Origin of the sequence: Olsenella sp. kh2p3 (assembly GCA_900119625.1) — a bacterium.
GTDB lineage: Bacteria > Actinomycetota > Coriobacteriia > Coriobacteriales > Atopobiaceae > Tractidigestivibacter.
In genome coordinates, this window is the sequence record FPKD01000007.1 from 57672 (window position 1) to 114964 (window position 57293).

A 57293-nucleotide genomic window follows, 5' to 3' on the forward strand; every position below is an offset into this window, starting at 1 on the left:
TGACGCCACGCTTCATGACGATGATCCTGTCGGCGATTGCCATGGCCTCGGACTGGTCGTGCGTCACGTAGACTGCGGTGATGCCCGCCTCCTGCTGGATGCGACGCACCTCGGTGCGCATCTCCACGCGCAGCTTGGCGTCCAGGTTGGAGAGAGGCTCGTCGAAGAGCAGGACCGAGGGCTCGATGACCAGGGCACGCGCCAGGGCAACGCGCTGCTGCTGGCCACCCGAGAGCTGGTTGGTCATGCGATCCTCCATGCCCTCCAAGCCAACCATGCCCAGGATTCGCGTGACCTTGTCGCGAATCTCGTCGGCGGGGAGCTTGCGGATCTTGAGGCCGTACGCCACGTTATCAAAGATGTTGTAGTGCGGGAGCAGAGCGTAGCTCTGGAAGACCATGGCCGTGTCGCGCTTGTTGGGGGTAAGGTCGTTGATGGGCTCGCCGCCCAGGTAGATCTGTCCCTCGTCCGGGCTTTCGAAGCCGGCGATCATGCGCAGGATGGTGGTCTTTCCGCAGCCAGAGGGGCCAAGCAGCGTCACGAACTCACCGGGCGCTATCTCCAGGTTGGCATCGTGGACGGCGTAGAAGTCCTTCTTGGTCTTGGGATCCTGGTAGATCTTGGAGATGTGCTCAAGACGCACACCCTTCTTCTCCTTGGCCATGGGTTACTCCTCCTCGCTCTTGGCGTTGATCTTTGCGCTGGTGCCGAAGTGCTTGATGAAGAGGTTCATAAGCAGAACGGCCGCGTAGGTGATGATGATGAGGATCGTGGCAAAGGCGCAGGCAATGCCATAGGCGCCCTTCTCGGCGTACTCGTTGATCTGGACGGTGATCATGAGGGTCTGCGGTGTGACCAGCAGGATGACGGCCGAGATTGCCGTGATGGAGCGCACGAACGCGGTGACAAGGCCCGAGAGGAACGAGTCCTTGATGAGCGGCAGCGTGACGGTCATGAAGACCTGGAAGCTGTTGGCACCCATGTCGTAGGCAGACTCCTCGATGGACTTGTCGATCTGGCGCAGCGCCGAGATGCCGGAGCGGGTACCGGTGGGAAGCGACCTCACGATGAACACGATGACGAGAATGGCGGCAGTGCCGTAGAGACCCTGCATGAAGCCCGTGTGGAAGACGCCGCTGGAGAAGCCGCGGATGAAGCCGACGCCGAGGACGGTGCCGGGGACTGCCATGGCGAGCATGGAGACGAACTCGATGAAGCCGCGTCCGGCGAAGCGCCTCTTGACGACAAGGTACGCGATGACCATAGAGAGGAGGGCCGTAAGCGGTGCCGCAATGAGCGACAGGCCAAACGAGTCGGCAAAGGCCTCGAAGCCGTGGTGGAGGGTAAAGACCTGGATGAACCACTTGGGCGTGAGCGAGTAGTCATAGCCCCACGTCTTGAACAGGGCGCCGAACGGGACGCAGATGTAAAGCGCCACGACGAAGATGGCGACGGCACCGCAGAGGACGGAGAGCGGAATGCGCACGGAGTTGTCGGTGATGAGCATGCGGCCGCGCGCGGCCTTGCCCGTGAGTGTTGCCGTGCTCTTGCGCTCGAGCACGTACTTCTGGACGATGAACATGATGAGCGTGATGCCGAGAAGCACGCACGACATGGCAGATGCGCCCTGCTTGTCGTAGGCGCCGGTGATCTGCAGGTAGATGGACGTGGCAAGCGTGTCGTAGGAGCCACCGATGATCATGGGGTTCGCAAAATCGGCGATGGACTCCATGAAGGAGACGAGAAACGCGTTGCCCATGCCCGGCAGGATGAGCGGCAGTGTGACGCTGGTGAAGACCTTCCAGCGAGAGGCGCCCATGTCGCGCGCAGCCTCCTCAAGGGAAGGGTCGATGTTTCTCAGCAGTCCCCTGAACATCATGTAGCACACGGGGAAGAACGTGAGCGTCTGCACGAGGGCAATGCCCCAGAAGCCGTAGACGTTGTTGTCATAGATTCCCAGAAGCGTGCGGGTGATGAGGCCCGCCTTGCCAAAAAGCAGGATTACCGAAAGCGACAGCACAAACGGCGGAGAGACCACGGGGAGCATGGAGACGAGCTTGAAGAGCCCGCTCATGAAGCGCGACTTGAGGTTGACGTAAACCTCGACGTAGGCAAAGAGCAGGCCGATGAGCGTGGCCACTATGCCTACGAAGAGCCCCAGGACCAGCGTGTTACTGATGGCCGTCTCGAAGGACGGCATCGCCAGCACGCGCTGTAACACGGAAAGCGTGGGGCCGCTCTCCCCTACCACGGCATCGACGAGCAGGATTGCCAGCGGATATAGGATGAATAGGGTCAAGAACACGATCAGGACGATGATCGTGGTGACCAGTATTGGATCTGCCAGCAACTTCTTCTGGTCCAGCCGAGCACTCTGACCTCGTGCCATGGCATCTCTCCTCTCGCTTGACGCACTCCGCCCCGAGGCATGCGACGCCCCGGGGCGGAAGGCAGGGTGCTACTCGGTCTGGAAGCGGTCGTCGCCGCCACCGAGGGCGTTCATGATGTCAGAGACGTACTGCTCGGTGTTCTCCTTGGCGTCCTCGAAGTCGTAGTCCATGACGTTGTTGGGATCGAGGCCGTACTCCTCGACAACCGCCGGCTGCTTTGCGTCATCGATGACCAGGAACTGGTAGGCGCCAACCTCCTGGGCACGCTCGACGCACTGCGGCGAGAGAGCGTACTCGATCCAGAGCTTGGCGGCGTTCTCGTGCTTGCAGCCCTTGAAGATGGCCGTGGCGCCAACCTCGTAGGAGGCACCGGAGGACGGGATCACAAGGCCGATGTTCTGGTAGCCGTTGTCGACGATCTGGTAGATGGCGTCGTGCAGGAAGCCAATGCCGATGGTGCACTCGCCGGTGCCCACGTTCTTGGACGGGCCAGAGCCACTCTTGGTGTAGACCTGCACGTTCTTGTCCAGGTCTACCAGGTACTTGATGCCGTCGTCGTGGCCGTACTTCTGGATGACGGTGTTGAGGATGAGCTTAGCCGTGCCGGCCGTGTTGTAGTTGGACATCCAGATGAGGTCCTTGTACTTCTCGTCGAGAAGATCGGGCCAGTCCTGCGGGGCGTCGAGGCCCTTGCGCTCAAGCTCGTCTTTGTTGTAGAAGAAGCCAAGGATGCCCTTGTAGATGCCGTACCAGTTTCCGTCGGCGTCACGGAACTTGTCGGAGATGAGATGCGAGGCGTTCTTTGCCTCGTAGGGCTCGAGGATGCCCTTGGTCACGGCCACGTTATAAGGATCGGTGGTGCCGCCAAACCAGACGTCGGCGGAGGGGTTGCCGTTCTCCTCTTCCACCTTTGACTCGACCTCGCCCGTGGAAAGACGCTGATAGGAGGTCTCGATGCCAAAGAGCTCCTGGAAGTGCTGGGCGCAGGCGGCCACGTGCTGCTCCTCGCAGGAGCCGTAGACCACAAGCTCGCCGTCCTTCTTGGCGGCCTCGATCACGTCGTCGCTCGCGATGCGGGACAGGTCGTCCGAGCCGGAGCTCGAGCTGGTGTCGGTGCCGCTGGAGCTGGAACCCGACGTGTCTGATCCACCGCACGCGGCAAGGCCAAGGCCTGCTGCTGCGACAGCAGTCGTGCCGAGAAACTCCCTACGAGATACGTTCTTCATGAGACACCCCAATCTAACGGGCCTTCCTGAGGCCCGCTACGTTGCGCCGTGGCATGCCGCGGCTCTCCCTATGCCCCCAAGGCCACGTAGCCTTGGTTCTTTTATCAAGCTTTACACTTCTCGTTTATTTTTCTTACAGAATTCGATTACCGAGGGAGAGAGTCCCCCTAAGCGGCATACCGAGGCCGTGAGCGGGGCTTGGTTGTTCTCGCATGGGGAGACGGCGCCGGGCTTATGCCAGCAGCGCCTTGATGCCAATGCCGATAAGCACGCAGCCGCCAAGGATCTCGGCGCGGTCGCCGAGGATCGTGCCCAGCTTGCGCCCAAGCGCCAGCGCGATGACGCAGCAGATGGCAGTGGTAAGGCCGATGGTGCACACCGAGAAGACCAGGTCAACGGCCTGCGCACGCAGCGAAACGCCAACCGCAAAGGCGTCGATGGCGGTGGCGATAGCCTGGACGAAGAGGGTCCAGAGGGTAAGCCTCCCCTTCGTGGGCGCGGGCTCGCAGTTACGGCACGCGCGAATGGACGAGACGCCCTCGCGCACCATGTTGCCGCCGATGATGCCCAGAATGACCAGGGTTACGATGCCCGCATAGCTCTCGATGAAGTCCGCCGCGACACCGCCCAGATAGTAGCCAGCAACGGGCATGAGTGCCTGGAAGACACCAAAGAAGACCGGCATGAGCGCGAGCCTGGAGATGCGCTCGTTCCTGTAGGCAAAGGTGTTCGAGATAGTGACCGATAATGCGTCCGCTGAGAGGGCGAGGCCGAGTACGACAATCTCCAGCAGGCTCAATCTGACTCCCTGAAGGCAGACGACAATCAAGCTCTTAATGTTACCCAAGCAATCGCAACGTAAGGTAATGGCTGTGCCGCTCCCCAAAACGCACAAGTTAGATTATCCTAAAGGCTTGATTTGCATCCGTTGCTGGCCGTGGGCGCGGCCTGCATGGCGTACCCAAGGAGCGCGAGCATGCCCTCTCTGATAACGCATCACATCTTTGGTGAGGACGCGGCACAGTGTCTTCCCGAGGGCCTTGTCGACGGCGAGGAGGAACTTCTCGCCTTCCTTCTGGGCAACGAGGGCCCGGATCCCTTCTTCGTGCGCTTCCGTACCATCCCGGCACGCGTTGCCGCATGCCGTCACCTCGCGCACGACATGCACGCCAGTCACGTCACCGATGCGTTTGGCGACATTCGCTCCTCGGTGGGACACCTGCCCCTCGAGGACGAGCGGATTGGCAGGGCGTTTGCGCTGGGGCTTCTCGGCCATTACGTGCTGGACCGCACAGCACACCCCATGATCTACGCGCAGCAGTACGCGCTGCTGGAGCAGCCCGGCCTCTCCGACGCCTCGCACGAGATTCACGCAATCATCGAGAGCGACATAGACTCCTGGATTCTCTGGGAGAAGCGCCACGTGACGGTGCTCGAGCACCACCCAGCCTCTGATCTCATGCGCACGGGGCGCATCGACCGCGTTGGCGGGACGATCTTCTCGCAGGTGGCGCTTGCCGTCTTTGGCCTCAACGTTGGACCCGAGGAGTACGGTGCAGCAGTGAGCGACTACCAGTGGGTGTACCGCCGGATCGAGCCGGCGGACTCGCCAAAGACGCGCCTCATTGGGGCGGTTGAGCGCCTGGCGCGGCCGCACTCCATGGCGGAGGCGTTTGCCCACCACGTAACCGAGTTGGACGAGTGTGCATCGGCGAACCTCGAGCGCCGCGAGTGGGCCAACCCCTTTACGGGCGAGAAGCGCCACGCGAGCTTTGCCGATCTGTTCGAGGAGGCTCTTGTGACGTACCCGCAGCTGGCCGAGGCGTTCGTGCGCGGGGACAAGCAGCGCTTCGACGCGATTGTGGGCGGCCTCAACTACGACGGTCGCCCGGCGTAGGGACGGCCACGTCCACGTGAGACCATCCCCCTCCTCCTCCGCCTCCCCCTCCTCCGTTCTTTATCGGTTTCTGAGAATCTTCTCGACGTTTCCGCAGGTAGATTTTGGCGAGATTCTCAGATACCGATAAAGAACGGGAGGGGGAGACGGAGGCGGGACTACAGACTCGCTCGGAAGATCTGCGCAACCTCGCCGGTCGTGAGCTTGTGGTAGCCGCCATCCAGGATGATGGTTGCCTTCACGGCAGCGGGGATGAGTTCCTCGGTGAGGCCCAGCTCGCTCGCGTGGCGCACCACGCCAATCTCGTCCATCCAGGCACTCAGAGCCTCAAGGCCAGCCTCGGCAAGCTGCTGGGTTGTGCGGCCCTCGGCGGGCACGTCAAATACGCTGGTAGCAAAGCGCGCGAACTTCTCGACGCCATAAGGCATGACAAGGCGATAGTAGGGCAGCGCCACGGCGGAGAGGGTCATACCGTGCGTGGCGTCAGTCACCGCACCGATGGCCTGGCCCAGCATGTGAACCTCCCAGTCGGTTGACTTGCCACAGGCGATGAGCGTGTTGAGCGCCCACGTACACACCCAGCTGATGTTGGAGCGCGCCTCGTAGTTGGTGGGGTCCTTCACCGCGATGCGGCTGGCGTGCACGAGGCTTCTCATGAGACCCTCGGCAATATAGTCGCTGGTGTTGTCGTCGGTACCCGAGAAGTACTGCTCCTGGATGTGGTTGAAGGCATCGAAGATGCCGGCCTTCATCTGGTAGCCGGGCACGGTGAAGGTGAGTTCGGGATTCACGATGGCAAACTTGGGCATCACGTTGGGACCAAACACATGGCCGATTTTGAGACCTTCCTCGTGATTGGTAATCACTGAGCCAGCGTTCATCTCGGAGCCGGTGCCGCTCATGGTGAGCACATCGCCCACGGGGATAATCTTGCCAGTAGGCTGCTCCATGTGCAGATAGAGGTGCTCCCAGGGGTCGCCCTCGGTCCAGGCGGAGACCGAGACGCCCTTGGCGTAGTCGATGGTGGAGCCGCCGCCCACGGCCAGGATTAAGTCGACATCGTTCTCGCGAGCGACCTTGGCGCCCTCGCGAAGCTTGTCGGCGGTGGGGTTAGACATGACGCCGGGCACCTCGACCACGTTCTTGCCGGCATCGTGAAGCGCTGCAATTACCTTGTCGTACAACCCGCCGCGCTTGATGGAGCCACCACCGTAGGTGAGCAACACCTTGGGGCCAAACTTAGCCAGCTCGCCGGGCAGGTCGTCCAGGGCGTTGGGACCAAAGTGCACGCGACAGGGGTTCTCGTACGTAAAGTTTCCGAGCATGATAGTTCCTCTCGTCTGTTTTGATCTGCCAGGTAGCGTTTGTGGCGTGTGACCCTTAGAGTCCAAGGCCCCGGATCCAGGCCTCGAGCTCGCTGGCAGAGGGCCTGTCGTTCATCATGCGACCATCGAGTACGCGCGCCTGGGGGACAAGGCCGCGCATCCTGCTTGCCGCACGAGAGATGCCGCTGCTTCCGCTTGTCGCAAAGGGAACCACGGTCTTCCCTCCAAGGTCACAGGCCTCCAGAAACGTGTCGACAATGCGGGGCTCCATATACCACCAGATGGGGAAGCCCACAAAGACTGCGTCGTACGAGGAGAGATCCGGTACGGCCTGGGCAAGGGCGGGACGCGAGGAATCATCGCCCATCTCGACAGACGACCTGCTCGAGGAGTTGTTCCAGTTGAGGTCCCGGCTGGAATAGGGCACCGCAGGCGTAATGCGGTAAAGGTCTGCACCAGCGGCCTTGGCGAGGGACTTTGCCGCCCTCTCCGTTGTGCCAGTGGCACTGAAGTACGCAACTAATGACTTGTTCATCGGGCATATCCTTTCTTGTGAACAAGGGGCTCATGGGGCGGAAGCGCCCTTGCGTGCTATTCTGTGACCTGAAGTTAGGTTTAGGTCAAGCGGCATGTCGGTCCATCTTGGAAATTGTCAGCCGCTGAAAGGCAGCCCCGACGCCAAAACGACGCCGGGGCATGGGTTTAGAACGTACTTGCTGCGGCAACACGCCCCCGGCTCACAACGACGCCCGAGCGAGTCTTTCCGACGCGATTCCGTACGAGACGAGCCCTCCGGCGTCGTTTTGACGCCGGAGGGCTCAAGTTAAACGCGATAAGTTGCCAACATGAGACAAAGGGAAACTCCCTTTGTCTCATAGCCACACGAGGGTGTTGGGGGGTGTGGGATCCTCTCCCCCGTCGTCGGCGTTGCCTGCGGAGCCGCCTGCGCCCGAGGGCCCGGTCCACTCGGACGACTCCTCGAGCCACGTCCTCGTGGGCTCGTCGAGTTCTGGCGCGTCCTTCTCGACACCGTCCTCCATCCAAAGGAGCTTGTCGGCATCCCTGTGCGCATCCTGCGAGGACCAGATCAGGCCATCTGTCCCAATGGCATCTGCGCGCCGTGCCCCTCCCCTTTTGAGCGAGAGGTGTCTCTCGCGCATCTCGGTCATCCTGAGCGGTGCGGACGAGGCGTGTGACATGGCCTTTCCTCCAATCGGGAACGAGAGGTGACAAGGACGAACGGCGAGAGCAGCGCGGGCGACGAATCCAAAAGCACTCGGCCGGCCCCCAGGGGGACCGGCCGAATAGCGCGCTTAGAGTCCAAGTGCGCTGGCAACCTCACCAGCGCAGGCAAGACCGTCGGAAATGGCAGCAACGACGAGAGACGAGCCGGAGCGTGCATCGCCGGCAGCGAAGATCGGCGTCTCGCCCTTGCTCACGGTGCGGTGGGAGCCCGCTGCGGCGAGTTTGGGCCTCACGCCGCCACGTAGCTCCTCGGTGGTGACGCCAAGTGCCTCGTAAATCGAGGCCTCGGGACCGGTGAAGCCCATGGCGAGAAGAACCAGCTGCGCCGGAATCTCGCGCTCGGAGCCCTCGATGGGCTCGGGCTTGCCGTGCGACCAGTCGAGCGAAACTACGCGAAGGCCGCGAACTCCGCCGTTCTCGTCCGCGAGCACCTCAAGGGTGTTCGTTGCCCAGCTGCGCGGGTCGGCGCCCTGCACGAGCTCGGCCTCGACCTGACCGTAGTCGGTTTTCTTGGTGTTGGGCCACTCGGGCCACTGGTTGGAGGCAGCGCGCACCTCGGGAGGCGCGGGCAGGAACTCCAGCTGGTGGACGCTCTTGGCGTGCTGGCGAAGCGCCGTTGCAACGCAGTCGGTGCCGGTGTCGCCACCACCGATGACAACCACGTCCTTGCCCTCGGCGCTTACCGCGGGAGCCTCAGGATGACCGTCGAGCAGGGCCTTGGTCTGCGCCGTAAGGTAGTCCACGGCAAAGACCACGTTGGGGTTGTCCGCACCGGGGACGCGCAGGCCGCGCGCCTGGGCTGCGCCCGCAGCCACAACCACGGCGTCGAAGCCGGCAAGCTCGTCTGCAACCTCGGGCGAGGTGGCGTCGGCGCCGCAGCGGATCTCGATGCCGCTCTTCTCCATGAGGTCGAGCCTGCGCTCGACGACCTCCTTGGGGAGCTTCATGTTGGGAATGCCGTACATGAGCAGGCCACCCGCGCGGTCGTGGCGCTCGAAGAGCGTCACGCGCGCGCCGCGGCGTGCGAGCTCCCACGACGTGGCCAGGCCGGCAGGGCCGGACCCAACCACGGCGACGCGAGGCGCGTCCTCGGCGGCAGGTGCAAGTGGCGCGGGGCCGCCCGCTGCCCACTCGTGGTCGGAAATGGCGCGCTCGTCGTCCTTGATGGTGGTGGGCTCGTCCTCAAGGCCCAGGTTGCACGCGGCCTCGCAGGGAGCGGGGCACACACGGCTCGTGAACTCGGGCAGCGGGTTGGTGAGCGCCAGGCGCTCCGCAGCGTCGGTCCACATGCCGCGCCACATGAGGTCGTTCCACTCGGGAATCAGGTTGTGCAGCGGGCAGCCCGAGCTGCGCGCCTTGCCAAACGAGAAGCCCGTCTGGCAGAACGCCACGCCACAGTACATGCAGCGACTGGCCTGCGAGCGCTGGTCCTTCTCGTCCAGCGGCACGGCAAACTCGCCAAAGTCCTTGAGCGTCTCGGCTGCGGGCCTCTCGCCGTGGGCGACCCTTCCGAGGTCGATGTAAGCTCCGACCTTGCCCATGGCCTACCTCCCGTTCCTCATGGTCTCGAAGGCGATCTCGATCGCCTCGTCGTGGGTCTTGCCCGCGGCCTCGGCGGCCTCGGTGAGCTCGAGGGCAACCTCGTACTCGTGCGGGATGACCTTCACGAACTTGTCCTTGATGTCGTCGAACATGTAGAGCATCTTGATGCCGCGCGGGCTCTTGGTCCTTCTCGCGTGCTCCTCGATGAGGGCGCGGATGGTCTGGAAGTCGCGCTCGGTGGGGCGCTTGAGCTCGACCATGTCGGTGTTGCAGCGGCTGGGCAGCGTGCCGTACTCGTCGTAGACGAAGGCCACGCCGCCGCTCATGCCCGCGGCAAAGTTGATGCCAACCTCGCCCAAGATGAGCGCCATGCCGCCCGTCATGTACTCGCAGCCGTGGTTGCCTACGCCCTCGCACACGATGGTGGCGCCGGAGTTGCGCACGCCAAAGCGCTGGCCGGCCAAGCCGTTGATGAAGCCCTTGCCGCCCGTGGCGCCGTAGAAGGCCACGTTGCCAATGGAGACGTTCTCGTCGAACTTGTACGTGGCGCTAGGTGCGGGGGCAACTGTGAGGATGCCGCCCGAGAGGCCCTTGCCAAAGTAGTCGTTGGCGTCACCAATCACGTTGATGGTGATGCCGGCCGGAAGGAAGGCGCCGAAGCTCTGGCCGCCGGAGCCAACGCAGTCGATGGTGATGGAGCCCTCGGGGAGGCCCTCCGGGTGCGTGCGGGTGACCTCGGAGCCGAGCATGGTGCCCACGCAGCGGTTCACGTTGGCAATGTCAGCGTGAAAGTGCACTGGCGTGAGCGTGCGGCGCGCGGTCTCGGTGTAGGGCACGAAGAGCGTCGCGTCCAGCGTGCTCGAGAGCTCGTCGGCAGGCCCCATCTCGGGCAGGAAGTGACGGGCAGCGGCGCCGGGGACGCTCTTGCCAAACTCGTTGGTGACGCTTGCGAGAACAGGCGAGAGGTCGATGGTGTTGGCCTTCCAGTTGCCCGGAACCTCGACCTGGCGAAGGCACTCGGGGTGTCCAACCATGTCCTGGACCGTGCGGAAGCCCAGCTCAGCCATGATGTGGCGCAGCTCATCGGCCACAAGGTACATGAAGTTGACCACGTGCTCGGGCTTGCCGCGGAAGCGCTTGCGGAGCTCGCAGTTCTGCGTGGCGATGCCCATGGGGCAGGTGTCCGTCTGGCAGTCGCGCTGCATGAGGCAGCCAAGCGAGAGCAGCGCGGCCGTGCCAAAGTCAAAGACCTCGGCGCCGAGAAGCGCAGCCACTGCCACGTCGCGACCGTCCATGAGCTTGCCGTCGGCCTCGAGCTCAACGCGCGAGCGCAGGCCGTTCCTGAGCAGCGTCTGCTGCGTCTCGGCAAGGCCAAGCTCGAGCGGCAGGCCTGTGTGATAGATGGAGTCACGCGGCGCGGCGCCGGTGCCGCCATTGGCACTGGAGATCAAGATCTTGTTGGCTCCGCCCTTGGCAACGCCGGTGGCAATGGTGCCCACGCCCGCCTCGGAGACGAGCTTGACCGAGACCGTTGCCCTGGGGTTGGCATTCTTGAGGTCGAAGATGAGCTCGGCCAGGTCCTCGATGGAGTAGATGTCGTGGTGCGGCGGGGGCGAGACAAGGCCCACACCAGGCGTGGAGTTGCGGACCTTGGCGATCCACGGCCAGACCTTGGTGCCGGGCAGGTGACCGCCCTCGCCGGGCTTGGCGCCCTGGGCCATCTTGATCTGGATCTCCTCGCCGGAGACCAAATAGCGGCTCGTCACGCCAAAGCGCGCGGAGGCGACCTGCTTGACCTTGGAGTTTGCGGAGTCACCGTTGGCGAGCGTGGTCTCGCGGTCGGGGTTCTCGCCACCCTCGCCCGTGTTGGACTTGGCGCCAATGCGGTTCATCGCGATGGCGAGGGCGCGGTGCGCCTCGTCGGAGATGGCGCCAAAGCTCATGGCGCTGGTCTCGAAGTGCTTCACGATGGAGTCGGCGCTCTCCACCTCGTCAAGCGGCACGGGGCCGGACGCCAGTGGCACAAACTCGAGGAGGTCGCGCAGCATGATGGCGCGTCCCTTGGGGTGGAGCGCCTTGGAGTACTCCGAGAAGAGCTCGGGGCTGTTCTCGCGCACGGCACGATGCAGCAGATAGATGACCTGCGGGGTGATGATGTGCTCCTCGCCACCGAGCGGGCGCCACTTGGTGATGCCGGAGCTTGCCAGCTGCGTAGGCGCGGGGGTCTTGAGCAGGGCCAGCGCCTCGTCATAGCGCTCGTTGCACTCGCGCTCTACGCCGTCCTCGTCGAGGCCGCCCACGCGCGAGACGGTGCCCGTGAAGCAACGGTCAACAAATCCCTGGTCAAAGCCAACAATCTCGAAGATCTGCGCGGAGTGATAGCCCTGCATCGTGGAGATGCCCATCTTGGACATGATCGAGGTGATGCCGGCGTTGACCGCGCGGTCGTAGTTGGCGATGCCCTCCTCGGCGCTCACGCCCAGAGAGCCGCGCTCAGCAAGGGCAGTGATGCACGCATGCGCCATGTAGGGGTAGATGCCCGAGGCGGAGTACCCCACGAGCGTCGCGTAGTCATGCGGGGTGATAGCGTCGCCGCACTCCACCACGATGTCGGCCTTCATGCGGATGCCCGTGCGAATCATGTGATTGTGGACGGCCGAGACCGAGAGCAGCGATGGGATGGGCACCTGGCCGTCGCCGGCGCGGTCGGAGATGACCACCACGTTGGCACCGGCGCGCACGGCCTTCTCGACGCCCTTGCAAAGCGACTCGAGCGCCTTCCGAAGCGCGCCCTCCCCCGCCTCGCGGGGATACGTCGCCGAGAAGCACGCGGCATGGAAGCCCTGGCGATCGAGCGTCGCGATGCGCTCGAACTCGTCCTTGGTGAGGATGGGATCATCCAAGCGGAGGAGCTGGCAGTTCTTGCGGGAGTCCTCGAGCATGTTGCCGTGGTTGCCCAGGTAGAGCACAGAAGACGTCACGAAGCTCTCGCGCAGCGCATCAATAGGCGGGTTGGTGACCTGCGCAAAGAGCTGGTTGAAGTAGTCGAAGAACGAGCGCGGGTGGCCGGAGAGCACGGCGAGAGGAACGTCGGAGCCCATGGAGGCCAGGGGCGGCTTGCCCGTGTTTGCCATGGGGCGCACGGCCTCCTCGACGTCGTCGAAGTGGTAGCCGTGACGGGCCAGGCGCTGGGTGAGAGACACGTCGGCGTCAATGGCCTCGAAGGGGTCCTTCTCGCCCTTGGCAAGGTCGCTCACCGAGAGGGTCTCCTCGTCGATCCAGTCACGGAAGGGCTTCTGCGCCGCAAAGTGTGCCTTGACCTCGTCGTCCCAGATGATGCGTCCCTGGGAGGGGTCGACAACGAACATCTGGCCGGGGCCGAGCGAGCCCGTCTGCAGGATCTCGTCGGGCTCGACGGTCAGGGCGCCTGCCTCGGAGGCAAGGATCATGCGGTCGTCGTGGGTGACGTAGTAGCGGGCGGGACGCAGGCCGTTCCTGTCGAGGGCGGCGCCGGTGATGCGGCCGTCCGAGAATGCGATGGCGGCAGGGCCGTCCCAGCTCTCGGTGAGCATGGACTGATAGCAGTCGTAGGCGCGACGCGCGTCGGAGAGCTGCTTGTTCTTGTCCCACGGCTCGGGGAGAAGCATGGTGACGGCGCGCGAGAGGGGCCTGCCGTTCATAGTGAGGAACTCGAGCACGTTGTCGAGGATGGCGGAGTCCGAGCCCTCGCGGTTGATGACGGGCATCACGTGGCCGAGGTCCGCGCCCAGCACGGGCGAGTAGAACTCGGACTCGCGGGCGCGAATCCAGTTGACGTTGCCGCGAAGGGTGTTTATCTCGCCGTTGTGAACGATGTAGCGGTTGGGGTGGGCGCGCTCCCAGCTGGGCGTGGTGTTGGTGGAGTAGCGCGAGTGCACGAGGGCGAGCGCCGACTCTGCAGCAGCGTCGTTCAGGTCCAGGTAGAAGTTGCGCATCTGAGTGGCAACGAGCATGCCCTTGTACACGATGGTGCGTGCGCTCATGGAGCACACGTAGAAGATCTTGCCCTCGAGCCCGTGGTGCGCGGCCGCGGACTTCTCGATAGTACGACGGCATACGTAGAGCTTGCGCTCGAACTCGTCGCCCGCGGACACGTCTGCCGGACGCCCAAGGAACGCCTGGTAGATGGTAGGCATGCAGGCTAGTGCCGTCTCGCCCAGGTCATGCGGGTCGATGGGCACCTCTCGCCAGAAGAGCAGGGGGATGCCCTGCTCGGCGCAGCCCTCCTCGAAGACGCGGCGCGCCACCTGCGCACCCTCCGCGTCCTGCGGGAAGAAGACCATGGCCACGCCGTACTCGCCCTCGTCGGGGAGCAGGTGGCCATACTTCTGGGCCTCCTTGCGGAAGAAGCGGTGCGGGATCTGGAACAGGATGCCGGCACCATCGCCGGTGTTTCTCTCCAGGCCCTTGCCGCCGCGGTGCTCGAGGTTCACAAGGAGCGTGAGTGCGTCATCGAGCAGCTGGTGTGACTTCTGGCCCTTGAGGTGAGCGATCGCGCCGATGCCGCAGGCGTCGTGCTCGAACTCCTCCCGGTACAGGCCCTGACCGGTGCTGGTGTCCTTGGCCACCTGGTTGGATGCCATGTATTCCCCTCTCCAAGCGCCCGCGCGGGCGGGCGTGCCATGCGGGTTCCTGCCGCGTTGCCGCCGCGAGAGCCCCTTCGTACCGTTGGAAGTCTATGCTGGGTGTGTTTCGTCAAGAAAAACGGGGACAGCTTGCTTCCCAACATACACACGCCTGAAACGCGCTCGAAAAAAGAACGGGCGAGAGTTGAGGAGCATACCCTGCGGGATTGATTTACCGGGCAACGGGATTCCGTTACCGGGCAACGGGATTGATTTGCCGGGCAAACCAATCCCGCTTTACTCAATCCCGTCTGCCGAAGTGGCGACGTCAACCTCCATCGGACGGTGGATGCTGAATCCACGGAGAGGTCTCGTGGAGAGGGGTTGCCATGTCCGAGCATCGCATCACCGGAACCGGCAGGCTTCTTGACGAGGAGGGCCGTCTTCGCGAGCCCGGCTGGGCAACGCGCCCGCCCTTCGCCTACAACCACGCGGACATCCAGGCGCCCCCGTGGCGCATCAAGGATTGGGACTACTACCTCATAAACGACGAGCGCTATGCCGTGGCACTAACCTTTAGCGACCTCGGGTACCTTGGACTTGTCTCGGCGTCTGTCCTGGACTTCTCGGCGCGCTCCTTCAAGACCACGTCCGAGACGGTCGCCCTGCCTCTGGGCTCAATGGGGCTGCCGGCAAGCTCGGACATGGGCGACATCTGCTGGGAGAACGCGCGCTGCCACGTGGAGTGGCGTCACGTGGGAGGCGCACGGCGCCTCTCGTTTGCCATGCACGACTTCGATGATGGCGAGGACCTTGAGGTGGAGGCCCTTCTCGACCAGCAGCCTCGCGACTCTATGGTCATCTGCACTCCGTGGGACGAGGACCCTCACGCGTTCTACTACAACCGCAAGATCGTGGGCATGCGTGCGTGGGGCGGCTTTAGGCGGGGCGCGCTCTTCCACGAGTTCTCGCGGGACGATTCGTTTGGGCTTCTCGACTGGGGACGCGGCGTGTGGACGTACGAGAACACCTGGTACTGGGCTGCCGCGCAGGGGCGCCAAGGCGGGCGCGTGGTGGGCCTCAACCTTGGCTACGGGTTTGGCAACACGCGCGCGGCCAGCGAGAACATGGTCTTCGTGGACGGCGTGGCCCATAAGCTGGGACGCGTTGACTTTGGCATCCCCGTTGGCGAGAACGGCTACGCGTACCTCTCGCCCTGGCATATGACCGACGACGAGGGACGGCTCAGTCTGGCCTTCGAGCCGCAGATTGACCGCACCGACAACATCGACCTTGCGGGCGTAATCGTGAGCCGGCAGCACCAGGTGTTTGGGACGTTCAGCGGGACGGTAGTGCTCGACGATGGTAGCGCGCTCTGCGTTGACGGGCTGCGCGGCTCGGCGGAGCACATCTACAACAAGTACTAGCGGCGGGGTGTGGTGGCGGCCGCGGCGGGGCGCGGTGGCAGGCTCTGTTTGACAGCACCCCCGGCGTCGCCGGAGCAGGCGTTTTGGCGACAAGTGCGTACAAAAGGGGCCTTCCGGCGACATTTCTCCGGTTCCGGCGGCACGGCATCTCACTCGGGCGTCGGCACCAAAAAACCTGCGGCTTAATAGCAGTTCGAAAAGAGCTCTGCCGAGCAAAACCGCAGGTAGACGCGCTGCAGCCATTTTCCGAAGTGCTATTAAGCCGCAGGTTTTGGACAGGCTCTTTGGCGCGCCCTCTGGTAAGCCCGGAGACGACGGCCACCAGCAGCCGCTACCCCTAGAGAGACGTCGCTGCGGCTAGGTACACCGTGCGGAAGTCAGCCCCAGCAGTGCGTGCCACCGCGCGCACCGACTCGTACTCCGGGTAGGCACGGAGAAGCCCGTCTCGCTCGCAGACCTTCACGCGCACAGTGCCGTAGCTCGTCTCGGCGTCGCGCCACGAGACCTCCATCACGCTGCGTTCCATGCGCTGCCGCCGGATGCCGATGGTCGTGGTCTCGGCGAACACGATGCGCTCGAGCGCCTCGCGGTGGGCGTCGTCGCAGATGATAGCCAGCTCGTAGGCCGGCCGGTTCTTCTTCATGAAGACGGGCAGGAAGTGGGCGTCACGGGCGCCCGCCGCCATGAGGTCCTCGAGAACGGCGCCAAGCATCTCGCCTGTGCTGTCGTCGATGTTGCACTCGAGCTTCCAGATCCAGTCGCCGGGGGCAGGGGCGCCGCCGTGGGCGGGGGCGTCGTCGGAACTCGGGGCGGCGCTGTGGGTAGGGCCGGCGCCGGAAGCCATGTCGTCGCCGGAGTCCATCTCCTCGATGAGCAGCGCGCGCAGAATGCTGGGCGGATCGTAGTCGCGCTTGCCCGCGCCCATGCCACACGCCTTCACCGAGAAGCGCTCCGGCAACGAAGTCGAGGTCATGGCCGCAGCAGCAAGGGCCGCGCCCGTAGGCGTGACCAGCTCGCCCTGGCGCGAGCCCACGCTCAGCGGCAGCCCCGTGTCAGCAGCGATGTTTACCACGGCAGGTACCGGCACGGGAATCACCCCATGCTGGCAGCGCACCATGCCCGTGCCGTCGACCACGCGCGGCACGATGACCTTCTCGACCCCCAAGCTGTCCAGGCAGACGGCCGCCGCCACAACGTCCACGATGGCGTCGATCGCCCCCACTTCGTGGAAGTGCACCTCGTCCACAGGCACGCCGTGCGCCTTGGACTCTGCCTGGGCCAGCAGGAGGAAAGCCTTCTCGGCAAGAGACCGCGCGCGGGGCGCAAGGTCGAGCGACGCGAGCACCTCTCGCACCTGCGCGTAGCTGCGATGATGGTGCTCGTGCGCGTGCGGGTGCCCGTCGCCGTGCGCGTGCGCGCCGTCACTCCCCTCTCCCGGCGTCCACTCGGGGTCGTACAGGTACGTCATGTCATGGTCGTGGCCGTCGTGCTCCTCGTCCAGCACCACATCAAAGTCGCAGCAGTCGAGGCCGGCCTTCTCCACGCGACCAATGCGCAACTCAAAGCCCTCGCCCGCAAGCGGAGCCAGCGCAGCTCGCACGGCCTCCTCGCTGGCACCAAGGTCCAGCAGAGACGCCACGGCCATGTCGCCGCTGATACCGGTCTGGCAGTCCCAGAAAAGCGTGCTCACGAGGCGCTCCCTCCCACCGCAAGGCGGTTGATCTGCGTGGCCAGGTACGCCGCGCCAAACCCGTTGTCGATGTTGACCGTGGCCACGCCGTTTGCACAGGAGTTGAGCATGCTGAGAAGCGCCGCCATGCCGTTGAACGACGCCCCGTACCCAACCGAGGTGGGCACCGCAACCACAGGCACCGAGACAAGCCCGCCTACCACGCTCGCAAGCGCGCCTTCCATACCGGCGACTGCCACCACGCAGTTGGCCGCACGGATACCGTCCTCGCGTTCCATCTGGTCGAGCAGCCTGTGGAGGCCGGCCACGCCCACGTCGTAGTGACGCGTCACGCGGGAGCCAAAGAACTCCGCCACGCGCGCGGCCTCCTCGGCCACCGGCGTGTCCGCCGTGCCGGCGCACACTACGGCGACGTGCCCCACCTGCGGCACCGGCACCTCCGGCGCAACGCTCAAGATGCGCGAGACCGGGTCGTAGCTCGCCTGGGGCAGCACTTCTCGCACAAGGCCAGCCTGGTGCTCGCTCGCGCGCGTGCCCAGGGCCCGGCCGTCCGCGACAACAAGGTGCTGGAAGATTTTGGGCAGAAATGCGTCGGGCTTGCCCTCGCAGAACACCACCTCGGGAAAGCCGGTGCGCTTCTCGCGGTTGGTGTCCAGCTTGGCAAAGCCCAGGTCATCATAGCCGGCGCCGTTCTCGCTCATGCGCGCGCCTCCCCCAGCGACTGGTTCATGGAGCCCGTGTGGTAGCCCGCCAGGTCCATGGTCACGTACGAGAAGCCCAGCGAGCGAAGATCCGCGGCAACCTGCGCGGCATGCGCGACGAGCAGCCCAAACTCCTCGGGCAGCACCTCGATGCGGGCAATGGGGCCCTTCTCGCCGTGGACGCGCACGCGTACCTGTGTAAGGCCCAGGTCGAGAAGCTCCTGCTCCGCGCGGTCCACCATGGCCAGGCGCGTACGCGAGATGAGCTCACCGTACACAAAGCGCGACGACAGACACGCAAACGACTGCTTGTCCCAGGTGGGAAGCCCCAGCTCGCGCGAAAGCGCGCGGATCTCCGCCTTGCGCAGACCCACGTGTCGAAGCGGGCTCAAGATGCCCTGCTCGGCAACGGCACGCAGGCCAGGGCGGTAGTCACCCTCGTCGTCCACGTTGGAGCCCTCGGCCACGTGCGCCATGCCCCTCTCGCGCGCGACGCGGCAAATCCGCTGGAAGAGTTCGCTCTTACAGAGGTAGCAGCGGTCCTTGGGGTTGTGGTCAAAGCCGGGGATGCCCAGCGCCTCCGAGTCCACCGGCACGTGCGCGATGCCCTCTCGCCCGCAGAAAGAGTCCGCCTCGGCCCGCTCACGCTGCGGGAACGACTCCGAGCGCGCAGTGACCGCCAGGCACTTCTCGCCCAGCGCCTCGTGCGCGGCATACAGGAGCAGCGTGGAGTCGACCCCGCCAGAGAACGCCACGGCGACGCTTCCCTGCTCACGCAGGTAGTCCACCAGCCGGCGGTACTTCTCGCGCATCTCCTGGGTCACCGGCGGCACGCGGCGCGCCACGGGGTTCTCGCTGGCAGTCTTCTCGTCCAAGAGCAACACACCTCCTGCAACAGGCGGCCGACGAGCCCCTGCCGCCAGCCAAAGCACCAACCATGGTAGGGGATGCGCGCCGGGCCGCCCGGCCGCGATTAATTGCGCAACAAGTTTTAAAAAAACGGACGAACAATGGCGCTGTCAGCGGGTCAAAGAGAATGAGAGGCAACACCATGACACGTACCTGCCCTTACTGCGGAAAGGCCCTTGAAGATGGCGCCACGTTTTGCAAGCACTGCGGACGAAAGATTGATGTGACACAAACCGAAGGCACCACCTCAACGTCGGCAGCGCGCAAGGTTCGCCCAAGCAGCGCCACGGGCATCCAGACCAGCCGATATCACCATGCGCTGGAGAAGGGCCGCACCAAGACCTACGACGCCGAAAGCAGCTCGGTTGTCATCAGCCGCGACAACATCCAGGTCCACACCAGCGAACGCAGCATCATTGTCACCGACAAGACGGGCTATGAGGTCATCCCCATGCGATCCGTCACCGCGGTGGGACTTGGGTCTGCCAACAAGTACATTGGCATTGCCCGCATGCTCATTATCTTTGGCGCCATCGCCGTGGTTGTTGCCCTCTGCGGAGTGCCACAGGTTGGACTGCTGGGCGTCCTGCTCGTCATTGTTGGCGCGGTTCTCATCGCCATGGGCAACAGGGCAAGCGTCTATGTGGAGAACGGCTGCTCCAAGCACTTCCTGCCCGTGATCTTTAAGGACACTGCCGAGGCAGAGGAGATCGTGAGGATCATCGCCGACACGTCCAACGCGGTGAAGGCCGAGTAGGCCAGTCTGCCGTCGCGCCCCTACCTAAAGAACGCCATCAGAAGCGTGGACGCCACGATGATGGCCAGGCCCGTGAGCGAGCGCTTGGTGTAGGTCTCCTTGAAGACCGCCGCCGAGAAGGCCATGGACACCACGATGGACAGCTTGTCGATGGGAACCACCACCGAGACCACACCCGTCTGGATGGCGTAGTAGTAGCAGAGCCACGAGGCGCCCGTGGCAACGCCGGAAAGGCAGATGAAGAGCAGCTCGTGCCTGTCGATGCCGCGCACCTCGCCCAGCTTGCCACGCATGGCCACAACCACCCATGCCATGACCAGCACAAAGCAGGTGCGGATGGCCGTTGCAAGGTTTGACTCCACGCCCTCGATGCCCACCTTGGCGAGGATCGACGTAAGCGCGGCAAAGACGGCAGAACCCACGGCGTACCACATCCATGAGCGCCCCTGGACGTCGTGGTCCTGCTGCTTGCGCTCAATCATCATCAAGGTGCCAACAAGGATCCCCGCACAGCCCACAAGCTTCACGGCAAGGTTCTCGGTCTCGCCAAAGAGCACGATGGCGAGAAGCACCGTGAGCACCGTGGAGCACTTGTCGATGGGCACGACCTTGTTGACGTCGCCCATCGAGAGTGCCTTGAAGTAGCAGATCCAGCTCGCGCCAGTGGCGAGACCCGAGAGCGCCAGGAAGAGCAGCGAGTTGGGCGTTATCTGGCCGATGGTGGGGATGGAGCCAACCACGCCCGCCATGAGCCACGCAAACGCCAGGACGACGATGGTGCGTACCGCCGTGGCCACGTCAGAGTCGGTGTGACGGATGCCGCACTTGGCAAGAATCGATGTGATGCCCGCAAAGACCGCCGAACCAACCGCAGCTAGAACCCACATGCGCGTCCCCTCTCGTTGCGCCACATACCTTGGGTTATGTTAGCCGTTCTCGCGCTCCGTTGCGTCGCGCTCGGAGCGGTCGTCGTGGCCGCCCGTCTCGGCGAGCAGGCCCTGGCGCGCGGCCTCCAGGTCGCCGCGCTGCTCGGCGGGAAGCTCCGGGTAGTGCGGGTCGCACGCCTCGAGCGTATGGACGATTGCCTCCGAGACAAGCCAGCGCGCGTAGAACTTCTGGTCCGCCGGGATAACGTACCAAGGCGCCTCCTTGGTGGCGGTGCGGTCAATACAGTGCTCGTAGGCATCCATGTACTTGGGCCACAGCTGGCGCTCGGTCACGTCGGACGAGGAGAACTTCCAGTTCTTGGACTCGTCATCGATGCGGTCGAGGAAGCGTCTGCGCTGCTCGGCGCTGCTCACGTTGAGGAAGATCTTGAGCACGCGGTAGCCGTTCTCCCAGAGGTAGCGCTCGAAGTCGCGAATCTGGCGGTAGCGCTGCTCGAAGAAGTCGTCCTTCGAGGTGTCGAGCACGCGCTTGGGCATACGGTAGGTCTTCTGGAGATCGTGCACGCGCACCACCAGCACGTCTTCGTAGTAGCTGCGGTTGAAGAGGCCAATGCAGCCGCGACGCGGCAGCCTGGTGACGGCGCGCCAGAGGAAGTCGTGCGCGAGCTCCTCCGAGGAGGGCTGCTTGAAGCTTGACACCGTCACGCCCTGCGGGTTTACGCCGCTCATCACGTGCTTGATGGTGGAGTCCTTGCCCGCCGCGTCCATTGCCTGCAGGATCACCACCACCCCCTCGCGTCCCTCGGCGTAGAGCTTGTCCTGGAGCTCGGCCATGCGCTGGGTGTTTGCCTCGGTGAGGGCCTCGAAGTTGGACCTGAGCTTCTTCTCCACGTGGACGTCCGTGGGATAGTCATCGAGCTTGAAGTGGCCCGACCCGTCGAACCTGCAGTCCTTGAGCTCCTGGAACTCCATATGCATGCATCTCCTCGAGGTTCTCGGTAGGCGCGCTATTGCGCGCGCCACTTGTCTACCTACCCCATGGGGGCGGGGCTAACGCACGTGGTTGGTGCGCCGGCGCCGCAGCGGTTCTCGCCCTCTTCGCACATGAATGCGGGCATGGCACCCGTCTTGGCTGCTGCAGCGATGTCGAGAAGGGCGTCGGCAACCGCGTCCTCGGTCACCGCGCCAATGTGCCAGCGCGCCGCTGCCGCAACCTCGGGAGCCGCATTCGAGACGGCGACGGAATTGGGTACGCCCTCGATGATGGCCAGGTCATTCTCGGAGTCTCCAAAGACGCAGACCTCGTTAAGACCTATGCCCAGCTGGTCCATGAGGATTGTAAGGCCACTCATCTTGGAGACGCCGGCGGGCAGGATGTCCAACGTGGAGGAAGCGGCGCTGGGAAAGACGAAGTCGAACTCGGGGAAGTCGCGGACCAGGTCCTGGCGGAGGTCCTCCATGTGGGCGCGCGAGTGGTCGCTGTGGATGTTGTTCTTCACGTATGTGCCGGCCGGAATGTGCGCCGACGTGCAGTGAAACGCGCGAAAGGCCTTGGGGTGACGCGCAAGCTCCTCGTCCGTGATGCCTACGACAACGTCGCTGTCTTCGCGATCGTTGTCGTAGGCGGTAAGGGCGGTCCTCTCGCCGTCACGTTTGCGCAGGTAGGCAATCAGGCGTTCGAGACTTTTGTGCGCGGGCGCCTCCTGGTAGATCACACGGCCGCGCAGGCGCACGACCTGCCCATTCACAAAGACGCCGGTCTGGAAGCAGTCTGCTGCGTCGTTCTCGAACATCCATGACATCATGGCGACGGTCCGGCCGGAGATGGGGCCGGCGAGCACGCCCGGCGCGGCGTTCACGGCGCGCACGGCTGCAATGGCCGCGTCCGACGCGCGACCCTTGCCATAGGGAATCAAGGTGTTGTCGAGGTCCGAGAGTGCGAGCTTTATCACGACGCTTCCCTTCTCGTCCGCAGTCTGCTGAGAAGAGCATACGGCAGTGCGGAGCGCAGGTGCCTTGGCGGTCGACGCAATCGCCGGAGGGCCCGTTTTGGCGACAAGTGCGTACAAAACCGCTGCTCCGGCGACGTTTTGCCGCCGGAAGGCAAGTTTTGGCGACAAGTGCGTAAAAAACCGCTGCTCCGGCGACGTCTTGCGGTTGCGTGCCGCGTTCGCACCGCGCCAGCGCCACCCCCACGCACAAGAAACGCCCCGTCGCCACGGCCATCCGGCAGCAGCGACGGGGCGACAAGCGCTTTCGCGCGAGAGAACCAATCAGCGCCTACTTGGCTGCGCCGACGGCCTCCTTCTCCTCCTCCGCAAGCTTCTCCTCAACCTGCGAGTCAAGCTCGGCGTCCTTCTCGGCAAGCATCTTGGCCTTCTTGTCGACATCCATCATCGAGATGTCGTCCTCGTAGATCTTCTTGCCGGTGGGGTGCTCCTCGACCCAGATGCGGTCGCCCTCGGGCGCCCACTTCTCGGCGTACTTAGCCGTGCGGGCGCACAGGTGGTCGACGTCCTCTGGCGAGGTGTACTCCGTGGACTTGGCTTCTGCCTCGTGAACCATCTTGGGCAGAACCTGCGGGTTCTCGAGCATGGGGCAGGGGCGCAGCATGTTGTCGTTCCAGGGCCAGTTGGCGCGATACTCCTGGAAGATGGGCTGCTGCAGGCACTCTAGCCAGCTCTTCTCGTGAATGTTGGCGTTGGAGTAGTGAATGAAGACGCAGGGCTCCACGTCACCGCGGGCGTTGACGTGGCAGAACACGCGGCCGCCAGCGATGCAGCCACCCACGAACTCGCCGTCGTTCTGGAAGTCCATGGCCATGATGGGCTTGCCGCCCTCGTAGTCGCGGATCTTGCGGATGCGGTCGATCATGTACTCGCGCTGCTCGATGGTGGGCATGAGGTCGGCGTTGGCGCCCTCGCCCACGGGCATATAGTGGAAGTACCACTGCCACAGCGCGCCGTGCTCGATGATGAAGTCGTAGTACTCGTCGGAGGTGACGTCCTCGACGTTGTTGCGCGTATAGCAGGTAGAGATGCCAAAGGGCACGCCATTCTCAGTCATGAGGTCCATGGCGCGAACAACCTCGTCGAACGAGCCGTCACCGCGGCGACCGTCGTTGGCGGTCTTGAAGCCCTCGAGCGACATCGAGAACACGATGTTGCCCAGGCGCTTGCAGTCGTCGCAGAGCTTCTGGTCGATGAGCGAGCCGTTGGTGAAGAGGCCAAAGATGCAGTCGTCGTGCTTCTCGGCAAGGCGGACGACGTCCTTCTTGCGCACCAGGGGCTCACCGCCGGTCATCATGAAGAAGTGCGTGCCCAGCGCCTTGGCCTCGGTGACAAGGCGATCCATGTCATCGAAGGAGAGGTTGAGGGAGTTGCCGTAGTCGGCGGCCCAGCAGCCGATGCAGTGCTTGTTGCAGGCGCTCGTGGGGTCGAAGATGATGATCCAGGGCACGTTGCACTGGTACTTCTCGGCAGACTGGGTGGTCTCGCGCAGGCCGCGGAACGCGGACTCGTAGGCGCCGTTCAGGACGGCGGTCTTCAAGATGTTGGGGTCAACGCGGTCCCTCACCAGCTCGATGAGGAAGTTCTCCCACTTGGAACCAGGGTAGAATGCCTTGCGCAGGGAGTTTGCCATGTCGGGCGCGGTGTCGGCGAGGAGCTTGCCGCCCATGTCCAGGAACTTGTTGATGGCCTCCTCGGGGTGATCGCTCCTGACGCCCTTGATGGCCTGGTCGATTGCGATGCTAAACGCCTTGCGCTCAGCTGCGTGCGCGATTTTCGACTGCATGGTTGTTCCTTTCGCCCAGTGGCGGTGGTCGAACTGCCTTCCACCGATTTTTCGCACCTTTGTATGGACGGTCAAATATTTTGACCCAGATTTGAAAAAAATCAACCCTGGATCGAGAAAGCCTGAAGAAGCGTTAACAGAGAAGGCGAGAGGAACGCGGCGGCCGGTGCCGGGTGGGCTACGGTAGCGACGGTGCGTCGGTGTTTCTCGGCACGTGGCTGGCGGTACTTCTCGGGGCGCGGTGGTGGCGCCTCTCGACAGGCGAGACGCCGGAGCGCCACTTTTGGTCTCCGGTGCTGCGGAAACCTGCCCTTGGACGAGAAAACGGCGCCCGAGAAGGGGTTTCGTACGTGATTGCTGCGGGAACCCGCCCTCCGGCGTCAGTTTGGCGCCCGGACGAGAATTTTGTCCAGGCCTTCTCGTCAATGCCGCGTCATCTCGCCGTTTAAGAATTTTCCGAACGATTACACCTCTAACCGGCGAGAATCCGCGACATTGCGGGAGTGCCGCGGATTTCGAACGGTTAAGTGCCCCTAAACGTTCGGAAAATTCTTAACCGGCGAAATCGCGCGGCACCACAGCGCCAGCCGCGGAGGCAATTCTCGCCGCAAGCGCAATCTCCCCCACCCCGCCACAGCCCAGCCGTCTAGAATGTCAAATGCCGCCGTCGCGCTACACGCGCCCGCAGCCGCCACCAGGCGCTTCCCGCAAACACCGGGTCATTTGGAGGCAACGTGACCATCGTCGACATGCTGCGCAAGAACGCCGAGCTCTACCCCAACGAGGTCGCCCTCGTGGAGGTGAACCCCCAGCGCCACGAGAACCGCCACATCACCTGGCGCGAGTACGAACTCGTCGAAACCACGGACGACGAGCCCTTTCGCCGCGAGATGACCTGGCAGGTCTTTGACGAGAAGGCCAACCGCTTTGCCAACCTGCTGCTCTCACGCGGTATCCGGAAGGACGACAAGGTCGCCGTCCTGCTCTACAACTGCATCGAGTGGCTCCCCATCTACTTTGGCGTTCTCAAGAGCGGCGCCACCGTGGTGCCTCTCAACTTCCGCTACTCCTCCGACGAGATACGCTACTGCATCGAGAAGTCCGACGCCGACATCCTGGTCTTTGGCCCCGAGTTCACCGGCCGCGTCGAGGAGATCGTCCCCCAGATCCAGAAGGGCCGTCTGCTCTTCTATGTGGGCGACGACTGCCCCACCTGGGCCGAGCCCTACCAGGAGCTCGTAGGCCTGTGCTCCTCGGCAGACCCCATGATCCCGCTCTCCGAGGACGAGGACGCAGCGGTCTACTTTAGCTCGGGCACCACCGGCTTCCCCAAGGCCATCCTGCACCACCACCAGAGCCTCACCCAGGCCGCCATCATGGAGCAGAAGCACCACAGCCAGACGCACGACGACGTCTTTCTCTGCATCCCGCCGCTCTACCACACCGGCGCCATCATGCACTGGATGGGATCGCTCGCCGTAGGTGGACGCGGCGTGCTCCTGCGCGGTGTGAGCCCCAAGACCATCCTCGAAACCGTCTCCAACGAGCGCTGCACCATCGTGTGGCTGCTCGTCCCCTGGGCGCAGGATATCCTTCTCGCCATCGAGCAGGGCACGGTCACCCTCTCGGACTATCACCTCGACCAGTGGCGCCTCATGCACATTGGCGCCCAGCCCGTGCCCAAGAGCCTTGTGCACCGCTGGCTCAAGGTCTTCCCCAACCAGCAGTACGACACCAACTACGGTCTCTCGGAGTCCTGCGGGCCCGGCTGCGTCCACCTGGGCGTGGAGAACGTGGACCACGTGGGCGCCATCGGCGTGCCCGGCTACCAGTGGGAGTGCAAGATTGTGGACGAGAAGGGCGAGGAGGTCACGCCCGGCGAGGTTGGCGAGCTCTGCGTGAAGGGCCCGGGCCTCATGGAGTGCTACTACAAGGACCCCGCGGCCACGGCCGAGACCCTCATCGACGGCTGGCTGCACACGGGCGACATGGCGCGCCAGGACGAGGACGGCTTCTACTGGCTGGTCGACCGCAAGAAAGACGTCATCGTGATGGGCGGCGAGAACCTCTACCCCGTGCAGATCGAGGACTTTCTCGCCTCTAACCCTGCCATCCAGGACGTGGCCGTCATCGGCCTGCCCGACGAGCGCCTGGGCGAGATACCCGCGGCGATCATCGAGCTCAAGCCCGGCTGCGAGGACACCACCGAGGAGGACATCAACGAGTTCTGCCTGGCGCTCCCCCGCTATAAGCGGCCGCGCAAGGTGATTTTTGCCGAGGTGCCGAGAAACCCCACGGGCAAGATCGAGAAGCCGCTCCTGCGCGAGAGGTACGGGGCGGCACGCCTGGTAGACCAAGAGAACAAGGCCTAGCGGGCCCACCGAATAGGCAACACAGGCGGGCAGTCCGCCGGGAGAGGAGAGCGCATGGGAAAGCAGCTACTGTCGGGCAACGAGGCCATCGCCGAGGGGGCGTGGTCGGCAGGCGCGGGCGTGGGAACGGGTTACCCCGGCACGCCTTCCACCGAGACCCTCGAGAACCTCGTGCAGCACGGCGACGTCTACTGCGAGTGGTCACCCAACGAGAAGGTCGCCCTCGAGGTGGGCATTGGCTCTGCCATGGGCGGCGTGCGCACGCTGGTCACCATGAAGCACGTGGGCCTAAACGTTGCGGCCGACCCATTCATGAGCGTCACCAACACGGGCGTGAACGCCGGCCTGGTGCTTCTCGTCGCCGACGACCCGTCCATGTACAGCTCCCAGAACGAGCAGGACACGAGGAACTACGCCGCATTTGCGCGCGTGCCGTGCCTGGACCCGTCGGACTCCCAGGAGGCCTACGACTTCACGCGCAAGGCGTTCGACATCTCCGAGCGCTTCGACGCGCCGGTCATTCTCCACGAGACCATGCGCATCGCCCACACGAGGACCATGGTCGAGTGCGGCCATGAGCGCGACCTTGAGGCCGCCGCGCCCCGCGAATACCAGAGCCAGCCCAGCAAGTACGTCATGATGCCCGCCTACGCCGTGGCACGTACCCGCGTGACCAACGAGCGCGAGGACGCCCTGGTAGAGTTTGCCGAGACGAGCGACCTCAACCGCGTCGAGATGCGCGACACCAAAGTTGGCATCATCGTTGCCGGAGCCCTCTACAACCACGTGCGCGAGGCGCTGCCCGAGGCCTCCACGCTCAAGCTTGGCCTTACCTGGCCGCTGCCGCCCAAGCTCCTCGCGAGCTTTGCGGCTTCGGTTGAGAAGGTCTACGTGGTAGAGGAGTCCTGCCGCTACTTCCGCGACCATGTGGCCGCGCTGGGCGTCAAGCTCTCCGAGCCGCCCGCGGCGGCGCTCCCCCGCTCCGGTGAGATCTTCCCCGCCGACATCCAGAGGAGCTTCGGCGTGGCCACGCCCGCGCACCTCGAGGCCGCGAAGGACCTTCCTCCTCGCCCGCCCGCGTTCTGCGCCGGCTGCCCGCACCGCCTGGTCTTCAACGAGCTGCGCCGCATGAAGGCCATCGTGACCGGCGACATCGGCTGCTACACGCTGGGTGCCGTCGCGCCCTTCCGCGCCGTCGACTCGGTGATCGACATGGGCGCCTCCCTCAGCATGAGCCACGGCATGGAGCTTGCCGGCATCCCTGAGCGCACCAAGCGCCCCGTGATTGGCGTCATTGGCGACTCCACCTTTGCGCACTCCGGCATCACGTCGCTTCTCGGCACCGCCTACAACGGGGGCAAGGGCACGCTGCTCATCCTGGACAACCGCACCACGGCCATGACCGGCACGCAGGGCAACCCCGTGAACGGCCTTACCCTCTCCGAGCAGGGCGCGCGCATCAGCCCGCTGGTGGACGCGGACGAGAAGCCCTCGGTTCTCGACCGTCCGGCTGGGCGCCCGCTCGATCTGCCCGCGCTCTGCCGCGCCATTGGCGTCGACGAGGTCATCGAGGCCGACGCGCAGGACTTGAAGGCCGTGCGCGCAGCGCTCAAGGAGGCCGTCTCGCACGAGGACCTGCTCTCGGTGGTCATCTTCCGCTCGCCGTGCCGACTGGTTGACCGCACGCACAAGCCCGCGCCCGTCATCCGCGACTGCCGACGCTGCGGCACCTGCATCCAGATTGGCTGCCCGGCGCTGGGCAAGGACGAGACAAACTACGCCATCATCGACCCCACGCAGTGCGTGGGCTGCGGCCAGTGCGAGCAGGTGTGCCCATTTGGGTGCATCAAGTCCGAGTAGCCCGGCCCAGAGCAAGGGAGGTAGAACACATGCCACACGCAACAGCATCCGCGGCCAGCTCGACCGTCCACATGGGCGAGCGCGTGCATCTTGACCGCACCATGACCGTCCTTCTCGTGGGCGTTGGCGGGCAGGGCACGATCCTTGCCGGCAACATCCTTGCCATGACCGCCTCGGAGGCGGGCCTCGACGTTAAGGTCTCCGAGATCCACGGCATGAGCCAGCGAGGCGGCTCCGTCTCGACCATCATCCGCATGGGCGAGCACGTCGACTCCATGGTCTGCGACCCGGGCACGGCCGACGTGCTTGTGGCGTTCGAGGCCATCGAGGCCCTGCGCAACCAGCAGTTCCTTAAGGAGTGCGGGCGTCTCTTTGTGAACGACGAGACCATCACCCCCGTGCCCGTGAACATTGGCAACGCCCAGATGCCGCAGCGAGTGGGCGCGCGCCTAGACGAGATTGGCGCCGTTCGCATTGACGCCGGGGAGATTGCCCGCGGCGTGGGGAGCCCTCGCTCGACCAACGTGGTGCTGGTGGGCGCGCTCTCGACGGCGCTCCCCTTTGCCGTCGACGAGTGGCGCGACGCCATCAGCCGTCGCGTGCCGCCCAAGACGGTAGAGACTAACCTCGCCGCGTTCGACGCCGGTCGAAAGGCGGCCGAACGGTAGGTCGCGGGGTTATGTAGCCACTACGCCTGCGGGCGCCCGGGTCAGTCGCTGGCCCGGGCGCTTTTCTCGTTGCGCTTGGCGCGGGCCCCTTCTCGTCCACCTCTCGCTAGTCTTTCTCGCGCCGCGCTTGTCCCGCTTGCTCTGCTTGGCCCATCCCCGAAACCTGCGGCTTAATAGCAGTCTCGAAAAAAGCACTAAGCCGACTACCTGCGGATTTGTTCTGCAGCGTACGTGAGAGACTGCAATTAACCCGCAGGTTTGCTGCAAGGGCCATCCGCGCGGCTCGAAAAGGCGCATGCCGAGGCGAGACGACAGCGGCTGGAAGTAATGCCGTCGGAAATGGGCCTTCGGGCGTCAATCGGGCGCCTGAAGGCACGTTCTAGCAGCAACTACGTACGAAGCCCTCGTTCGGGCGTCAATTGCTCGCCCAAAGGGCAATCTTTGCAGGAACGGCCACAGAAATCGCGCTCCCGGCGACACGGAACCGCGCCAGCGCCACCCTGCTCCGTTACGCGTACAGTCCCTTCGAGAAGTATCGGTCGCCGCGGTCGGGAAAGACCGTCACGATGGTGGCGCGCTCGCCCTTCTCGGCAAGGCGGCCCGCAAGTGTGAGGCTCGCGGAGAGCGCCGCGCCCGAGGACGAGCCCGCAAAGATGCCCTCCGCCCGCGCAATGAGCCGCGACGCCGAGAAGGCCTCGTCATCCGTCACCTTGATGGCCTGATCCACCAGCGACATATCCATGGTCTTGGCCACAAAGTCGTTACCGATTCCCTCGATATCGTAGTCGCCGTGCTCGCCGCCACCCATGGTCGAGCCCACCGGGTCCGCAAGCACGCCCACAATCCCAGGGTTCTGCTCCTTGAGGTAGCGAGCCACGCCCGTGTACGTGCCGCCGGAACCAGCCCCCGCAACAAAGTAGTCAACGTTGCCATCCAGGTCGCGCCAGATCTCCGGACCGGTAGTCTCGTAGTGCGCCTGCGGGTTGGCCGCGTTCTCGAACTGGCGAAGCGCGATCGAGTTGGGAATCTGGCCGAGAAGCTCCTCTGCCTTGGCCGCCGCCCCAAGCATGCCGTCCTCGCGCGGCGTGTTCACGATGCGCGCCCCCAGGGCACGCATGAGCGTCTGCTTCTCCTCGGAGAACTTCTCCGGCACCACGAAGACCACGTTATAGCCGCGGCCGATAGCCGCAAAGGCGATGCCCAGCCCCATGTTGCCCGCCGTACCCTCGACGATGGTAGAACCGGGCTTGAGCAGGCCCTTCTCCTCCGCAGCGCGCACCATGTAGAGGCCGGTGCGGTCCTTCACAGAACCCGCGGGGTTCCACAGCTCCAGCTTGGCAAAGATGTCCACGCCCTCGGGCGCGCCCACGTTGTTGAGCTTGAGCAGCGGCGTATTCCCCACGAGTTCCTCGGCAGAGTCATAGTAGTGACGCATGGCTAGGCCTCCCTGCTTGCCGTGATGGCACCCTCGACGTCTGCGAGAATGTCGACCTTGTCCTCAATGCCAACGGAGAGGCGAATAAGGCCGTCGGTGATGCCGACCTTCTCGCGCACCTCCGCGGGAATCGCCGCATGGGTCATCGTTGCCGGGTGGCAGACGAGAGACTCAACGCCGCCAAGGCTCTCGGCCAGCGCGACCAGGCGCGTCGAGCGGAAGAACGCCCGGTAGTCGTGGCACGGCGCAAGCTCGAACGAGATCATCGCCCCGGCACCCGACGCCTGGCGGCGCTGGACCTCGTAGCCTGGGTCGTCCGGGAGGCCAGGGTAGTGCACGGCCGAGACCTCGGGGTTTCTCGCAAGCGCCTCGGCAATGTACTGGGCGTTCTCCACATGCCGATCCATGCGCACGCCCAGCGTCTTGATGCCGCGCACGAGAAGGAACGAGTCTTGCGGCCCGAGGACGCCTCCCGTGGAGTTCTGGATGAAGGCGAGACGCTCCGCCAGCTCGTTGGTAGACACAACCACCAGACCGGCGACAACGTCTGAGTGGCCGCCCAGGTACTTGGTCGCCGAGTGCAGGACGATGTCCGCCCCCAGCTCGAGCGGGCGCTGCAGCCACGGCGTCATGAAGGTGTTGTCGACAATGGAAAGCACGTTATGCTCGCGTGCCACGTCTGCGATCGCCGCGAGGTCGGTGACGCTCATGAGCGGGTTTGCGGGGCTCTCGACAAGCACCGCCCTGGTGCGAGGGCCAATGGCGTGCTCGAACTCGTAGGGCTGGGTGGTGTCGACCATGCGATACGTGATGCCAAAGTGATTGAAGACCTTATCAAGCACGCGGTACGTGCCGCCATACACGTTGGTGGGGATGATGACTTCGTCGCCCTGGTTGAGCAGCGAGAGGACCGCGGTTATCGCCGCCATGCCGCTGCCAAAGGCAAAGCCGGCAACGCCGCCCTCGAGGTCTGCGATGAGGCTCTCGAGCGCCGCGCGCGTAGGGTTGCCCGTCCTGGAGTACTCCCATCCAGAGACGGTCCGGCCAACCTCCACCTGCCGGTACGTCGACGTCTGGTAGATGGGAACGTTCACCGAGCCCGTGGCCGGGTCGGTGGTAGTTCCTGCATGGATGAGGCGCGTCGAGAGGTGCTGCGCGCCACGATGCGCGTGCGCAGCGGCCGCGGGCGCGGTGACTGCAGGAGCGGCAGCTGCGGGTGCATCGCCGGAGCGGTTCTCTGCGTGCTGGGTGTTCTCGGTAGACATGGTTCCTCTCCTATCCGGGCGGCCCCTGCGGGTACACCCATGGTTACCTGCGCAAATGCGACAGGCACAGATGGCTCTTGGGCATGGCCCAGAGCTTGCGGCATGTGTTGTGTGTTATGGATTGGAAGGCGGGCACCAGCCAACGTGCTGGTCCCAAAGAGTGTCTAACGGCGACAGCCAGTCTGCGTGCAACAGGCGCGGGCAGTGAGCGTGCTCGTGTATGCGAGGTTCTCCAACTCCTGCGCCTCCCCTCGGGGGTCTTGGTTACTTGCCGGGTCTCGATGAATTCCCAGATTTCGGTTAATCCTGGAATAAAGTCAGCCTTGGGTCTCGATTAATTCCTAGTGTTGCACTGGGATATTTATACGGCGTACAGTTCTTCTCGCCCCCGTACGTCGGCGAATGCGAAACGCAATGGAAACGAAACATCGGGATGGGACGCCTTACCATTCGGCTGCGACACCCTTGCCGATTCCGTCCCAAAACCAACCACTCGCCATCTTGGTGGCTCTGCCTGCCCCAAAGGGGTGGAATGTATACCGTATGGAAGGCCCAATCGGCCGAAAGCAGTATCCGCCGCGAGCGTTTGGGGTGATTTGTATGGGGCAGTACGTACTCAATGAGAACGACGGGAAGTACCTCTTCAACCTGTGTGCAAGCAACGGCCACATCGTCGCCACGTCCATGGTCTTCCCATCCAAGGACGATTGCCTTGATGGCATCGAGCGCATTCGTAAGACGGCTAAGGACGCGGTCGTCGAGGACACCACGTCGCTCGACTGGCAGTCCCTGCCCGCGCCTAAGTACCGCATCTTCCAGACCCTCTCGGGCAACTACTTCTTCCGCTTCTATCCAAGCGAGAGCAACGACATCGCGCAGTCTCACTCCTATCCAAAGAAGGACAGCCTGCTGAGAAGGATCGAGCGCATGCGCAACGAATGCGACTCCCCGCTGGCGCAGGACGAGGAGTAGCGCGGCATCGCGCTGCGTGGCGCCCACGGGCGAGAGGCGCGACGAGAGGTGCTACGACCTTCTCTGCGAGAAATGCCGCTCCGGCGAGAATTTGGCGCCGGAGCGGCATCTTTGTACGTAATTGCTGCGGGAACGTGCCCTCGGGCGGCAAAATGTCGCCGGAAGGCGCGTTATGTTGTAATTCGCATCAAAATCGCTGTTCCGGCGACGTTTTGTCGCCGGAGGGCGCCCAGTGTTGCAATTCGCACCAAAAGGGGCCTTCCGGCGACGCGCAACACGCGACACGCGCGACACACAACCGTCGAAAGATCACGCGCTGCAGCTCTACCCCTCGAGGCGCGCAGTGAGCAGCTTGTTGAACAGCTTGGGGTTGCCGGTGCCGCGGCTCGCCTTCATGCACTGACCCACCAGGTAGCCCACGACCTTCTTGTTGCCGTCGTAGTACTGCTGGACCTGATCGGTGCAGCGTGCGAGAACCTCGTCCACAATGGGCTCGAGCGCCGCCGTATCCGTCACCTGGCGCATGCCGCGCTCGTCCACCACGCGCTCCGGGTCCTTGTCAGTGCCGTTGACGGCCTCAAGGACCTCGCGTGCCTGCGCAAACGTGATGGCGTCCTCAGCGAGAAGCCCAGAGATGCTCCTCACCTGCGCGGGCGTCAGCGCGTCGAAGCTCGGCGCCAGGTTCACCATCACATTGGCGATGGTGGCAACGGCCTTCGCCGGCGCGCCCTCGAGCGCCTCCTCGAAGAAGGCCGCAACCGCAGGGTCGCCCGCAAGCTGGGCGGCGTCGGCGCGCTTCAGGCCGTAGTCGTGCATGTAGCGGTCGCGCTTGGCGTCCGGCAGCTCCGGGATCTTCTCGCGCGCCTCCTCGATGAAGTCGTCGGTGAGGTCGAATGGCGCCAGGTCAGGGTCGGGGAACAAGCGGTAGTCGTCCGCCGTCTCCTTCACGCGCATCACCACGGTGCGACGACGGCTGGGCTCCCAGTGACGCGTCTCCTGGTAGATGATGCCGCCCTCCTCGAGCACCTCGGCCTGGCGGCAGATCTCGTACTCAAGCGCGTCGTGCAGGCTCTTGAACGAGTTGATGTTCTTCATCTCGGTCTTGGTGCCCAGGCGCGTCTCGCCGCGGCGACGCAGGCTGATGTTGCCGTCGCAGCGCATGGAGCCGTTCTCCAGCGAGCAGTCGGAGATGCCGAGCGTCTTGAACGTCTGCTGCAGCTTCTCCATGAAGAGACGGGCCTCCTCGGGCGTGCGCAGGTCGGGCTCGGTGACCAGCTCGATCAGCGGCGTGCCGCAGCGGTTGTAGTCGATGAGGCTCTCGGTGGCCGCGGTGATGCGGCCCTCCTCGCCGCCCACGTGCACCATCTTGGCGGCGTCCTCCTCCATGTGGATGCGCAGGATGCGGATGGGCGCCACGTAGGAGCCGTCCTTCTCGCGCGAGATGGGCGTCTCGCCGTCGCCCGCCACGTCTTCCCAGGCCGGGCGCTCGGCCGCGCCCTCGCCGGAGACCTCCAGGTCAAGGTGCCCGTGCATGCAGAAGGCCACCGGCCCCTGCGTGGTCTGGAAGTTCTTGGCCATGTCGGGATAGAAGTAGTGCTTGCGGTAGAACATCGAGTGGCGCATGATCTGGCAGTTTGTGGCCAGACCCGCCATCACGATGGACTGGATGGCCGCACGGTTGGGCACCGGCAGCGCGCCCGGCATGCCCAGGCACACGGGGCAGACGTTGGTGTTGGGCGGGTCGTCGTGCGTGTTCTTGCAGTTGCAGAACATCTTGGTCTCGAGCGTGGTGAGCTCGGTGTGGACCTCAAGGCCAATGACGGCCTCCCAGTCCTTCAGGACCTCGGCGAGCTTCTTCATTAGAGCTCACCCCCCTTTCCGGCAAACTCGGGCGCAACGGCACCGCGCGCCGAGAAGGATTTCTCGACGGCGCGGGCAAAGCGCAGGAGCTTGCGGTCCGAGAAGGCCGGCCCCTGCAGCTGGACCGAGACGGGCAGGTGGGACTCTGCCCCAAGGCCTAGCGGCACCGAGATGCCACCGTTGCCGGCAATGTTGTTCGAGATGGTGAACATGTCCGAGGCGTACATCTGCGTGGGATCGCTCATCTCGCCAAACTTGAACGCCGTGCGCGGAGAGGCGGGCATGAGAATGACGTCGCACTGCTCATAGGCGCGCTTGTAGTCCTGCGTGATGAGGGTACGTACCTGCTGCGCCGGGTAGTAGTACTTGTCGTACACGCCGCTGGAGAGAAGGTACGCCCCAAGCATCTGGCGACGCTTGGCCTCCTCGCCAAAGCCGTGCGCGCGACTCTTGGACGTTTGCTCGGCAAGCGAGAGGCACCCCTCCTCCTGGTAGCCGTAGCGCACGCCGTCAAAGCGGGCGAGGTTGGAGAAGGCCTCGCACGGCGCAATCACGTAGTATGCGGCGATTGCGGACTTGATGTTGGGAAGGTCAACTTCGACCAGCTGGGCGCCAGCGTTCTCAAGGGCCTTCGCCGCACCCTCCACGGCGGTGCGAACCTCCGCCGTGAGGCCGGCGGCATCCATGAGCGCGGGCACCACGCCCACGCGCATGCCCTCGACGGGGTCCTCCAGGTGCTCGAGGAAGTCGACGGTGCAGGGCTGGCTCGTTGAGTCGTACGGATCGCGGCCGGCAGCGGTGAGGGCGTTCATGGCAAGTGCCACGTCCTCCACGCTACGGCCAAAGGGGCCAACCTGGTCGAGCGAGGAGCCAAAGGCAACCACGCCGTAGCGGCTCACGGCGCCATACGTGGGCTTCATGCCCACCACGCCGCAGAGGCTCGCGGGCTGGCGGATGGAGCCACCCGTGTCGGAGCCCAGCGAGATGGTGACCTCGCCGGCGGCGACGGCAGCAGCCGAGCCGCCCGAGGAGCCGCCGGGCACGCGCTCGGTGTCCCAGGGGTTGTTAGTGCGGTGGAAGGCCGAGGACTCGGTGGACGAGCCAAACGCGAACTCGTCCATGTTGGCCTTGCCCATGGGCGTGGCGCCCGCGTCGAGCATGCGCTGCACGCACGTTGCGGTGAAGGTCGACTCGTAGTTTTCGAGCATCTTGGAGGCGCAGGTCGTGCGCGTGCCCACCAGGTGCATGTTGTCCTTGAAAGCCACGGGCACGCCGGCCAGGGGACCGAGCTTCTCGCCTGCCGCGCGACGACGGTCCGTCTCGGCAGCGGCAGCGAGGGCAAGGTCGGACGAGACCTGCAGGAATGCCTGGACCTTCTCGTCACGCGCTTCGATGGCGTCGAGGGAGGCCTTGGCCACCTCGGTTGCGCTGAACTCCCCCGCGGCCACGCCGGCAGCGATGCGCGCGGCGGAGAGCTGGTCGATGTTGGCCATTAGGCGATGCCTCCCTCGTCTTCGTCGGTACCCAGGATCGAGGGCACGCGGAAGTAGCGGTCGCGCGTAGAGCCCGCGTTCTTGAGCGCCACGTCAATGGGCAGCGCGCGGACAGAATCGTCGATGATGTCCTCGCCCATCACGTTGGAGAGGTCGCCGATGGGGTGGAAGGTGGGGTCGACCCCGTCGAGGTCGTACTGGCGGATGGGCTCGAGAAGGTCGACCGCCTCGTTCATGTAGGTGGTCATCTCGTCGAGCTCCTCGTCCGTGAGGGCTATGCGCGCGTAGTCCGCGATGCCCTGCACGTCTTCCCTGCTGAGTGCCATGGGTCCTCCTGTCTGGAGCTGTGTCACGCCGTCCATTCTACGGGACAGGGCGCCAGGGCGCGGCGTCACATTACCAAGGCGCAACACGAGGGCGCCGCCTGGCCGATACACATTCGCACCCGAACCTGTATCCCGCGCAGGTCGATACACATTCGGGCAACGAATGTGTGGCGCACTCGGCCCAGCTCGATACACATTCGCACCCGAACCTGTATCCCGCGCAGGTCGATACACATTCGGACAACGAATGTGTATCGCTTGCTGGTCAGGCCGCAACTTGTTCGCGCGAGAAGGGCGCAGCTCTGCCGAGAGACCCCAGCTTACAAAGCCGTAAGACAGCCGTAAGCCTGGTCGATGGCACCAAACAGCCGCTCGCGGGAGTATAGGGTCAACGAAAAGCAACGACCAAGCGTCGCGTCGGAAGGAGTCACCATGAACGTCCTCGAGCACATCGCCTTCATCGCCATCGTGTGCGTACTGAGCCTCATCGTCATCGTCGGCGACGGTGGCGAGCGCAACCGTCGCCCCAGCCGTCGCCGCCGCTAGCGCGAGCAGCCGCCACCGGCGCACCCCCGACAAGACCCACCTTCCTCCCGCGGGGAGAGGGACCCAGTCCCTCTCCCCGCCCCCCTGTCTCTGGTCGGATCGCTGTCAAACCCAAGACGCCCGGCCCACACACATACGCGAAGCACACGAGCCAGCGTTAATGGTCAGCTCTCGCAAGAGACCAATACAGCTTGCTCACAAAGGCGAATAAGGCGAAAATAGGCGAACAAGGCGAAAGGCTCCCACGACGCCTCCAATCAACCCATTCACCCCAGAATTTGGCAGCGTCCCCCTCGTGATGGCTGGTCGTCAGTCAATCAGACGAGAATTGTTCGACGCCTTTGTCCAGGGCAGGGGAAATCCAAACCTGTCCAGCATTCTTGTTGGTCCGCGAGGATCCGGGAAGACCGCGCTTCTCACATATCTTGGTAAAGAGGCCTCCGAGCAGGGCTGGATTGCGGTTCACGCCGTTGCTATTCCCGGCATGCTCGAGGACATATACGAGCAGACGCTTCTCGCCTGCGACAACGTCTTGGGCGAGGGGAAGGCGAAGACCCTTCGTCTCGCGAGCATTGGCGTTGGGCCCGTTAGCGCCAGCTGGGAAGTTGCATCCGCCCCTTCTGAGAACTGGCGTACCCGCATGGGCAAGCTCGTTAGCGCAATCGAGGATGCTGGCTACGGCCTTCTCATCACAGTTGATGAAGTGGTTGCAACGCTCGATGAGATGGTCACCCTCGCAGCCGTCTATCAACTATTCGTACGCGAGCAGCGTCGCGTTGCCCTGGTAATGGCAGGTCTCCCCCACAACATCAGCGCCCTTATCAACGACAAGAGCGTCTCCTTCCTGAGAAGAGCGCAGCAGCATACCCTGGGGACCATTCCCGACGCCGACGTAAGGGAAGCCTTCAGGCAGACGGCTGCCATAGGCGGAAAAGACGTCACAGACGACGCGCTCGAGGCGTGCGTCCACGCAATCGGGGGCTTTCCCTACATGCTCCAGCTCGTGGGGTTCAGATGCTGGCAGGCAACCAGCCCGGACGACGTCATATCTGCGGGCAGTGCGCAGCGCGGAATTCGAGATGCGCAGGATGACTTTCGGTCGCGCATCCTTGCGCCTACACTCCGGGAGCTCTCCGAGATTGACCTGCGGTTCGTCGAGGCAATGCTCGAGGACGAGCGCGAGAGCCGCATTTCAGATATAGCCAAGCGCATGGGCGTAGAAAGCCGATACGCGTCGAAGTACCGCAGCAGGCTGCTCGCAGAGGGGGTCATCGAGCAGGTCGCGCGCGGCGTGGTGCGCTTTGCTCTTCCCGAATTTAGGGCTTACGTTCGAGAAGAGCTCGGCACCTAGCCGCCCGCGCCTAGCACGCCTCCTACGCAACCTCCTCGAACTGCGACTGGTACAGTTGCGCGTAGAAGCCGCCCGCGGCGAGAAGCTCATCGTGCGTGCCCTTCTCCACAACGTCGCCGTCGCGCAGCACCAGGATGGTGTCCGCGTTCTTGATGGTCGAGAGACGGTGCGCAATCACAAAGCTCGTACGCCCTGCCATGAGCTTGTCCATCGCGCGCTGGATGCGCCACTCGGTGCGCGTGTCCACGTTCGAGGTGGCCTCATCCAGGATGAGGATGGGCCTGTCGGCGAGAACCGCGCGGGCAATGGTCAAGAGCTGGCGCTGCCCCTGGGAGATGTTGGTTGCGCCCTCGTCCAGCTCGAAGTCGTAGCCGCCCGGCAGCGTCTTGATGAAGTGCTCGCAGTGCGCATAGTGCGCGGCGGCCTCCACCTCCTCGTCGGTGGCGTCAAGGCGCCCAAAGCGGATGTTCTCGCGGATGCTGCCCTTGAAGAGCCACGCGTCCTGAAGGACCATCGAGAAGTTCTGGCGAAGGTCCTCTCGTCCAACGCTGCGCACATCGTGGCCGTCCACAGAAAGCGCGCCTGCGTCCACATCGTAGAAGCGCAGCAGGAGCTTCATGAGCGTGGTCTTGCCGGCGCCGGTGGGCCCCACGATAGCCACCGTGCGGCCAGGCTCGACGTCTGCCGAGAAGTCATGGATAATCGTCTGCCCCGGCAGGTAGCCAAAGGAGACGTGGTCAAAGTCCACGGCACCCGTGGCGTGGCCAATCGCCTCGGCCGGCGTACCTGTGGTGGGGTCGAGCGCCGCTGTCTCTTCCTCCTCCGGCGCCTCCAGGAACTCAAAGACACGCTCGGCGCAGGCAGCCATCTGCTGCAGCACGTTTGATACCGTTGCCAGCTGCGAGATGGGCTGCGTAAAGTTCTTGACGTACTGGATGAAGGACTGGATGTCGCCCGGCTGGATGGCGCCCGTCACGGCAAGGCCCGCGCCAACCACAACCACGCCCACGTAGCCCATGTTGCCCACGAGGTTCATGAGCGGCTGCATGAGGCCCGAGAGGAACTGACTCTTCCATGCGCTCTCGTAGAGCTGGTCGTTCTCCTCCTCAAAGCGCTCCACGGCGTGGTCCCCGCGGTTGAACGCCTGAATCACCACCTGGCCCGAGAAGTCCTCCTCAACGCGCCCGTTCACCGCGCCGAGCTGCTCCTGCTGCAGGCGGAAGTACTTCTGCGAGCGGCGGATGAGCACGCCCAGGACAAGCGCCGATACCGGCAGCGTCACAAAGGTCACGCCCGCCAGCGGCACCGAGATGGTGAGCATCATGATGGCCACGCCCACCACCTGCGTGATGGAGGTCACCAGCTGGATGAGGCCCTGGTTGAGCGACTGGCTCAGGGTGTCAACGTCGTTGGTCATGCGCGAGAGCACGTCGCCCTTAGAGATGGACTTGCCATCGAAGTACGAGAGGGGCACCTTGGAGATCTTGTCGGCGATCTGGCCGCGCATGCGGAACACGACCTTCTGCGTGACGCCCGTCATGATCCAGCTCTGGAGGCCGGACGCCGCGGCGCTGGCCAGGTAGATCACGAGAAGGGTCACCAGGATCTGACCGATGAGGCCAAAGTCTATGCCGCCCGTGCCGGCAGCCGCGGCCTGCACGCCACGGATGACCTCGGTGGTTGCGTTGCCCAGGACCTTTGGTCCCACCACCGAGAACACCACCGACGCCATGGCAAGGACCACCGCCGCCACAAGCCCCACGCGATATGGCCCCATGTAGTGCATGAGCTTTCGAATGGTGCCCTTGAAGTCCTTGGCCTTCTCGCCCGGCGCCATACGGCTTCCCGGCCCATGCGGGCGAGGCGCGCGACGGGGCTGCTGTGTTTTCTCGGCCATGCCTACTCCTCCCCCGCAAGACCAAGCTCCTTGGCGCTGAGCTGGCTCTTTGCAATCTCCAGGTACTCAGGGCAGCTGCGCAGGAGCTCCTCGTGCGTGCCCTGCCCCACCACGCGGCCCTCGTCGAGCACGATGATCTGGTCCGCACCCATGACGGTGGCAATGCGCTGTGCCACCACCAGGACCGCGGTGTCCGCCTGCTCGCGGGCAAGCGCCTGGCGCAGCCGCGCGTCCGTGGCGTAGTCAAGCGCCGAGAAGGAATCGTCCAGCACCAGGACCTCGGGGTGCGTGGCAAGCGCGCGTGCAATGGCCAGACGCTGGCGCTGGCCGCCGGAGACGTTGGTGCCGCCCTGGGCAATCGTCGTCTGAAGGCCGTCTTCCTTCTCGGCCACAAGCTCCGTTGCCTGCGCCACGTCGATGGCGTGGAGCAGGTCCTCCTCACTGGCGCCATCTGTACCAAAGGCCACGTTGCTGGCGATGGTGCCCGAGAAGAGAAAGCCTTGCTGGGGTACGTAGCCCACGCGCGAGCGCAGGTCGGCGAGGGACATCTTGCGCGTGTCCACGCCATCGAGCGTGATGGTGCCCGCTGTGGGGTCGTAGAGGCGCGGTACCAGCTGTACGAGCGTGGACTTGCCCGAGCCCGTGGAGCCCACGATGGCCGTCACCTTGCCGGGCGTGGTGGCAAAGCTCACGTCGCTCACCACCTCGCCCTCGGCATCCGGGTAGTGAAAGCCCACATGGTCAAAGACCAGCCGTCCGCGCGGCGCGTCTGCCGCCGGCGAGACGGGCTGCTCTGGCTCCGCCACGGCCGGCGTGACGTCGAGCACCTCCTGCACGCGGCCAACGGAGACCTCGGCGCGTGGCAGGATCACGGCCACCATCGAGACGATGAGGAAGCTCATCACGATCATCATGGCGTAGCTGATAAAGGCCATCATGTCGCCCGCCTGCATGGCGCCGGCGGCCACCCCGTGCGAGCCAAACCACACGATGGCAACCGTGGCCACGTTCATCACGAGCATCATGAGCGGCATCATGAGGGTCATGGCGCGGTTCACAAAGAGCTGCGCATCACGAAGGTCGCCGGACGCCGCATCAAAGCGCTTGAGCTCGTGGCCCTGGCGGCCAAAGGCGCGGATGGTCATGATGCCGTCGAGCATCTCTCGCGCAAGCAGGTTCACGCGGTCTACCAGCGACTGCATAACCTTAAAGCGCGGCATGGTGAGCGTGAAGAGCACTGCCACAATGCCCAGCACGGCGAGAAGCGCCGCGCCCACGATCCACGTGAGGCCGCCTCCCATGGTCATCACCTGTACCACGGCAACCACACCCATGACCGGCGCAAACATCACCATGCGCAGCATGATCACAATCATGGTCTGGATCTGCTGCACGTCGTTGGTGCAGCGCGTGATGAGCGACGACTGCGAGAACCGGTTGACCTCCGCGGGCGAGAATGACATCACCTTTGCAAAGACGTCGCGGCGCAGGTCGCGCGCCACGGCCGCCGCCACGCGGGACGCAATGAGCCCCGCGAGCACGGCCGCCGCGAGCGACCCCAGGCAGAAGCCAAACATCACTAGCGCCATATGCCCCAGGTAGGCGGAGTTGCCCGCCTCAGTGCCAACCACGCCCACGTTCACGATGTCGGACATGTAGCGCGGCAGCGACAGTTCGCAGAGCGCCTGCACCAGAAGTAGCGCGAACACCGCAACGACCTCACCCACGTGCCCGCGAAGGAGCTTAGCGAGCCTCATGCGCACCATCCCCCTCCAGCGGGCAGCCTGCCCGCGAGCCATCCGCGCCCTGCGCGCGGGCGGTGACAACCTTGGCCAGATGCCCCGAGATGCGCACCAGCTCGCGCGCGTCATGTTCGCCCAGCTCACGAAGGATACCCGCCACGTAGCCGTTGACCACCTCAAAGCGATGCTGGACCTCGGCCTCGCCCTTATTGGTGAGGCGCACGATCACGCTGCGGCGGTCATGGGGACTGGCGTGCCGCTCCACCAGGCCACGACCCTCGAGCTGGTCGATCGTCTTGGTGATGCGCGCGGTCGACACCTGGCACGCACGCGCCAAAGCCGTTGGGGTCATGCCCTCGGGCTGGTGGTGGAGCGCGTGCAGGGCAATTATCTCGCCACGCATCTCCATGTCCTTGGAGTGCACCCCGTGACCGGCCCTAAGGCCGTGGACCGAGGTCATGAGCTGCTGGGCTAGGCCGTCCCAGTCCGTCTTTTCGGCGTTGGACATGCTCTGCTCCTCTCGATTGATTGCTAATGCCGTTAAACAGTTAGAGATGCTACCCCGCTCATACGGGATAATTAACGGCATTAGCGAGAAGGGGCTCGGACCTATATAGGGTCTACACTTATTAATGGCGTTAGCGATTCTCGCCAGGCGCCTGGCTGGCGGCGGCACCACGCGTGTCCTTCTCGCCGTCATGGCGCGTAAGCAGGAGAAACGCGACTGCGAGAACCGCCACCACCGCAGATGCAGCAAAGAGAGTCCCCTGCACCCCCAACACGTTTGCCACCAGAGGCGCCACAAGCAGCGGCAGGGTCCCCGCGCTATTGGTGCCCGCGTTCATGACCGCTGTCACGCGCCCCACATACGAGACATCGCAGCTGCGCTGCAGGATTGTGTCCTTCACGGGTCGCATGGCACCAAAGCCAAGGCCCGTCACAAGCTGCCCTACCACTGCGATGGTCACGTTCGCCGTGCCCACGTAAATCATGGAGCCCACGCCGGTCACCAGCAGCAGAGCAGAAAGCGTCCCCAGCGTGAGCCGCTTGGTGGAGACACGCAGCACCAGCAGCGACCCCACCGTCGCACCCACGCCGGCGCAGGCGGAGAGCCAGCCCATCCAATCGCCACTCACCTGCAACACGTCGCGGTAGAAGAGCGACTCGAGCGAGTCGAAGGCGCCGTAGGCAAAAAAGCCCAGAAAGTAGAGAAGAAAGAGCGTGCGCAGGGTCCTGTGCGAGAAGGTCACTCGAAAGCCCTCTACAAGCTGATGCCAAAAGCCCTCGTTGGCGGCGGGCTTCTCGTCGCTTGCGTGACCTGCGCGCCGGCTTGCTACGGTGCCCGGCGCCTCCGACGTTGCCCAGACAAGCGCGGCGGCGAGAAGCGACGCCACGGGAATGGCGACAAAGCAGGCCTGGTTGGTGGAAAGCGTGGTCACGAAGCCGCCGACGAGCGGACCTACGATGACCGCCACCGAGACGGCGGTTCCGCACAGGCTGTTCATGCGCTTGAGCTCGCGCGGGCTGCTGGTGAGGAAGCGTGGGTAGGCGCTCACGGTGGTGCCGCAGAAGCCGTCGGCCAGACCCTCGAGCGTCGAGACCACGGCAAGCATGGGATAGCTCAGGGGCATGAACAGGGCAAAGATGCCGATAAGCGCAAAGCCCACGAGCGAGGTCGCAAGGGTAAGGCGCGGGCCCACGCGGTCCGTGACCACGCCCGCGAGGGCGCCGCCCACCACCAGGGCAACGTTGAGCAGTATGACCAGGGCAGATACCTCAATGGCGCCGGCGCCGAGCTGATAGGTGGCGCAGCCGATGAGTCCCACGAAGTACGTGGCGGTAAAGCCCAAAACGAGCAGGAAGTTTGCAAGCACAAGACGGCGCGTGGGAGTAAAGAGCGGGCGCAGACCGAGACGAGAATGGGAAGGCATGGGATCTCCAAGGGTTTGGCGGCGAGAAGGACGTTGCCCCGTCTTGGGGCGGACGATGCGTCGCTACTTTGCGAGCTGTCCCCCTGCGATCCCTGCCATGAGTACCTCCTTGGTTAACCAACGTTCGCACGATGTTACGCGCGTGCCGCTTGCCGCGCAAGGGGGCGGTTGGGGTATTAGCCCTCCGCGTAGATGCCCACAAGCGCCTGGAGCACGTCAACCATGGTCTCCAGCTCGCGCACCGGCACGAACTCGGTCACGCCGTGAGCGTTGTGGTAGCAGGCCGAGAGGTTCGCGCACGGCAGGCCGCGGAAGGAGAGCTGCGCGCCATCGGTGCCGCCACGCATGGGGACCGTCCGCATGGTGACGCCGCAGGCAGCATACGCCCGACGCGCGGACTCGATGAGGTGCGCGTTCTCGGGACGGGTGATGACCTCGGCCATGTTGCGATACTGGTCGCGGATCTCGATGGAGAGCACGGGCTGGGCGGCCGCCGCGGACGGGCGCAGCGCGTACTCCTCGTTCACCTGGGCTACGGCCGAGCGGAGCAGGTCCTTTCTCGCCTCAAAGCGGTTGCGGTCGTGGTCGCGAATGATGTAGTCCGCACGGGCATCTTCGCAGTTGCCCTCAATGCGCTCCAGGTAGAAGAAGCCCTCGCGGTCCTGCGTGAACTCCGGGCGGTCCTGGGGCGGAATGAGCTGGTGCACGTGGAGCAACGCCTCGGAGGCGTTGACCATCACGTCCTTCGCGGTCCCGGTGTGGACCGAGCGCCCGTTGGCGCGGATGGTCGCCTCGGCGGCGTTGAACGTCTCGTAGCAAAACTCTCCCAGGGGGCCTGCGTCGATGGTGTAGCCGTAGGCAGCACCCAGCGCGTCAAGGTCGAGCAGCGCCGCGCCGTGGCCGATCTCCTCGTCAGGGACAAACGCCAGCGCGAGCGCCGGATGCGGAATGGCGGGGTTCTCGGCAAGGCGTGCGAGAAGCGAGACGGCCATGGCCACGGCCGCCTTGTCGTCTCCGCCGAGAAGCGACGTGCCGTCCGAGGTCACAAGGTCCTCGCCAATGAGGTCTTTGAGCTCCGGGTTTGTGGCGGGGTCGAGGGCGACTTCGGCGCCGTCGCGGCCGCTGCCCAGGACAAGCCGTCCACCCTCGTAGCGCTTGACCTGCGGGTGGACCGGGCTGCCATATGTCTGCCACGCGGTGTCGAGGTGGCAGCAGAACGCAAGCGCGGGGCGCTTCTCGGCGCCGACGCTTGCGGGCCAGTGGGCCGTGACGTAGGCGTGCTCGTCGAGCGTGACGTCATGGGCGCCAAGGTCGCGCAGGTCAGCGGCAACGACGCGCGCCATGTCGAATTGGGCCGGGGTCGAGGGCACCGTTTGCGCGGTGCGCGGATCCGACTGCGAGGGAACCTCGCAATACCTCACGAACCTCTCGAGCACGTCACTTGTCGCCTTGCGTCCCATGCGGTGGTACCTCTCCCCTAGCGCTTACGGCAGTCCGCGGCTGCTGCGGCCGCGCGCACGCCCTTCCCGGATAACTACCCTAGCGCAATGCGTGCGACGCTTCTCGGCGCACGTCTCGCGGCGCGCGATAACTGCGCCGCTGGAACGCCACGCGGCAATGGTGTCGCCGGAATGGCGCACGGCAGCGATGTCGCCAAGATGCCGCGTCATTTCGCCGGTTAGGAAAAATCCGAACGTTTAGGGGGGTCTAAACGTTCGAAATCCGCGACACCTCCCGCAATGCCGCGCATTCCCACCGGTTAGAAGGCCTTAACCGTTCGGGAAAATCCTAAACGGCGAAATGGCGCGGCATTGAAGAAAGGGCTGGCAACGCTGCCGAGAAGGGCAGGACCAAAACCTCCGCTCGGGCGATATTCTGACGCCGGAGGGCACGTTATCGAAGCAATCACGTACGAAGTCCCTGCTCGGGCGATATTCTGACGCCGGAGGGCACGTTATCGAAGCAATCACGTACGAAAGGGGCCTTCCGGCGCCGTTTTCTCGCCGGAGGGCGAGTTTCCGCAGCGTCGGCGAGAGCTGCCGCCAGCCGTGCGTCGATAAGGGCCACCGGTCGCACGCCGGCACGCCGAGAAGCGCCGACCGCGGCCACCCCGCCGCGCCACAAGCCGCCGACCCCAACAAAATGCCCCCTTAGCCGTAGGAATTTGTGAAACCGCCGAGAAACCCGTCCCTCACCCTTGCCTTCTATTTCCTACAAACTAGTATGAATTAGGTCGCAAGGGGTACCCTCGGGTTAGGTCGCGTGGGGCACTCCCCACAGGTGGTCCAAAGCACTCTCGCGAGCAACCCAAGGCACCTTCGCGGGCAGACCAATTTGTCCCCCGCAGGCAGCCCCAGGCACCCCACGAGTGCCCAACCGCCAAACGCGACTAGGAAGGAACGCACGCGCGCCGGCTCGCCGACCCCGTGCGGGGAGAGGAAACCTGCGTCGGCAGCCAAGTAGCCGCAGGCGCATTCGAGCTAGGAGAACAGCATGGCAGACACGCTTCTCGACGTGAGCGGCATCTCCGCAGGTACGGAGGACAAGCCTATCCTCCACGACGTCAACCTCAAGGTTGGCGCAGGCGAGACCCACGTCCTCATGGGCCCCAACGGCGCCGGCAAGTCGACGCTCGGCCACGTGATCATGGGCGACCCCACCTACAAGGTCACCTCGGGCACCATCACCTTTAACGGCCAGGACATCACCGAGCTCTCGCCCGACAAGCGCTCGCTCGCGGGCGTCTTCCTGTCCTATCAGGCCCCCGTTGAGGTCCCCGGCGTGCCCCTCTACAGCTTCCTGCGCTCCATCTCGCAGATGCGCCCCGAGCTCAAGTGCACCGCGCGCGAGTTCCGTCGCCGCGTGGGCGCCATCGCCGACGAGCTCAACCTCGACCAGAGCTTCCTCATGCGCGAGCTCAACGTGGGCTTCTCGGGCGGCGAGAAGAAGAAGATCGAGATGCTCCAGCTGCTGCTTCTCCAGCCCAAGCTGGCAATTCTCGACGAGACGGACTCCGGCCTCGACGTCGACGCCCTGGCCACCGTCTCGCACGGCATCCAGCGCTACCGCGAGACCGTGGGCGGCGCGCTCATCATGATCACGCACAACACGCGCATCCTCGAGCGCCTCACCGTGGACCGCACGCACGTGATGGTCAAGGGCCACCTGGTTGCCGAGGGCCCCGCAAGCCTCATCGACGACATCGACAAGAACGGCTTCGAGCGCTTCGAGAGCCAGGCCGCGGGCGAGGGTGATGCAAGGTGACAAAGGAGAGGACGCAGGTCGCAGACGTCGACCGCTCCCTCTACGACTTCACCAAGTCCGAGGAGGGATACGAGCGCTACGCCGACGGCCTCACGCCGGACATCGTGCGCGCAATCTCGGCCAAGAAGGACGAGCCCCAGTGGATGCTCGACCTGCGCCTGAAGGCGCTCGACGAGTACCACCGCCGCCCCATGGCCACCAACTGGGGCCCATCGATCGCAGGCCTTGACCTGGACCACATCTCCACGTACGTCTCGCCCAAGACCAAGCAGGCCTCGAGCTGGGACGACGTGCCGGCAGACATCAAGGACACCTTCGAGCGCCTGGGCATCCCCGAGGCGGAGCGCGAGAGCCTCGCCGGCGTGGGCGCCCAGTACGACTCGGAGATCGTCTACCACAACATGCGCGAGGAGGTCGCCAAGCAGGGCGTCGTCTACACCACGATCGAGGACGCGCTGCACGATTCCAAGTGGGAGCCCGTGGTCCACGAGTACTTTGGCACCCTCATCCCCATGACCGACCACAAGTTTGCGGCGCTCCACTACGCCGTGTGGTCGGGCGGCTCGTTTGTCTACGTGCCCGAGGGCGTCAGCCTCGACTACCCGCTGCAGAGCTACTTCCGTCTCAACGCCCAGGGCGCCGGCCAGTTCGAGCACACGCTCATCATCGTGGAGCCGGGCGCCAACCTGCACTTCATCGAGGGCTGTTCTGCTCCCAAGTACTACGAGGCCAACCTCCACGCCGGCGCCGTGGAACTCTTCGTGAAGGACGGCGCGCGCCTGCGCTACTCCACGATCGAGAACTGGTCCAAGAACATGTACAACCTCAACACCAAGCGCGCCACCGTGGGCGCGGACGCAAAGATGGAGTGGGTCTCGGGCAGCTTTGGCAGCCACGTCTCCTACCTCTACCCCACCACGATCCTCGCCGGCGACCGCTCCAGCTGCGAGTTCACGGGCATCACCTTCTCCGGTGCCACGCAGGACCTCGACACCGGCTGCAAGGTCATTCTCAACGGCCGTGACACCACCGCCTCGGTGAGCACCAAGTCCATCTCCAAGGACGGCGGCATCAACACGTTCCGCTCCTCGGTCGTCGTCGGCCGCCACGCCGACAACGCGCGCTGCACCGTGAGCTGCCAGTCGCTCATGCTCGACAACATCAGCCGCTCCGACACCATCCCCGCAATGGACGTGCGCAACCCCACGGCCTCCGTGGGCCACGAGGCGACCATCGGCCGCATCTCGGACGACACGATCCTCTACCTCATGAGTCGCGGCTGCTCCGAGCAGGAGGCCCGCACGCTCGTGGTGAACGGCTTTGCCAACCCGGTCTCGAAGGAGCTCCCCATGGAGTACGCCGTCGAGATGAACAACCTCATCAAGCTCGAGATGGAAGGGGCGATCGGCTAATGGCAGACGAGAACGCCACCGTCGTGCTCGACCGCGTGAACGAGCCCCCCGCGCAGACCTGGAACCGCCTGCGCGCCAATGACATCACGCTCACGGTGCCCAAGATCTCCCGCAAGGGCGACGTGTACTTTGCACTTCCCCAGCTCTTCTCGCGCCTTGAGTGCGGCATGGGCGAGAAGGTCACCGACTGGGTGACCTCGCAGGCCGCCGACGCCCGCTATGTCGAGGTTCGCGCAGGCGAGAAGCGCACTGAGCCCATCGTGGTGGCCATCGACACCGACAAGGGCGAGGTCGCGGACACGGGCGTCATGGTGCGCGCGGGCGCATCCGTGGACATCGTGGTCGCCGCGGGCGGAACGGGTGCCGCTGCCACCACCTCGGCCTCGCTCCTGCGCGTTGTCGCCGAGGAGGGCGCCGAGGTCACGATCACCGAGGTCGTGGGCGTTGGCTCATCTCAGCAGCACCTCGAGAGCGCGGGCGTGGACGCAGACGACGACGCCCGCGTTGAGGTTCGCCAGTACGCGCTGGGCGGCGGAACCGTGGCCTTTGGCACGGCGGTCTCGCTCTCCGGCGACCGCGCCCGCACCAACATCGCCCTGCGCTACTTCGCGGACGGCAAGGACCACCTGGACGTGAACCACGTGGTGCGCCAGCGCGGCAAGAACACGATCGCCCACGTGCGCGAGAACGGCATCCTGGACGACGCCGCCGAGAAGGCACTGCGCGCCACCATCGACCTTGTCCACGGGGCCCGCGGCTCCAAGGGCGACGAGGCCGAGAACGTGCTGGTCTTTGGCGACGACGTGGTCAACAAGACCGTGCCCGTGATCCTCTGCGACGAGGACGACGTCCAGGGCAACCACGGCGCCACCATCGGCACCGTTGGCCCCGACCAGATGGACTACCTGGCCGATCGCGGCCTCTCGCGCAAGGACGCCGAGGCACTCTTCGTGCGCGCCCTCTTCGAGGACGCCATCATCAACGCGCCCGAGACGCACGCGCACGACGTCGCCGTGCGCCAGGCCGAGCGCGTGCTTGGCGCCGAGGTGGCACACGACTTCGACGCGAGCGCCCTACTCGCCGCAGACGAGGAGGCGTGAGGCCGCCCATGCTGACAAACGACGAGCTCGCATCCATCGAGCAGAATCCCTACAAGGCAGACTTCCCGCTGCTTGCAGGAAACCCCAACCTGGCTTTTCTCGACAGTGCTGCCACCGCGCAGCGCCCGGCTGCGGTTCTCGACGCGCAACGCCGCTTCTACGAGACCATGAACGCCAACCCGCTGCGCGGCCTCTATCGCCTCTCGGTCGAGGCAACCGAGGCCATCGCGCAGACGCGCGACAAGGTTGCCGCGTTCCTTGGCGCCGTGGACGAGGCCGGCAAGCCCTGCGACAACCAGGTGGTCTTCACGAGGAACGCCAGCGAGTCCCTGAACCTCGTGGCTCGCACGCTGGGACGCTCCGTGCTCAGCCCCGGTGACGACGTGGTCATCTCCATCATGGAGCACCACTCGAACCTCATCCCGTGGCAGGAGATCTGCCGCGAGACCGGCGCGAACCTGGTCTACCTGCGCATGGACGAGAACTTCCGCATCACGCCCGAGGAGGTCGCCGCAAAGGTAGGCCCGCGCGCCAAGATCGTCTCGGTGACGCAGGTCTCCAACGTCCTGGGCGTTGAGAACGACATCCCCATGATCGCCAGGCGCACGCACGAGATGGGCGCCTACATGGTGGTCGACGGCGCGCAGTCCGTGCCGCATGTCCGCGTGAACGTGCGTGAGCTTGGCTGCGACCTTCTCGCCTTCTCGGCGCACAAGATGGGTGGCCCCATGGGGATTGGCGTCCTTTGGGGCAAGCCCGAGGTGCTCGACGCTATGCCGCCCTTCCTCACCGGCGGCGAGATGATCGACTCCGTGACCGAGACCGACGCCGTCTGGGCGCCCGTGCCGCAGAAGTTCGAGGCTGGCACGCAGGACGCCGCTGGCGCGTATGCCTTTGGCGCCTGCCTGGACTACCTGGACGAGAAGGGCTTCGGCGCGCTTGAGGTTCGCGAGCGCCTGCTTGCCCGCTACCTCACGGACTCACTGGCCGCCCTCCCCTACGTGGACGTTATCGGCCCCGCCGAGGGCGAGCGCCACGTGGGATCGGTTGCCTTCAACGTGCGCGGCATTCACCCGCACGACGTGGCGTCGATACTCGACATGAACAACGTGTGCATCCGCGCCGGCCACCACTGCGCGCAGCCGCTTCTCGCCTACCTGGGCGTGGAGAACGGCGCCACCTGCCGCGCGAGCATTGCCTTCTACAACGACAAGTCCGACATCGACGCCCTTGTCGACGGTCTCGCGAAGGTCTGGGAGGTCTTCCATGGACGTGACTAGCCTCTACAACGCCGAGTTCATGGACCACGTGGCCCATCCCGACTACAAGTACCAGATGGAGGACCCCACCTGCACGCACGAGGGCGTGAACCCCTCCTGCGGCGACGAGCTGAAGTTCTCCGTGCGGCTGGCAGATGACGGCACCATCGACGAGGCCGCGTTTACGGGCCGTGGCTGCGCCATCAGTCAGGCCTCGGCCGACATCATGAGCGACCTCATGGTGGGCCGGACCCCCGAGGAGGCCATTCACCTGTGCGACCTCTTCGAGCGCATGGTGCGCGGCGAGGTCACCGATGAGGCCGAGCTCGAGCCCCTTGAGGACGCCGAGATGCTCAAGGACATCTCGCACATGCCGGCACGCGTGAAGTGCGCCGAGCTTGCGTGGCGCACGCTCAAGGAGATGCTCGAGGCGCGCGCCGCCGCGGACAAGGACGAGAAGGGAGCCTAGCCATGGCCGGGATGTTCTCGACAAAGGGCATGTACGCCCTGCGCGCGATGGCCGACCTCGCATCCCACGACGGATGGGTGTCCCTGGGCGACGTCTCGAAGCGGCAGAACATCTCGCGCAAGTACCTTGAGCAGGTCATCTCCCTCATGCACAAGGCGGGCTACGTGGAGAGCCAGCGCGGCAAGGGCGGTGGCTATCGCCTTACGCGCAAGCCCGAGGAGTACACGCTGGGCGAGCTCTTGCGCGCGGCAGAGGGGTCGCTTGCGCCTGTAGCCTGCCTGCAGTGTACCAACGACACGTTCTGCTCGCAGATGGACACCTGCACCACCGTGGGAGTGTGGCGCGACCTTGGTCGCGTGACCTCGGCATATCTTGACAGCAAGACCCTGGCCGACCTTCTCGAACCCACCGATGTGAACGAGGATGCCGCCCGCCTGAACCGCGACGAATGAGACAAAGGGACAGTCCCTTTGTCTCATTGACGCCTCTCGGCCAGATGCCGCGCCATTTCGCCGTTTAGGGATTTTCCGAACGGTTAGAACCCCCTAAACGGCGAGGACCCGCGGCAGGTAACCAGATGCCGCGGATTCCGAACGGTTAGGCTCTCCTAACCGTTCGGTTTTTTTCTAAACGGCGAAATCCGGCGCCTTATGGCAGCCGCCGGGAAAACTGCGGCTTAGTTGCAGTTTGCAAGAGGAGCTGCCGAGAAAAACCGCAGGTAGATGGCCTGCGGCCCTTCTCGGCACTGCAACTAAACCGCAGTTTTTGCTGGCGCCACCACCTGCCTCGCGCCCCGCAGTCAGCGGCCCTGCGCCTGACCCAGCTTGACCTCGTACGCGCGGGCGATGATTTCCGCACAGCCCTCGCGCCCAAACTCCGCCCGGTTCACCACCAGGTCCTTCCCGGTATGGAGGCCCCACCTACCTCCGGAGTAGCGCGCGTAGAACTCCTCGCGCTCGCGCTGCTTGCGGTGCACCAGGCGGCGCCCCTCTCGCTCGGAGAGCCCGCGCTTCTCTCTCACGATCCTCACGCGATCGGCCATGGGAGCCGTCACCAGCACCTTTATGAGGTTAGGGTTGCCCCGCAGGATGTAGTCTGAAAGACGCCCCTCTATGATGCAGCTGCGCGTGAGTCCCAGGTCCAAGATCACCTGGCGCATGGCCGTGAACAGCTTGTCGGAGTCGATGTCCTTTCCCAGCGGCACATAGGGCAGAAGCGCCAGCGGGCGTCCCTGGACCTTCTCGTCATATGCTGCCAGCTGGTCCTCCGTAAAGCCGGTCTTCAAGGCAGCGCGCACGAGAAGCTCGTTGTCGTACAGGGGAATCCCCAGCTTTACCGAGAGAAGCTTGCCCACCTCGTGACCCTCGGCGCCGTAGTCGCGAGAGATGGAGACCACCACGGGGCAGTCCTCTGGCGCCGCCGCCGTCGCCGCCGCAGCCGCCGTTGCGTCGCGTGTCTCAGCCATTGCGTTGCTCCCCTCCTAAGCCGCCACGAGTCGCCGCTGGTAGGCGCGGACGGCAAGCGAGATGCAGAAGTTGAGGACAAAGTACGTGAGGAACACAAACCCGTAGAGCAGGAGGATCTGTGGCAGAGTAACTGCCTGGCCCATGACCACCGCCGAGTTGCGCATGAACTCGTGGACGTCGATGCCGCGCAGGTAGGACGTGTCCTTGATGACCGTAGTGCACTGGCTAAAGAGCGCCGGGACAATATGGCGGAAGGCCTGCGGCAAGACGATGTGCCACATCATGCCAAAGAAGCCAAAGCCCTGGCTGCGCGCGGCCTCAAACTGCCCGCGCGGGATGGCGTTGAGGCCACCGCGCACGATCTCGGCCATGACCGCCGAGGTGAACGTCGTGAAGACCGCAATAGAGATGGCCACCCCGCTTCCCTTGAGCGTGAAGCGAAAGATGAGAATCCACAGCAGGTTGGGCGTGCAGCGGAAGAGCTCGATGTAGGCGCTCACAAGCCACGCGAGCGGACGCAGCTTGCCCGTGCAGTAGGTCTTCACCAGGGCGAGAACCGTGCCCACCAGGATGGAGAGGACAATGGATGCCGCGGCGATGACGATGGTGTTGACAAGCCCCTGCAGCATGAAGGTGACGTTGTCGGCGGTAAAGATCTCCATGGGCTACGCCACCTCCCCCTTGGTCGTTCCTGGCGCGGCCCCAGCGCCGCCCGCGTCCTTCTCGCCGCGCGCGCCGCCCGCCCTGCCGCCAGGCTCCTTGGCACGGCGCTCGAGCCAGCTCACGAGCATGGCAAGCGGGAAGCAGATGATGAAGTACATCACGCAGCACAGGATGTAGCCCTGCAGGTAGCCCGTCTGGGAGACAATCACGTCAGCCTGGTACATGAGGTCGCCACCGGCGATGAGGGCAAGCACGGAGGTGTTCTTCACCAGGTTGAGCGCCTGGTTGGCAAGGGGCGGCAGGATGATGCGGAGCGTCTGCGGCAGGATGATGTAGCGGTATGCCTGCACGCGCGAGAAGCCCTGTGACTGCGCGGCCTCCATCTGGCCACGGGGGATGGCCTCGATGCCGGTGCGGATGACCTCTGCCACGTACGCCGCGTGGTAGAGACCCACACCAACGACGCCTAGCACGAACGGGGCAATTCTCGTGATGGTCTGCGCGCCCGTGATGGCCTTGATCACCTGAGGGCCGGCCGTGTACATGAAGAACACCTGCACCACAACGGGCGTGTTCTGGTAGATCTCCACGTACACGCGCGCAATGCCGCGCAGGATGCGCGAGCGGGTGGTCGAGAAGGTGCCAAAGATGGTCCCCACCACCAGCGCCACCGCCAGGCCGGCAAGCGACACCTGCAGGGTAAAGAAGAACCCCTGCCACAGCGCCGCGGAGTCGGCCAGCGTCACCGACCACCTCCTTGCGCTGAATAGCCCGTTCATCCCGATCCCCTCCTCGTTACCTTCTCCGTGCCGGCTGCGCTACGCGCTCTGGAGCCCGTAGGCCTCCAGGAGCTTGTCGAGCTCGCCGTTGTCCTTGTACTCGTCGACAAGGTCGTTGACCAGCTTGGTGAGCTCGGTCGCGTTCTTGTTGGTTGCGATGCCGTACTCCTGGGTGCCAAAGATGATGTCGGGGCAGAGCAGCTCATTCGTGTCGTCCATGTAGCCGCGCAGGATGGAGCGGTCAACCGAGAAGACGTCGATCGTGTTGGACGAGAGGGCTGCGGAGAGCGTGGGGTAGTCGGGGAACTCCTGGAAGGTCACGTTGAGGTTCTCCTTGCCCTGGTCCTTGAGCATCTGGGTGAGGGTGTCCTTTGTGGTCGCGCCCTGCGCGATGCCGATGATCTTGCCGTCCAGGTCGTCCAGCGTCTTCATGCCGGAGCTCTTGAGCACCAGCATGCCAATGGAGTCCGTGTAGTACGGGTCCGAGAAGTTCCAGGACTCCTTGCGCTCGTCGGTGATCGTGTAGGTGGCGGCAACCACGTCAAGCTCGCCGGAGTCGAGCATGGGCCCGCGGGTCTTGGCGGTGACGCCGGTGAAGTCAACCTTCTTGCCAGACTTGGCCTCGTCTGCCGTCATGTCGAAGATCTTTCCGGCAATGGCGTAGCAGAGGTCAACCTCAAGGCCGGTATAGGTGCCTGCCGAGGGGTCATCGTAGCCAAAGCCGGGGACGTCGGTCTTGATACCGCACTTGAGGGTGCCGCGGTCGACGATGGACTGGACGCCCGGGTCGCTGGTGACGGAGTTCTCCTCGCTGCCGGAAGACGATGCGGTCGAGGTGGTGGTGCCGGCGTCGTCGGAGTCATCCGCGCAGCCAACAAGGCCAAGCGAGAGAAGTGCTGCGGAACCAAGGGATGCGGTGATGAACGACCTGCGGGATAGCGTGGACATGGTGCTCTCCTCTCGTTTGGGCATGTATTGCTTCCAGCCGAGGCTGGGTGACGCCGTGTTGTGGGGCGTTTGGCGGACGCGGCGCGGCGGGGCTGCCGGCACAGCCGGGGCGGCCACCGCACCGGCCGCCTACCGAAGGATCTTGCTGAGAAACTCCCTGCAGCGGGGGTTCTCGGGGTGCTCGAAGAAGTGGTCAGGCGTACCTTTCTCGAGAATCTGGCCGTCATCCATGAAGACGACCTCGTCGGCAACCTGGCGGGCGAAGCCCATCTCGTGGGTCACGCAGACCATCGTGATGTTCTCCTGCGCAAGCTCGACCATCACGTTGAGTACCTCCTGGACCATCTCGGGATCGAGGGCGGAGGTAGGCTCGTCGAGCAGCATGATGGGCTGCTTGGTGCAGAGCGCACGTGCGATGGCCACGCGCTGCTGCTGGCCGCCGGAGAGGTTCTGCGGGTACTCGTCGGCCTTCTGGGCAAGACCGACGCGCTCGAGGTTCTCCATGGCGGTCTTTCTCGCCTCTTCGCGGCTCTTCTTCTGGAGCTTGATGGGCGCGAGGGTGAGGTTGCCCAGCACGGTCATGTTGGGATAGAGGTTGAACTGCTGGAAGACCATAGAGGTGTAGGTGCGCGTGAGCTGGATGTGGTTCTTGCGCGTGAGCGGCGTGCCGTTGATGATAACCTCGCCCGACGTGGGCTCCTCGAGCCAGTTGACACAGCGGATGAGCGTGGACTTGCCAGAGCCTGACGGGCCTATGACCACGAGCTTCTCGCCTTCCCGAACAGTAAGGCTTACGTCCTTGAGCACATGGAGGTCACCAAAGTACTTGTTGAGGTGCTTGATCTCTATCATGTCCGCCACGGTCGTCCCCCTTCCGACGCTGGAGCAGGCCGGGCGGCTTCCCTGCGCCGGCGCCCCTCCCCCTCCGCTCTGGCTAGCGTTGGGTTTGTTGAGCGCAATCCTAAATCCCGCGAGCGGCTGGATGGCTCCCGTGGGCGGATAGTTTTCACGACGAGACGGCACGAAAACAACGATGCAACGTTACGTAACACTTTGGTAATGGAGGGGGGCACGGAGCACGCATTCGGACGCCGCCGAACAACCTTGCAGATTCTCGGCTTGCAGATTCCGATCGGTTAGAGCGCTTTAACCGATCGAAAACTGCAGGTTTTACCCCCCAGCCAAGGCAGCAAGCACTCCGGGCCAAGCGCCGCCAAGCAAACCTGCGGGTTAATAGCACCCCAAGAAAGTGGCTGCCGAGAAGAACCGCAGGTAGCAGGCTTGTAGCTATTCTCGGCACTGCTATTAAGCCGCAGATTTGCTCGGGATGGGGATTGCGGCTGCCATCGCCACGGCAATTAAGCCGCAGGTTTGCTCGAGATGGCCTTGTGGCAGCCGCCGGCAATACAGGAGTCCCCGCCGCACACAAAAGGCCCGCCCGGACATTGAACTGCCTCCCATTTCTTGGACATGGAAATAGAAGTCCGAGAGATGGGAGGCTTTCCATGTCCATCGGCCTGCGATGCAGGCACGACCGATCGGTCAGGGAGCTGGCCGCCGGGATGTTCGGCGAGGGCCGGGGGTACAAGTCCGTCGCCAGGAGTCTGGGCATCCCTGCCGAAGCCGTGCGAAAATGGCAGCAGACGTACCGCGCGACCGGGAGGGACGGCCTGCTGAAAATGGGCGAGAAGCACTCGAGATACGACTTCGAGACCAAGGTCGCCGCAGCCAGGGCCGTGGTCGACGACGGGATGGCCAAGCCCGAGGCGATGGAGCGCTTCGGCATCGCGAGCGCGACGCCGCTGAAGCAGTGGTGCAGG

General features: G+C 64.5%; 45 protein-coding genes and 2 pseudogenes (1 of these 47 only partly in view). 16 read left to right on the forward strand and 31 right to left on the reverse strand.

All coding sequences use genetic code 11. The annotated features are described in order from the left end of the window. From BT122_RS08300 to BT122_RS08315, 4 genes are all read right to left on the reverse strand, one after another. On the reverse strand, positions 1–664 hold the 5' portion of the coding sequence (locus tag BT122_RS08300; protein ID WP_032110949.1) for an ABC transporter ATP-binding protein. The gene continues 413 nt to the left of window position 1, outside the view; the window shows 664 of its 1077 coding nt (coding positions 1–664); its start codon is at positions 662–664; its stop codon lies off the left edge, out of view. Positions 665–667: 3 nt separating this feature from the next. Continuing rightward, entirely contained in the window at positions 668–2389 is a 1722-nt protein-coding gene (locus tag BT122_RS08305) for an ABC transporter permease (protein ID WP_072355473.1), read from the reverse strand. Positions 2390–2458: 69 nt separating this feature from the next. Further along, positions 2459–3616: an ABC transporter substrate-binding protein gene (locus BT122_RS08310; protein ID WP_072355474.1), complete on the reverse strand. Its 1158-nt coding sequence runs from the start codon at positions 3614–3616 to the stop codon at positions 2459–2461. Positions 3617–3848: 232 nt separating this feature from the next. Further along, positions 3849–4415: a manganese efflux pump MntP gene (locus BT122_RS08315; RefSeq protein ID WP_083432408.1), complete on the reverse strand. Its 567-nt coding sequence runs from the start codon at positions 4413–4415 to the stop codon at positions 3849–3851. Positions 4416–4592: 177 nt separating this feature from the next. Here BT122_RS08315 and BT122_RS08320 point away from each other — a divergent pair, with 177 nt between their 5' ends. Further along, positions 4593–5513 (forward strand): zinc dependent phospholipase C family protein, encoded by a 921-nt coding sequence (locus BT122_RS08320; protein ID WP_072355512.1) that lies wholly within the window; start codon positions 4593–4595, stop codon positions 5511–5513. Positions 5514–5671: 158 nt separating this feature from the next. On the opposite strand, the gene BT122_RS08325 is transcribed toward BT122_RS08320, so the two are convergent. The 5 genes from BT122_RS08325 to gltB form a co-directional block, all read right to left on the reverse strand. After that, positions 5672–6838 (reverse strand): iron-containing alcohol dehydrogenase, encoded by a 1167-nt coding sequence (locus BT122_RS08325; RefSeq protein WP_072355475.1) that lies wholly within the window; start codon positions 6836–6838, stop codon positions 5672–5674. A 55-nt stretch (positions 6839–6893) separates the two neighbouring features. After that, a complete protein-coding gene (locus tag BT122_RS08330) occupies positions 6894–7373 on the reverse strand; it encodes a flavodoxin (protein WP_072355476.1) in 480 nt (159 codons plus the stop codon). A gap of 337 nt (positions 7374–7710) precedes the next feature. After that, entirely contained in the window at positions 7711–8037 is a 327-nt protein-coding gene (locus tag BT122_RS08335; protein WP_072355477.1) for a hypothetical protein, read from the reverse strand. Positions 8038–8151: 114 nt separating this feature from the next. Continuing rightward, entirely contained in the window at positions 8152–9624 is a 1473-nt protein-coding gene (locus BT122_RS08340) for a glutamate synthase subunit beta (RefSeq protein ID WP_072355478.1), read from the reverse strand. Between the two features lie 3 nt (positions 9625–9627). Then, the gene (gltB, locus tag BT122_RS08345) at positions 9628–14247 is read right to left on the reverse strand and encodes a glutamate synthase large subunit (RefSeq protein WP_072355479.1); all 4620 of its coding nucleotides are present in this window, start codon (positions 14245–14247) and stop codon (positions 9628–9630) included. A gap of 371 nt (positions 14248–14618) precedes the next feature. Between gltB and BT122_RS08350 the strand changes: the two genes are divergently transcribed. Then, complete coding sequence (locus BT122_RS08350) at positions 14619–15656, forward strand: DUF2804 domain-containing protein (protein WP_072355480.1); 1038 nt, start codon at positions 14619–14621, stop codon at positions 15654–15656. A gap of 337 nt (positions 15657–15993) precedes the next feature. On the opposite strand, the gene larC is transcribed toward BT122_RS08350, so the two are convergent. From larC to larE, 3 genes are read right to left on the reverse strand one after another with little or no spacing between them, the layout of a single operon-like run. Then, positions 15994–17346 (reverse strand): nickel pincer cofactor biosynthesis protein LarC, encoded by a 1353-nt coding sequence (gene larC / locus BT122_RS08355; protein ID WP_143190020.1) that lies wholly within the window; start codon positions 17344–17346, stop codon positions 15994–15996. Next, the gene (larB, locus tag BT122_RS08360; RefSeq protein WP_072355481.1) at positions 17343–18047 is read right to left on the reverse strand and encodes a nickel pincer cofactor biosynthesis protein LarB; all 705 of its coding nucleotides are present in this window, start codon (positions 18045–18047) and stop codon (positions 17343–17345) included. The genes larC and larB overlap by 4 nt, the downstream gene beginning before the upstream one ends. After that, on the reverse strand, positions 18044–18922 hold the full coding sequence (gene larE, locus BT122_RS08365; protein WP_218161976.1) for an ATP-dependent sacrificial sulfur transferase LarE: 879 nt from the start codon (positions 18920–18922) through the stop codon (positions 18044–18046). The genes larB and larE overlap by 4 nt, the downstream gene beginning before the upstream one ends. Before the next feature lie 176 nt (positions 18923–19098). Between larE and BT122_RS11285 the strand changes: the two are divergent. Together BT122_RS11285 and BT122_RS08370 are read left to right on the forward strand one after the other, a co-directional pair. Next, positions 19099–19170: pseudogene (locus tag BT122_RS11285) on the forward strand (zinc ribbon domain-containing protein); the annotation flags it as partial. A gap of 9 nt (positions 19171–19179) precedes the next feature. Beyond that, complete coding sequence (locus BT122_RS08370) at positions 19180–19713, forward strand: hypothetical protein (protein ID WP_286130347.1); 534 nt, start codon at positions 19180–19182, stop codon at positions 19711–19713. Positions 19714–19733: 20 nt separating this feature from the next. On the opposite strand, the gene BT122_RS08375 is transcribed toward BT122_RS08370, so the two are convergent. From BT122_RS08375 to BT122_RS08390, 4 genes are all read right to left on the reverse strand, one after another. Continuing rightward, a complete protein-coding gene (locus tag BT122_RS08375) occupies positions 19734–20600 on the reverse strand; it encodes an EamA family transporter (RefSeq protein WP_072355483.1) in 867 nt (288 codons plus the stop codon). 39 nt (positions 20601–20639) lie between these two features. Next, positions 20640–21572: a polyphosphate kinase 2 family protein gene (locus BT122_RS08380; protein WP_072355484.1), complete on the reverse strand. Its 933-nt coding sequence runs from the start codon at positions 21570–21572 to the stop codon at positions 20640–20642. 59 nt (positions 21573–21631) lie between these two features. Continuing rightward, positions 21632–22552, reverse strand: coding sequence for an HAD-IIB family hydrolase (locus BT122_RS08385; protein ID WP_072355485.1), 921 nt, complete (start codon positions 22550–22552; stop codon positions 21632–21634). A gap of 328 nt (positions 22553–22880) precedes the next feature. After that, complete coding sequence (locus tag BT122_RS08390) at positions 22881–24395, reverse strand: radical SAM/SPASM domain-containing protein (protein WP_072355486.1); 1515 nt, start codon at positions 24393–24395, stop codon at positions 22881–22883. A gap of 734 nt (positions 24396–25129) precedes the next feature. Between BT122_RS08390 and BT122_RS08395 the strand changes: the two genes are divergently transcribed. The 3 genes from BT122_RS08395 to BT122_RS08405 are packed head-to-tail and all read left to right on the forward strand — an operon-like array spanning position 25130 to position 29295. After that, positions 25130–26767 (forward strand): class I adenylate-forming enzyme family protein, encoded by a 1638-nt coding sequence (locus BT122_RS08395; protein ID WP_072355487.1) that lies wholly within the window; start codon positions 25130–25132, stop codon positions 26765–26767. Between the two features lie 54 nt (positions 26768–26821). After that, complete coding sequence (locus tag BT122_RS08400; RefSeq protein ID WP_072355488.1) at positions 26822–28627, forward strand: thiamine pyrophosphate-dependent enzyme; 1806 nt, start codon at positions 26822–26824, stop codon at positions 28625–28627. A gap of 29 nt (positions 28628–28656) precedes the next feature. Beyond that, entirely contained in the window at positions 28657–29295 is a 639-nt protein-coding gene (locus tag BT122_RS08405) for an indolepyruvate oxidoreductase subunit beta (protein ID WP_218161977.1), read from the forward strand. Between the two features lie 508 nt (positions 29296–29803). Here BT122_RS08405 and BT122_RS08410 read toward each other — a convergent pair. Continuing rightward, positions 29804–30730, reverse strand: coding sequence for a PLP-dependent cysteine synthase family protein (locus tag BT122_RS08410; protein ID WP_072355489.1), 927 nt, complete (start codon positions 30728–30730; stop codon positions 29804–29806). Positions 30731–30732: 2 nt separating this feature from the next. Next, the gene (locus BT122_RS08415) at positions 30733–31995 is read right to left on the reverse strand and encodes a trans-sulfuration enzyme family protein (protein ID WP_083432411.1); all 1263 of its coding nucleotides are present in this window, start codon (positions 31993–31995) and stop codon (positions 30733–30735) included. A 600-nt stretch (positions 31996–32595) separates the two neighbouring features. Between BT122_RS08415 and BT122_RS08420 the strand changes: the two genes are divergently transcribed. Continuing rightward, positions 32596–32967 carry a YegP family protein gene (locus BT122_RS08420; protein ID WP_072355490.1) on the forward strand — a complete coding sequence of 124 codons (372 nt, stop codon included), beginning with the start codon at positions 32596–32598 and terminating at the stop codon, positions 32965–32967. Positions 32968–33291: 324 nt separating this feature from the next. On the opposite strand, the gene gatB is transcribed toward BT122_RS08420, so the two are convergent. From gatB to gatC, 3 genes are read right to left on the reverse strand one after another with little or no spacing between them, the layout of a single operon-like run. Next, positions 33292–34827: an Asp-tRNA(Asn)/Glu-tRNA(Gln) amidotransferase subunit GatB gene (gene gatB / locus BT122_RS08425; RefSeq protein ID WP_072355491.1), complete on the reverse strand. Its 1536-nt coding sequence runs from the start codon at positions 34825–34827 to the stop codon at positions 33292–33294. Continuing rightward, positions 34827–36320, reverse strand: coding sequence for an Asp-tRNA(Asn)/Glu-tRNA(Gln) amidotransferase subunit GatA (gene gatA, locus BT122_RS08430; protein WP_072355492.1), 1494 nt, complete (start codon positions 36318–36320; stop codon positions 34827–34829). Before gatA ends, gatB begins: the two co-directional genes overlap by 1 nt. Next, a complete protein-coding gene (gatC, locus tag BT122_RS08435; RefSeq protein WP_032110969.1) occupies positions 36320–36646 on the reverse strand; it encodes an Asp-tRNA(Asn)/Glu-tRNA(Gln) amidotransferase subunit GatC in 327 nt (108 codons plus the stop codon). The genes gatA and gatC overlap by 1 nt, the downstream gene beginning before the upstream one ends. 844 nt (positions 36647–37490) lie before the next feature. On the opposite strand from gatC, the gene BT122_RS08440 reads away from it, so the two are divergent. Beyond that, a complete protein-coding gene (locus BT122_RS08440; RefSeq protein ID WP_072355493.1) occupies positions 37491–38543 on the forward strand; it encodes a DUF8462 domain-containing protein in 1053 nt (350 codons plus the stop codon). 22 nt (positions 38544–38565) lie between these two features. On the opposite strand, the gene BT122_RS08445 is transcribed toward BT122_RS08440, so the two are convergent. The 5 genes from BT122_RS08445 to pepT form a co-directional block, all read right to left on the reverse strand. Then, positions 38566–40440: an ABC transporter ATP-binding protein gene (locus BT122_RS08445; protein WP_072355494.1), complete on the reverse strand. Its 1875-nt coding sequence runs from the start codon at positions 40438–40440 to the stop codon at positions 38566–38568. A 2-nt stretch (positions 40441–40442) separates the two neighbouring features. Beyond that, the gene (locus BT122_RS08450; protein ID WP_072355517.1) at positions 40443–42197 is read right to left on the reverse strand and encodes an ABC transporter ATP-binding protein; all 1755 of its coding nucleotides are present in this window, start codon (positions 42195–42197) and stop codon (positions 40443–40445) included. Beyond that, on the reverse strand, positions 42184–42690 hold the full coding sequence (locus BT122_RS08455) for a MarR family winged helix-turn-helix transcriptional regulator (RefSeq protein ID WP_072355495.1): 507 nt from the start codon (positions 42688–42690) through the stop codon (positions 42184–42186). Before BT122_RS08455 ends, BT122_RS08450 begins: the two co-directional genes overlap by 14 nt. A gap of 130 nt (positions 42691–42820) precedes the next feature. Continuing rightward, positions 42821–44113: an MFS transporter gene (locus tag BT122_RS08460; RefSeq protein WP_072355496.1), complete on the reverse strand. Its 1293-nt coding sequence runs from the start codon at positions 44111–44113 to the stop codon at positions 42821–42823. A 176-nt stretch (positions 44114–44289) separates the two neighbouring features. Continuing rightward, positions 44290–45573: a peptidase T gene (gene pepT / locus BT122_RS08465; RefSeq protein ID WP_072355497.1), complete on the reverse strand. Its 1284-nt coding sequence runs from the start codon at positions 45571–45573 to the stop codon at positions 44290–44292. A 1033-nt stretch (positions 45574–46606) separates the two neighbouring features. Here pepT and sufC point away from each other — a divergent pair. Genes sufC through BT122_RS08495 form a run of 6 tightly spaced genes read left to right on the forward strand, consistent with a single transcriptional unit; the run spans position 46607 to position 52069 of the window. Continuing rightward, positions 46607–47377 carry a Fe-S cluster assembly ATPase SufC gene (gene sufC, locus BT122_RS08470; protein ID WP_072355498.1) on the forward strand — a complete coding sequence of 257 codons (771 nt, stop codon included), beginning with the start codon at positions 46607–46609 and terminating at the stop codon, positions 47375–47377. Next, positions 47374–48789, forward strand: coding sequence for a Fe-S cluster assembly protein SufB (sufB, locus tag BT122_RS08475; protein WP_072355499.1), 1416 nt, complete (start codon positions 47374–47376; stop codon positions 48787–48789). Before sufC ends, sufB begins: the two co-directional genes overlap by 4 nt. Further along, positions 48789–49889 (forward strand): SufB/SufD family protein, encoded by a 1101-nt coding sequence (locus tag BT122_RS08480; protein WP_072355500.1) that lies wholly within the window; start codon positions 48789–48791, stop codon positions 49887–49889. The genes sufB and BT122_RS08480 overlap by 1 nt, the downstream gene beginning before the upstream one ends. Positions 49890–49897: 8 nt before the next feature. Continuing rightward, entirely contained in the window at positions 49898–51169 is a 1272-nt protein-coding gene (locus BT122_RS08485; RefSeq protein WP_072355501.1) for an aminotransferase class V-fold PLP-dependent enzyme, read from the forward strand. Then, a complete protein-coding gene (gene sufU / locus BT122_RS08490) occupies positions 51156–51617 on the forward strand; it encodes a Fe-S cluster assembly sulfur transfer protein SufU (RefSeq protein WP_072355518.1) in 462 nt (153 codons plus the stop codon). The genes BT122_RS08485 and sufU overlap by 14 nt, the downstream gene beginning before the upstream one ends. A 2-nt stretch (positions 51618–51619) precedes the next feature. Further along, positions 51620–52069 (forward strand): RrF2 family transcriptional regulator, encoded by a 450-nt coding sequence (locus BT122_RS08495; protein WP_032110981.1) that lies wholly within the window; start codon positions 51620–51622, stop codon positions 52067–52069. Positions 52070–52416: 347 nt separating this feature from the next. Here BT122_RS08495 and BT122_RS08500 read toward each other — a convergent pair whose 3' ends face one another. The 5 genes from BT122_RS08500 to BT122_RS08520 form a co-directional block, all read right to left on the reverse strand. Continuing rightward, positions 52417–53082, reverse strand: coding sequence for a cytidylate kinase-like family protein (locus tag BT122_RS08500; RefSeq protein WP_072355502.1), 666 nt, complete (start codon positions 53080–53082; stop codon positions 52417–52419). 15 nt (positions 53083–53097) lie between these two features. After that, on the reverse strand, positions 53098–53745 hold the full coding sequence (locus tag BT122_RS08505) for an amino acid ABC transporter permease (RefSeq protein ID WP_072355503.1): 648 nt from the start codon (positions 53743–53745) through the stop codon (positions 53098–53100). A 3-nt stretch (positions 53746–53748) separates the two neighbouring features. Continuing rightward, positions 53749–54525: an amino acid ABC transporter permease gene (locus tag BT122_RS08510; protein ID WP_083432414.1), complete on the reverse strand. Its 777-nt coding sequence runs from the start codon at positions 54523–54525 to the stop codon at positions 53749–53751. A 39-nt stretch (positions 54526–54564) separates the two neighbouring features. Then, on the reverse strand, positions 54565–55473 hold the full coding sequence (locus tag BT122_RS08515) for a transporter substrate-binding domain-containing protein (RefSeq protein WP_072355504.1): 909 nt from the start codon (positions 55471–55473) through the stop codon (positions 54565–54567). 129 nt (positions 55474–55602) lie between these two features. Next, entirely contained in the window at positions 55603–56334 is a 732-nt protein-coding gene (locus BT122_RS08520) for an amino acid ABC transporter ATP-binding protein (protein WP_072355505.1), read from the reverse strand. A 644-nt stretch (positions 56335–56978) separates the two neighbouring features. Here BT122_RS08520 and BT122_RS08525 point away from each other — a divergent pair. After that, positions 56979–57293, forward strand: a pseudogene (locus tag BT122_RS08525) (helix-turn-helix domain-containing protein); the annotation flags it as partial.

Excerpts from the sequence above, each read along its gene's own strand:
- BT122_RS08380 (WP_072355484.1), bottom strand. The coding sequence starts at position 21,572 with ATGGAGTTCCAGGAGCTCAAGGACTGCAGGTTCGACGGGTCGGGCCAC.
- BT122_RS08480 (WP_072355500.1), top strand. The coding sequence starts at position 48,789 with ATGGCAGACGAGAACGCCACCGTCGTGCTCGACCGCGTGAACGAGCCC.
- BT122_RS08420 (WP_072355490.1), top strand. The coding sequence starts at position 32,596 with ATGGGGCAGTACGTACTCAATGAGAACGACGGGAAGTACCTCTTCAAC.
- BT122_RS08505 (WP_072355503.1), bottom strand. The coding sequence starts at position 53,745 with ATGGAGATCTTTACCGCCGACAACGTCACCTTCATGCTGCAGGGGCTT.
- BT122_RS08485 (WP_072355501.1), top strand. The coding sequence starts at position 49,898 with ATGCTGACAAACGACGAGCTCGCATCCATCGAGCAGAATCCCTACAAG.
- BT122_RS08310 (WP_072355474.1), bottom strand. The coding sequence starts at position 3,616 with ATGAAGAACGTATCTCGTAGGGAGTTTCTCGGCACGACTGCTGTCGCA.
- gatA (WP_072355492.1), bottom strand. The coding sequence starts at position 36,320 with ATGGCCAACATCGACCAGCTCTCCGCCGCGCGCATCGCTGCCGGCGTG.
- BT122_RS08510 (WP_083432414.1), bottom strand. The coding sequence starts at position 54,525 with ATGAACGGGCTATTCAGCGCAAGGAGGTGGTCGGTGACGCTGGCCGAC.
- BT122_RS08335 (WP_072355477.1), bottom strand. The coding sequence starts at position 8,037 with ATGTCACACGCCTCGTCCGCACCGCTCAGGATGACCGAGATGCGCGAG.
- BT122_RS08375 (WP_072355483.1), bottom strand. The coding sequence starts at position 20,600 with ATGTGGGTTCTAGCTGCGGTTGGTTCGGCGGTCTTTGCGGGCATCACA.
- BT122_RS08320 (WP_072355512.1), top strand. The coding sequence starts at position 4,593 with ATGCCCTCTCTGATAACGCATCACATCTTTGGTGAGGACGCGGCACAG.
- gltB (WP_072355479.1), bottom strand. The coding sequence starts at position 14,247 with ATGGCATCCAACCAGGTGGCCAAGGACACCAGCACCGGTCAGGGCCTG.
- BT122_RS08330 (WP_072355476.1), bottom strand. The coding sequence starts at position 7,373 with ATGAACAAGTCATTAGTTGCGTACTTCAGTGCCACTGGCACAACGGAG.
- BT122_RS08445 (WP_072355494.1), bottom strand. The coding sequence starts at position 40,440 with ATGGCCGAGAAAACACAGCAGCCCCGTCGCGCGCCTCGCCCGCATGGG.
- pepT (WP_072355497.1), bottom strand. The coding sequence starts at position 45,573 with ATGGGACGCAAGGCGACAAGTGACGTGCTCGAGAGGTTCGTGAGGTAT.
- larB (WP_072355481.1), bottom strand. The coding sequence starts at position 18,047 with ATGAGCGAGAACGGCGCCGGCTATGATGACCTGGGCTTTGCCAAGCTG.
- BT122_RS08440 (WP_072355493.1), top strand. The coding sequence starts at position 37,491 with ATGGCTGGTCGTCAGTCAATCAGACGAGAATTGTTCGACGCCTTTGTC.
- BT122_RS08410 (WP_072355489.1), bottom strand. The coding sequence starts at position 30,730 with ATGCGTCACTACTATGACTCTGCCGAGGAACTCGTGGGGAATACGCCG.
- BT122_RS08405 (WP_218161977.1), top strand. The coding sequence starts at position 28,657 with ATGCCACACGCAACAGCATCCGCGGCCAGCTCGACCGTCCACATGGGC.
- BT122_RS08325 (WP_072355475.1), bottom strand. The coding sequence starts at position 6,838 with ATGCTCGGAAACTTTACGTACGAGAACCCCTGTCGCGTGCACTTTGGT.
- BT122_RS08400 (WP_072355488.1), top strand. The coding sequence starts at position 26,822 with ATGGGAAAGCAGCTACTGTCGGGCAACGAGGCCATCGCCGAGGGGGCG.
- BT122_RS08415 (WP_083432411.1), bottom strand. The coding sequence starts at position 31,995 with ATGTCTACCGAGAACACCCAGCACGCAGAGAACCGCTCCGGCGATGCA.
- BT122_RS08450 (WP_072355517.1), bottom strand. The coding sequence starts at position 42,197 with ATGAGGCTCGCTAAGCTCCTTCGCGGGCACGTGGGTGAGGTCGTTGCG.
- gatC (WP_032110969.1), bottom strand. The coding sequence starts at position 36,646 with ATGGCACTCAGCAGGGAAGACGTGCAGGGCATCGCGGACTACGCGCGC.
- BT122_RS08455 (WP_072355495.1), bottom strand. The coding sequence starts at position 42,690 with ATGTCCAACGCCGAAAAGACGGACTGGGACGGCCTAGCCCAGCAGCTC.
- BT122_RS08350 (WP_072355480.1), top strand. The coding sequence starts at position 14,619 with ATGTCCGAGCATCGCATCACCGGAACCGGCAGGCTTCTTGACGAGGAG.
- sufU (WP_072355518.1), top strand. The coding sequence starts at position 51,156 with ATGGACGTGACTAGCCTCTACAACGCCGAGTTCATGGACCACGTGGCC.
- BT122_RS08460 (WP_072355496.1), bottom strand. The coding sequence starts at position 44,113 with ATGCCTTCCCATTCTCGTCTCGGTCTGCGCCCGCTCTTTACTCCCACG.
- BT122_RS08305 (WP_072355473.1), bottom strand. The coding sequence starts at position 2,389 with ATGGCACGAGGTCAGAGTGCTCGGCTGGACCAGAAGAAGTTGCTGGCA.
- BT122_RS08340 (WP_072355478.1), bottom strand. The coding sequence starts at position 9,624 with ATGGGCAAGGTCGGAGCTTACATCGACCTCGGAAGGGTCGCCCACGGC.
- gatB (WP_072355491.1), bottom strand. The coding sequence starts at position 34,827 with ATGAAGAAGCTCGCCGAGGTCCTGAAGGACTGGGAGGCCGTCATTGGC.
- BT122_RS08495 (WP_032110981.1), top strand. The coding sequence starts at position 51,620 with ATGGCCGGGATGTTCTCGACAAAGGGCATGTACGCCCTGCGCGCGATG.
- BT122_RS08515 (WP_072355504.1), bottom strand. The coding sequence starts at position 55,473 with ATGTCCACGCTATCCCGCAGGTCGTTCATCACCGCATCCCTTGGTTCC.
- BT122_RS08390 (WP_072355486.1), bottom strand. The coding sequence starts at position 24,395 with ATGCAGTCGAAAATCGCGCACGCAGCTGAGCGCAAGGCGTTTAGCATC.
- sufC (WP_072355498.1), top strand. The coding sequence starts at position 46,607 with ATGGCAGACACGCTTCTCGACGTGAGCGGCATCTCCGCAGGTACGGAG.
- BT122_RS08500 (WP_072355502.1), bottom strand. The coding sequence starts at position 53,082 with ATGGCTGAGACACGCGACGCAACGGCGGCTGCGGCGGCGACGGCGGCG.